The sequence below is a fragment of the Clostridium sp. HBUAS56010 genome (assembly GCF_007115105.1).
Taxonomy (GTDB): Bacteria; Bacillota; Clostridia; order Lachnospirales; family Lachnospiraceae; genus Lacrimispora.
The window spans coordinates 1-57,671 of the sequence record NZ_SULJ01000007.1 but is presented as its reverse complement, the minus strand read 5'-3'; the positions used below and the strand labels follow the sequence as shown (position 1 = coordinate 57,671).

Sequence of the window (57,671 nt, the reverse complement as noted above, 5' to 3'; positions counted from 1 at the left end):
AAGATTTAAGCAAAATTGCCGGATTTGAAGAGGCAGTTGCCGGATACTTAAAAGATATTGAAGAAAAAGGCGCTTATGAAGTAATGAAAGATTGCCAGAAATAATAGATCTATTATTTAATACTGCTGCAAAGTGGCTCATTCTGAACCAGTTTGCAGCAGTATTTTTAATTTAGAAAGTTTCAGATCGTTTTTCTATTCAGACAATATTAGAACTTGTAATCTTCAAGAAATTTTCTTGACCATTCTGCATTATCTGGTTTACTGTCCTCAATTGTCATCTGGATAAAAGGCTTGTCTTTTTTTACAAAATTCAGAATTGTATTGTACTTCATGGTACCGGTTCCCGGAGCACTGGAAACAACACGGTCGCCCTCTACAACAAAATCCTTCATATGAACCACATCAGTATATATTCCCAGATCTTCAATGGCTTCTATAATTACCTTCTCATACTCCACACTGTTTTCTGCAGAAAGAAGATTCACTGGATCTAAAATGATTCTTAAATTAGGAGAATCAATCTCCTTTAATACCTTTAATGCCTGTTTTGAATCATACACAATATGTTTCCACACTGGTTCAATTGCCATAATTACGCCGAACTTTTCCGCACACTCCACAACCGGACGCAGATTCCGAATGAAAGTCTGCAGGGACTCTTCTGTATGGCTCTCCGGTACATAGCGGTATTCCGCATTGGGGGCGCCAGTTTCTGTTCCAACTACACTGCATCCCAACATAGAAGCAAAACGAAGGTGTGCAAAGTAACGTTCCTGGATTTTCTTAATTTCTACCGGATCTGGATGAGCCAGATTCAGATAACATCCTAACACTGCAATGTCCATATCATATTTTTCAAATAATTTGCGCAGGTACGTGGCATAGCCTGGTGTCAGAGCAGTATCATCTACAGAGTGATCTTTCACTGTCTTGGATAGTGCCAGATGAACACAGGTAAATCCTTGCTCATGAGCAGTCTTTACCCTCTCTTCTATCGTTCCTGGTGCAACGTCATGTAACCGGATCCCAATTTGCATAATAAAACTCCTCCTCTATTTTATTTCATAATTATCCACATTTGATATATCAAATGCCTGTCCTTCCTGACCGGAAACTTTCACATCTTCACAGATCAGAGTTTCAACATTGTTGATTAAAAAGCCTTTTTTACAACAGTCTTCCATGCCGCTTAACATAGCAGGTTTTCCCTCCTTTGCATCATCTGCAAAAGAAACCTCTACATTCTTTAATTCAATGCGCTCAATCTTCTGTTCTGGTAGTCCGTAAAAGAAGGAGGCTGCCACATGGCAGTTTCTGGCTCTAATATTGGTAAAATACAGTTTTTTAATGGCAGGTGTCCGCTCATCAACAGGAAGCGCTTCCCGGGACTGCACATATTCTGATTTTCCATCCGGATCACAGAAATAAAAGCAATTAACTACAAAAGGAGTCATCACATTATCCATACTGATATGATCAAAGTATATCTCTGAAAGTACAGAATCCTTTCCACGACCTCTTCTGGTTTTAATCCTGAGGCCTCTGTCCGTATGGCGGAACAGACAGTATTCCACATGGATATTCTTTACGCCCGCCCCTACTTCACTTCCTACTGTGACAGCCCCATGGCCGTCTTCCATCAGACACTGGCGGATTGTAATATTCTCGGAAGGAACTTTATATCTTTTTCCCATATAAATCTTACCGGATTTAATGGCGATACAATCATCTCCAAGCGAAAAATGCAGACCTAAAATCTCTACATTTTTACAGGATTCAGGATCTAATCCATCTGTATTGTGAGAATTAGCAGGATTATTAATTGTCAGATCAATAAACTTTAAATTCTCACTGAAATATGGATGAAGAACCCATGCCGGACTGTCTTTTAAGAAAAATCCCTGAAGGCTTACATTTTTGCATCGTTCTAAAAATACCATACGAGGGCGGTATGCAATCTTCATCTGCCGTACATTGTGCCACCAGTTATCAAAGTCAGCCTGTCCATTGATCAGACCTCTTCCATAGATTACCACATCTTCCACATCAATACCAGTTATAATTCCAGCAAACATAGGAAGTGGATTTCCCTCCCATGTACCAAGATTATAATCTTCTTTTTCATCATAACTTTCAATCATACCAGGAAATCTGGGAAATTTATTGCGGTCGATATCTGCCCGAAGCTCTGCACCTTCCGCAATCTCAAGTTTTATATGGCTTTTTAAAAACAGACTTGTAATCAGGTAAACACCCTTTGGAATCAAGACTCTTCCATCTTTAGGGCAAGCCATGATTGCTGCCTGGATGAAAGAAGTATCATCCTGGCTTCCGTCTCCCTTTGCACCGACTTCACGAACATTAATGGTAACAAATTCATAATCTGTACGGAAGCTTATCTCCGCCTTTTTTCCATCTCTTTCCAGACAAATCGTATAGTCTGTATCTGGCTTTAAATCAAATAAAGAAAATACAACCTTTTCGGTCTCTGCATAACGCTCTCCATTGACATAAATAGTTCCAGGGGTATTAAATTCATAAATCTGTTCTGTCATTGTTTCAATCGTTACAGAACGTGCGGTCTTTAAAGCAACTCTAAGTTTCATTCTGACTTAACCTCGCATTTTCTTTTTCGTATATTCAAAAAGGGCGCAGCAATAAAAACTACGCCCATTTTTATAAAATTAGCCTTTTACGCCACCTGCAGCGATACCATCAATAAATGCATCCTGTGCACAGAAGAACACGATCAAAGATGGAATGATAGAAATTAAAGACATTGCCAACACTCTGTTCCACTGGAATCCGACATCACCATCCATGGACATGCGCAAGTATATGGAGTTTGTATATTTGGGCATATCGGAGATATAAATTAAGGGACCCATGAAATCGTTGCTGGTCCACATAAACTGGAACAGTGCAACAGAAACCAGGGAAGGTTTTAACATTGGAACAATGACATACCACAATGTTTTAATGGAGTTACAGCCATCAATTCTGGCAGCCTCTTCCAGTTCTCTCGGAACACCTCTTAAAAACTGCACTAACATAAATAAGAAATAAGTGTCTCCTGCAAATAATGCTGGAATAACAAGGGGAAGGTAAGAATTGAGCCAGCCCCACTGGTTGAACATAATGTACTGTGGTGCATTTAAAACTACCTGTGGTAAAAACAGAGTTGAGATCATTAAAGCAAAGAGAATCTTCTTTCCTTTAAACTCAAAGCGCCCAAAGCCATATGCTGTAATGGTTGCAGAGATAACCGTAAAAATAACTTTTGGAACTACAATTTTGTAGGTATTCAGCATGGACTTAATCAGATTGATCTTTCCGCCGTAATCAACGAATGCTGTTTCATATCCTTCCATAACCGGGTTCTTTGGAACGAACCATGCACTGGTAAATATCTCTGAGTTTGTCTTAAATGTAGCACCAACCATCCAGATTAGGGGATATATCATAATAATTCCCACTACGACAAGCATGGTATAGCGGATTACTGAACTGATTTTTCTTTTTGTTTCTTTCGTCATGTCTTTTACCTCCCGTCCTCATCTGAATAATAAACCCATTTTTTCTGGCTTATAAATGCTACAGCCGTAAAGGTCATGACAATAAGGAACAAAATCCATGCCTGCGCACTGGCCATACCCATTTTATGACGCAAGAACGCATTGTTATAAATCAAAATAGAAATCAGGGTTGTTGCTCCGTTTGGTCCTCCCTTTGTTACAAGGAAAGGTCCGTTAAACTCCTGGAATGCCTGACATAACTGAGTAATCAGATTATAGAAAATAACCGGTGTAATTAAAGGTACTGTGATATGAAAGAACTGTGTCCATTTACCAGCTCCGTCAATAGAAGCTGCTTCATACAGATCTTCTGATACACCTTTTAGGGCTGCCAGGAAAATAACCATGGCAGAACCAAACTGCCATACTCTAAGAAGTACAATAACCATCAGAGCTCCGTTTGGAGTTGCCATCCAGTTAATCTTTTCTCCGCCAAAGAAACTAATTACCGTATTAATCAGACCATCGGTATTAAATACCGCTCTCCATAAAATTGCAATGGCAATAGAACCACCCAGAATGGAAGGAATATAATATGCAGTTCTGAAAAAATTAACGCCTTTTAATTTAAAATTCAGAATATATGCAATGAACAATGCAAACATAAGTTTTAATGGAACATCAAAAACTGCAAATTTAAATGTTACATAAAACGCTCTTCTGATATCAGAATCTGTGAAAATCTTTTCATAGTTCATTAGACCTGCCTTTGTGACACCATTGAACAGATCATAGTTTGTAAAGCTGTAGTACAGTGAAGAAGCGAACGGATAAACCTTAAAAAGTATAAATCCAATCAGCCACGGTAATACGAAAAAGAATCCTGCATTTTCCGCCAGGAACTTATGAATACCTTTAGACTTCATACTGCTTATACCTCCTGTTTTTTAAGTATTGTATACTGAGCCCGAATCATATCTTCCAATCCATTGCCCATTTTATTATCGTTCCCCGCGATAGTCTGCCATGCACTTTCCCCGAAATTACTGTATTTCTCCTTTTGAAGAACATCAATGTTACATGCCTTCAAAACGGAATAACCAATCTCCAAAATTTCAGAAGAATCGGTGAGGTTTTTTATCTTCTCCTTGACTATAACCTTAAACAAATCTTTTAATTCCCTATAATATTCATAGATTTCCTCTGACATCTGATTGATTGTTTCAATCAAAGCAATAAGGTCCGTCCCTGTAAAGGACTCTTTATTACGAAACATAGCAGTAATCTGGTTATAATGTTCTTTTCTCTTATACTTTGTCTCATATGCGGTAACAAATGGCATAAGATCCACAGTCCATTCTTTTGAATTAACTGCTGACTCAATCTTCTGTCTGTATTCCTCATTGCCTGTTTGCTCTAAAGCGAAAAAATATGCCAGATAATCCTGCATCGGCAGACCGGCTGCCGTCCCTTCAATCCCGGTTAAATGGGTCATTACAAACTCCTTACAGGCTTCGATGCCACTCGCCTCATACATCTGTATTGCTCCCATTAGCTGGTATGGTTTTAATGTTTCGTTTCTACATTCCATGACTTGTCTGCCCTTTTCTCTACGGGAGCCGCCATATTTGCATGGCGGCTCGTATGAATAATTACTGCATCTTAACTATCTGTTAAAAAATCAGTTTTCTAATGTATCAGTAACACCTTTAATCAATTCACTTGCTGCCTGCTTGGAATCCAGCTCACCAGAACTTAATTTACCAAATACTTTGTAGTAAACGCCATCTGGATTGGCTTTCAAGTCATTGTGCTCAAACTTGCTATCCAGCGTAAACTTGCTGTAATCCATAACCTTTGTATTGGCTTCAATGGTCAGGGCATCGCCAAGTTTATTAGCTTCAAGAATTTTTAATCCAGCCTTAGAACAAGGAATTCCTCTCTCTGTAGAACTGATCTTAACGCCTTCCTCTTCATTTAAAAGGAAATTAATCAGCATAGCTGCTTCTTTTGGATGTTTTGAGTTGCCTGCAACTGCAAATGCCATGGATATCTTTGTAAATCCGCCGTTGTTATCCCCCATCTTAACAAAATCACCAACGACAAATTCCTGACCAGGCTTATTCACACTGCCTTCCAGTGCTGTTTTGAACTTAGAAGCGGAAGAATCCCACTCAAAAATTCCAGCATATTTACCATCAATCCATTTTGCATTCTTATCAAGAGAATCAGCCATATCACCGTCAATCGTTGCCTGTTTCGGAATGACATGTTTTTCTTCAAGCTCGTTGATAAAGTTCATACCGTCTGTTACTTCTTCTTCGGTATAATTGATCGCCCCATCTTCTACCCAGTTTTTACCATACTTGGATTCCAGATAATATACCATTAAGATCGTACGGTCATACTGACCAAGAGCCAATGGATACATATCAGGATCTTTTGCTTTAAATGCTGCTCCTGCTGCATACAAAGAATCAAGATCTGTAGGAATTGCAACTCCTACTTCGTCAAAGACAGTTTTATTCCAGTAGAACAGACGTCCTGTCAGAGAAATCGGAACAGCCATTAACTTCTTGTCCACCTTACATAAGTCAAGGCTCTCCGGAGAAAACTGTGTCAGATCAAGTACATCGGAATAATCCTCCAGATTGGCAAATGATTTTCCTCCCTGGCTGTATGACTCGATCCAGTTCCAGTTGATCTGCATTACATCTGCTGCATTGCCGCCTACGATATTCAAAGACTGTTTCTCTTCCCAGCCAGTCCAGGCACCGTATTCGGGTGTAACCTTAATGTTTGGATACTTCTCTTCAAAGGCTTTGATCGCCTCCTCTGTTGCTGCATGTCTGGAATCTCCACCCCACCATGAAAACCTGAGTTCAACTGGCTCTCCTGAAGCAGTACCTGAATCTGCTGCTGAAGTTGTCTCTGCTGTCTTGCTTGCATCTGCGGCACTGGTAGAATCTGTCGTACTGCTTTTGCTTGTTCCGCAGGCAGATAAAGACATAGCCATAACAGTCGCTAACCCCATCGCTGTCCACTGTTTGATTTTTCTCATCTTTTTCTCTCCTTTTTCTTTCCCCCAGACGATTTGACGTCTGAGTTCTTAAAAAGCCCAATGAAATTTTACACATTTCGACAATTATCTACCCTTCTGCGTAAGCGCTTACACTGTGCTTTTTTAATATTATAACATCAAACTTTTGATAATTCATTTCAAATACAGCACAAAACATTGCAAATATTGACATCCTATGTTATTATTTTAGTAATATTGCCAAGGAGATTATAATTTATGAAAGTACTTACCTCATATTCAGACGGAATTGACCACTGCATGGCTGCCAAATACTTCTCTATTGCACATCTCCACAAAGAATCCGGCGTATTAAGCATGCACAGCCACCGTTGTTATGAATTATATTTTTCAATCAGCGGAGGCCGGACTTTCTTTATTGATGATAGGAATTACCGCATAGAACCGGGTGATTTATTCATGATTAACCATCAGGAGAAGCATCAGATCATTCAGATGGACAGTTCTATTCCTCACGAACGATATGCCATTTTTATTGATCCAGCTTATTTAAAGACTATCTCTACCCAGAACACGGATTTAACCTACTGTTTTACTCAAAGGCCTGAGAAATTCTCTCACCGGATCGCCCTGACTCAGGGACAGCAGAGACGGTTTACCTACTATATTAACAAATTATCCATGAAGGAAGGGTTTGGACTGGATATCGAAGAACGTTCCGCCTTTGCAGAATTTATGGTTTTTATTACAAAGATAGCGATTAATGCTGCTTCAGGGGATCAGACAGAAAACCAGAGACAGTATTTCAACAGCAAAGTGGCTGATATTATTACATATATTCATCATAACATTGATTCCACATTAAGCATTGGAGAAATCGCAGCCCATTTTTATCTCAGTTCCTCTTATCTATGCAGGCTGTTTAAAAAAGGGACCGGCACCACCATCAATTCCTATATTACCAACCGCCGCATTCAACTTGCGCAGACACTCCTTGCAGGAGGCTACAGTGTCAATGAAGTCTACAGCATGTGCGGATTTAATGATTACAGCAATTTTTTTAAGGCATTTACAAAAAAGACTGGTATTTCTCCCAAAAAGTTTGCCCAGAACAGTCTCAGTTAAACGAAAAAAGAGGATTGGCACCTGAATATCTGCCGATCCTCTTTTTGTATTATTAAGAATTAAATTCCCAGCCGGTACGCTTCATCTCCGTATAGGCAAGGAGGAATGGGCCTACGCCCTTTGCATCATCTTTTACAATTGGTTCTGACATATAGTAATCAAATGTGCCGTTTCTCTTATCCTTTCCTCCAAGTCCTGCTACGAGACAGATTCCGCCAAGGCTCATATTGCCCTTTTCCATGTGAAGATATTTACTGCAGATACCCTCAAATGCTTTTTTTCCATATTGCCCATAAGATTTAGGAAGGTAGCCCAGACGTACTCCCTTTAAAATGGCATATGAGAAGATGGCACTGCCGCTGGTCTCCAGATAATTAGGTTCAATTCCTCCATAATTCACAATCTGATACCACATTCCGCTCTCATCCTGGTATTTTAACATGGAATCAATCAAACTTACAAATGCTTCTTTCAGCCCTTTCAGTTCTTCTGCATCAGAAGCGTCCGCTTTATCCAAAGTGTCCAGAAGAGCCATGGAATACCAGCCCAGTGCACGCAGCCAGAAATGCTGGGATAAACCGGTCACTTTATCACACCAGAACATCTCCCGTTCAGAATCATAAGCATGATAATAAAGACCTGTTTTCTTATCTTTCATGGCTTTTTCTACGTTTTCAAACTGCAGGTAAATGTCTTTACAGTTCTTCTTATTATTGAAGCGGGTCTCATATTCCATATAAAAAGGCTGGCACATATAAAGCCCATCAAGCCACACCTGGTTCGGATATATGTTCTTATGCCAGAAACTTCCCGCTTTTGTCCGGGGCATCATTCCGATCTGGCTATAAATCACATCAATGGCTTTTCTATATTTTTCTTTGCCGGTAAGATCATAGAGTTCAAACAGGGTTTTTCCTGCATTGATATGATCAATATTCTTCTCCTCAACGTTATAATCTGCAATACTTCCGTCTTCTCTTACGCGGTAATCAATGAAAGAGTCCGCAAAATCCAGATATTTTGAGTCTTTTGTAATGCTATACATCTCTAAAACTGCTTTAATCATACAGCCGTCTATGTAGTTCCAGCCAGATCCCCCCCCATGAAGGATTTTCTCAATGTTCCAGACCGGACGGTCGGGAGTGCTTTTCTCCAGTAGCTCATTGATGTACATTTCAATTGCATCCATGCTTGTCTTCCTCTCTTTTCTTTCTTGTCTGAACTTACGTTTTTTGGGTGTTTCTTAAAGTACCTGAATCATGCTCTGATTTCTTACGGTATCCCTGACCACCAGACGGTTCTCCAACCAGATGTCATCTGGACGAACTCCCTCTTCCATATAGGAAAGAAGCATCTTAGTCCCTTCCACTGCAAGCTTTGTGACACTGCGCTCTACGGTTGTCAGTCTTATATTAGCATAACTGGAAATATCAAGGTTGTCAAACCCTGTAACGGAAATATCATCGGGAACATGAAATCCCCTCTCTGAAATCGCATTGACTGCTCCCACCGCCATCTCATCATTAAAACACAGCAAGGCAGTGAGATCTTTATGGCAGTCAAGAAGCCTTCCTGCTGCCATTCTTCCGCTGTTATAACGGTAGTTTCCATATTCCACCGGAATCCGTTCCCATTCAAATCCCCTTCTTTTTACTGCCTGCTTCCAGCCTTCATGACGAAGTTTTGTGACCTCCAGACCCGGATCTCCCTCAATAACCCCAATTTTTTGATGACCATTTTGTAACAGATAATCCATGATCTTGTCCATTCCAGCCCTTTCATCCGTGACGACTGCCGGAATATCAAAGGAACTTTTACGGCAGACGGCTACCATCGGAATCCCCTTTTTCCATGCTTCCTCCATAAATTCGCCATCCCAGTCTCCCTGGGACATAATGAGAAGGCCGTCAAAATTGCTCCGGTTCAGCGTGCCCGGTTCATGAATATCCATTGCTTTCACAATGACATGGTACCGGCTTCCAATCACGCTGTATACACCAGTCAGCACATTGTGAAGTACAAAAGGCGATGTAGACGGGTTAATCGTAGAAAAGCAAAGACCAATATTACGAGATCTGGATTTCTTTAATGTGACTGCCGCCTGATTGGGAACATATCCAAGAGCATGAGCAATCTCCAGAATCTTTTTCTTCTTTGTTTCTTCTACAGAGCCGCTGTCATTTAAAGCTCTGGAAACCATAGAATACGAAACACCTGCATAAACGGCAATGTCCTTTATTGTTACTGCCATTGTTCCCCTCCCCTTTCGGGCTTATCATATCATCGTTTCTTTTATTTGTCATCTCTCAGTTTGTATTTCACTGCAAAGGTTTGCAAATCAAAGCTCTTTTTTTGTATATTATGTATGCTACAAACAAGTATTTTTGTTTTTCATTGTACTATATTAATTATTGAGCAAAAAACCTTTCCATTTTCAAGGGAAATATAGCTTTCATTTGGATAATATTCCTAATAATTTATTCTTTTTTTATTCACTTTTCACCTTTTATCTTTTTTAACTTATGGTAATATAGTTGGAGTGTGTAAGTGCTTACACTTACGCACAGCTGCAGCAAAACGCTGCGAACACCTACTAGAATATAGGGCAGAAAGAAAGTGAGGAACAAATTATGAAAAAAAAGCTGGCCAAAGTTACAGCAATCGCATTGGCATCTGTTATGGCTTTATCTTTAACAGCATGCGGTGGCTCTAAGGGCAAAGCAGACAACAGCAACTCTGACTCAGGGGATGAAGTAAATCTTCGTGTCGCCTGGTGGGGTGGTGATGACAGACATACCGCTACAGAAGAAGCTATTAAGAAATTTATGGAGAAAAACCCAAATATCAAAGTTTCCACCGAATATGGTGCATGGACAGGCTGGGAGGAGAAACAGTCTCTTAGTATTTTAAGCGGCGAATCTGCTGATATTCTTCAGATCGGTTCCAACTGGGTACATGATTACAGCAAAGGCGGAGAATCTTATTTAGATCTTTACCAGTATAAAGATGTTCTTGATTTAAGCCAGTTCCCTGAAGACAAATTAAAATCAAATGAAGTAAACGGAAAACTGATGGCAGTTCCTATCTCTTTAACCGGACGTTTATTCTACTGGAACAAGTCCACATTTGATGAAGTTGGTGTTCCACTTCCAACAGATGAAGCTTCTCTCTTAGCTGCAGGTGCTGCATTTAAGGCATTTGACAACGATTATTATCCACTCGCTATGGGTGAATATGACCGTTCTATCTTCCTTGTATACTACCTCCAGTCCAAATATGGAAAAGAATGGATTGAAGATGGAAAGTTAAACTACACGGAAGCTGAGATCAAAGAAGGTATGGATTTCATCAAGAACTTAGAAGATAATCATGTTCTTCCTACCATCGCAACAATTCAGGGCGATATGGCTGACTCTCTTGACAAGAATGCAAAATGGATTGACGGAAAGTATGCAGGAATTCTGGAATGGGATTCCGGTGTATCCAAAGTAAAAGCTGCCTTGGAAGGAAGTATCAATAAGCCAGGACAGGAATTTGTTATTGGTGATTTCATTAAATTAGGCGATTACAACGGTGGATCAACGAAGATTTCCATGGATTTTGCGATTAAAGCAAACACAAAGCATCCAAAAGAAGCTGCCATGTTATTAAACTATCTGTTGAATGATCCAGAAGCAATTGAAATCTTATCCACCACCCGTGGGGTTCCCTGTTCTGAAGCTGCTCTGAAAGTTCTGGAGGAGAAAAACATCGGCGATCCTATGACCAAAGAAGCCAATGCAAAATTACTTGGATTCAGCAAATTTATTCAGGATCCACAGTTTGATAACAGTGAATTAAAGGCAAACCCAGACGGATTATACTACAAAGTATTTGGTAAATTAAGCGCTGGAGACATTGATTCTGCAGAAGCTGCAAAGACTTTATACAAAGGCGTTGTAGACGTTCTGGAAGAAAACTAATCCATTAGAATTTCAAGAAGGGACCGGAAAGAGATTATGAAGCAGTTAACACAAAAGATTTTTATTTCAGAGGAACAGGCCGGGCAGAAAAAATCGTCTGCTCCTGCCGCCTTACATGCTTATCTCCTTGATTCCATGTCCGTTTCCAATGACCGCAGACGCCCGGCAGTAATTATCTGCCCGGGCGGCGGTTACGGACATCTGTCAGACCGGGAAGGGGAACCGGTAGCCATGCAGTTTCTATCCATGGGCTATCATGCTTTTGTATTAAGTTACAGCCTGGCACCAGACCGTTTTCCTTATCCGCAGATGGAACTGGCAGCCGCAGTGGCTCTGGTGCGCTCCCGTGCATCGGAATGGCTGATTGATCCGGATAAGATTATTGTGGCTGGTTTTTCTGCCGGCGGTCATTTAGCCTGCAGCCTTGGAGCATTCTGGAATCAGGAATTTCTCTATGGACCACTTCATTTAAGTGCCGAAGAGGTTCGTCCAAATGGTCTGATTCTTGGTTATCCCGTAGTTTCTTCCGGTCCATTCTGCCATCCTGGTTCTTTTATTAATTTATTAGGACAAAAGGCGGACGACGAGATGACAAGGCGCCTGGTTTCCCTGGAACATCAGGTTGGAGCACATACTCCAAAGACATTTATCTGGCACACTTCTACAGATCAGGCAGTTCCTGTTAAAAACAGCTATCTGCTGGCAGATGCGCTGACGGAACATGGAGTCAATGTGGAGATGCACATTTATCCCATCGGCTGCCATGGTTTGTCTCTTGCAACCAGAGAGGTATCAGGTGCAGACGGCAGATATGTGGAACCCCGGTGTCAAAGCTGGGTATCTCTGGTTCACACCTGGATGAAAAACTTATAATAAAGCAAAAAGACGTTTTGAACTGGATCTTCCCGCTCAAAACGTCTTTTTATTTGAAATACACTTCTTTTATCTCACCAGCATCTTACTGATCTGATACTGGTCTTCCGGAATATCCTTTGTCATGCCAAGGGCTTCCTGAATATCAAAATCCACATAATCACCATGCTTATATCCAATGACACGGTTGCTTTTGCCTTCGCAGAGAAGTTCTACAGCTCTGGCTCCCATGATGGAGGCATAGACACGGTCCTTGCAGGTAGGCGCACCGCCCCGCTGCATATGACCAAGTATGGTGGCTCTGGTCTCAATACCAGTTGCCGCCTCAATTCTTCTCGCCATAGAAGCAGAATGTCCAATTCCCTCTGCATTGATAATAATGTGATGCTTTTTACCACGTTTTCTGTTATCAATGATCCGGTTGATCAGAGACTGCTCATCGCCGTCATACCGCTCGGGAAGAAGAATGTCCTCAGCACCGTTGGCAAACCCGCACCAAAGAGCAATATATCCGGCATTACGTCCCATTACTTCAATGATGCTGCACCGCTCATGGGAGGTAGATGTATCACGGACTTTATCAATGGCTTCCATCGCTGTGTTCACAGCAGTGTCAAAGCCAATGGTATAATCCGTACATGCAATATCCAAATCAATGGTTCCCGGAAGTCCAATGGTGTTAATCCCAAGTGCGGAAAGCTTACCGGCTCCCCGGAAAGAACCGTCACCGCCGATTACAACCATACCGTCAATGTTGTGCTTCCGGCAGATCTCAGCACCCTGTTTCTGTCCTTCGGCAGTGGTGAATTCCTGGCATCTGGCAGTGTAGAGAATGGTGCCGCCGCGGTGAATGATATCGGACACACTGGTACTGTCCATATCCACGATCTCTTCTTGTAAAAGACCTGCATATCCTCTCATGATTCCTTTCACCTTCAGCCCTTTATGGATAGCAGTCCTGACAACAGCACGGATCGCAGCATTCATACCTGGTGCATCGCCGCCGCTGGTTAATACGCCGATGGTTTTCACTTGATTTGCCATAGTAACTTCCTCCTGATTTACGGATATCTATTTTTGTTTGTTTTTCATTCCATACATGTTGTATTCTAATTCATTTTGCCAATGTTTTCAAGTTTTTTTTCCACAACTTTGACATTTTTTTCACCAAGTAGGTCTGACAGATGATGAATCAGTTCTAAATCTGCACAGACATTCCGGTTGGAAGGCAGAACTTTTTTCGCCCGTTCTTTCTCCAGATATATGATAACAGAATCATTGCCCTCAGATTCTTTTAAGTCCTCCAGAATCTCCCGTTCCATTGCCGCATATTTCTCTTTATCCGGAAATTTCAGCCACAATTGTTTCGGCAGATTATCAAAAGGAATCACCCGTTCGCAGATCACTTTTCCCACAGGATCATCACCAATGGACACCCTGCCCTGAATAAATACTTTAGATTCTTCCACAAACAAAGCCCGCTTGCTTTCATAATCTTTTGGAAAAACAATGATTTCCACAGATCCTAACAGATCTTCCAGAGTAAGAAAAGCCATCATTTTATTATTTCTTGTAGTTTTCACGGTTTTTTCGGTAATCATTCCGCCAACTGTTACATAGGCGCCATCCGAAACTTTTGCACTCTCACTTTCCTCATCAACGATAAAATCAATGGATACTGCCGTAATATTGTTTCTCCAGGTAGACTCAAACGCTTCCAGGGGATGACCGCTTAAATAAATTCCCACTGTTTCCTTTTCAAATGTAAGCAGATCTTCTTTTAAAAATTCCCCTACATCCGGAAATGTAATCTGGAACCGTTTCTTTTCATCTTCTCCCGCAATATCAAATAAAGTCATCTGACCTTCCATGGTACTCTTTCGTTCTTTGCTTCTTTGATCAAGAAGCTCGGGAGCAATGAGAAGCTTTTGTTTTCTCGTTCCTGGAAGAGTGTCCAGGGCCCCTGACTTTATAAAGTTTTCCAAGGTTCTTTTGTTGACTTCCTTGTTACTCATCCGGTCAATAAAATCTTCAATATCGTGAAAAAGGCCATTCTGTTCCCGCTCAGAAACAATTAATTCCACCACCGATTTACCAACACTTTTAATGGCGGATAATCCATAACGGATGGAGTTTCCTGATACCGAAAAGCCGCTCTCTCCCTCGTTAATATCAGGTGGAAGAATAGAAATTCCCATCTGCTTGCAATTTAAAATGTATTCTGATACCTTTGATACGTTGTCCATTACAGACGTCAGCAGTGCTGCCATAAACTCCTGTGGATAGTAATATTTTAAATAGGCAGTCTGGTATGAAACCACGGCATAAGCTGCTGCATGGGATTTGTTAAACGCATATTTGGCAAAATCAATCATTTCATCATAGATTCTGTTTGCCACCTTTTCCTCAATTCCATTGGCAATGCATCCGGCAACGCCTTCTTCCGGATTGCCATAGACAAAGTTCTGACGCTCTTTTTCCATGACAGAGGTCTTCTTCTTTGACATGGCTCTCCGCACCAGATCGCTTCGTCCCATGGTATACCCTGCCAGATCTCTTACGATCTGCATCACCTGCTCCTGATAGACAATACAGCCATGGGTAGGACCTAAAATGGGAATTAGCTGAGGACAGTCATAAGTGATGGAATTGCGGTCATTTTTCCCCTTTAGATATTTGGGTATAAAATCCATAGGACCTGGGCGGTAAAGGGAAATTCCCGCAATAATATCTTCCAGACTCTCCGGTTTCAGCTCTTTCATAAAGCTCTTCATTCCAGAACTCTCAAGCTGAAATATGCCTTCGTCCTTGCCCGTTCCTATGGAGTCCAAAACCGCCTTATCATTATAATCAATCTTTTCCATATTAATGGATATATTCCGGTTTTTTTCCACACCTTTGACTGCATTCTGAATTACAGTCAGAGTGCGCAGCCCTAAAAAGTCCATCTTCAAAAGTCCCAGCTCTTCCAGGGTTGTCATGGTAAACTGGGTGGTAATGGTACCGTCGGAGGCTCTTGAAAGAGGAACGTATTCATCGACGGAAGTCCGGCTTATTACCACTCCCGCAGCGTGCATGGAAGTATGTCTGGGAAGTCCCTCTAATCTCATGGACATATCAATCAAATATTTCACTTCCGGATCTTCCTGATAGGCACTGCGAAGGTCAGGGCTTTGTTTTAGCGCCTTCTCCAGTGTCATGCCAAGATCTCCCGGGATCATCTTGGCAATGGCGTCACAACGGGCATAGGGCATGTCTAACACTCTTCCAACATCCCGGACCACGCCTTTTGCCGCAAGCGTACCAAAGGTAACGATCTGGACCACCTGATCCTTCCCATACTTGCGGACTACATAGTCAATCACTTCCTGACGCCGTTCATAGCAGAAGTCAATATCAATATCAGGCATGGATACACGTTCCGGATTAAGAAAACGTTCAAACAAAAGATTATAGGGCACTGGATCAATGTTGGTAATTCCAAGACAGTAAGATACAATGCTTCCTGCCGCAGATCCCCGCCCTGGTCCTACCATAATGTCCTGGGTTCTGGCATAATGAATAAAGTCCCACACAATGAGGAAATAATCTACATACCCCATGGAATGAATTACATCAAGTTCGTAATCCAGCCTCTCCTTTAATGTTCCGTCATCTTCTGGATAATGCTTTGCAAATCCTTCCAGACACAGCTTATTCAGATATGTCCAGGCATCATATCCCTCAGGCACATCGAACTTGGGAAGCTTGGTTACACCAAATTCAATCTCCACGTTACAGCGCATGGCAATCTTGTGGGTGTTCTCAAGAGCATGGACTGCATAGGAAAACAGCCCTCTCATCTCTTCTTCAGACTTGCAGTAATACTGGCCTCCCTCATAGCGCAACCGGTTTTCATCCGCTACCTTTTTCCCTGTCTGGATACATAACAGGATATCATGAGGAGCTTCATCTTCTGCATATGTATAATGAATGTCGTTGGTTGCAACCAGTTCAATCCCCGTCTCTTCACTCATGCGCAGAAGTCCCTGATTCACCGTCTTTTGAGCAGGAATCCCATGATCCTGAAGTTCCAGGAAAAAGTGATCCTTTCCAAATATCTCCTGGTAATGAAGTGCGGCTTCTTTTCCCTGTTCGTACATTCCCCGACTGATAAAACGCTGTACTTCTCCTGCCAGACAGGCACTTAAGGCAATGATTCCTTCGTGATACTCTTCTAAAACTTCATAATCCACTCTTGGTTTATAATAAAATCCATCGACAAATCCTTTGGATACAATCTTCATCAGGTTCTGATATCCCTGATTGTTCTCAGCCAGAAGAACCAGATGGTAGTATCTGTCTTCGCCTCTGTTGACTTCCCTGTCAAACCTGGAACCGGAAGTCACATAGACTTCACAGCCTATTATCGGCTTTACACCAGCTTCTCTGGCAGCTCTGTAAAAATCAATTACTCCATACATTACACCATGGTCTGTAATCGCCACGCTGTCCATGCCCAGTTCTTTCACTCTTGCCACAAGCTCTTTGATCTTGCTGGAGCCGTCAAGCAGACTGTATTCCGTATGGACGTGTAAATGCGTAAATGCCATCTGTCATTTCTCCTTCTTTCTTCATTTCTTTTATTATAACACAAAGAAAGGTTCCCTGGAACAGCTTCCCGCACATTCCCCTCTGCAACAACAAACGGAGCCTCCAAAATACCTATGGAAGACTCCGCTTTATTCATCTGATTCAATCGTATTTATTGTTATGATTCATTGCTGCTTAAATATTTTTCAATTTCAGTAACAGCCTGTTCTTCATCACTGCCTTCAGCAATAACCGTAATCTGTTCCCCCGCCGCAAGACCAAGAGTCATCATTCCCATAATACTCTTCGCATTGACTTTTTTGGATTCAATTTCAACATAGATGTTGCTTTCGTACTGACTCGCAACCTGAACCAACATAGCAACTGGTCTGGCTTCTAAGCCTGATGCAAGTTCCACGGTGACTGTTTTTCTTACCATAATTATCCTCCTCATTCCTATGAACGAATCTATTCCACTGTGCTGCCCATACTTTCTGTACGCAGCCGAGCTGCCAGATCACAAAGCTTCCTCAGCCGGTGGTTCACACCTGATTTCCCTACAGGCGGATCAAGGGATTCCCCCAGCTCTTTTAACGTAGCCTCCGGCCTTTCCAGTCTCTCCCTGGCAATCTCACTAAGATTTTCCGGAAGATGATCAAGCCCGATCGTATCTCTGATAAATATTATATCTTCTATCTGCTTAACCGCAGCCGATACCGTTTTATTAATATTGGCAGTCTCACAGTTGACCTGTCGGTTCACACTGTTACGCATGTCCTTTAAAATCCTAATATTCTCCAATTCCATCAAAGTAACAGGAGCTTCCATTACATTAAGTATATCCACAATCTGGCTGCCCTCTTTGATGTAAACCACAAAATACCGTTTTCTCTTCACAATCTTTGCTTCCAGATCAAATGTCGCAATAATGGACTTTAACTGTTCTGCCTTCTCTTCTGTGGCGCATACGATTTCAAAATGGTAGAACTTTTCAGGATCACTTAATGAACCTGATGATAAAAAGGCTCCGCGAATAAACGCTCTTCTGCAGCAGGACTGTTGAATGACCACATTCCGTACTACGTTTAAGTTTTCCCCAACTTCTCCGTTTTCATCAAGAAGCTTCGTCGCATGCAAAATTCGAAGAGCATCTTCATGCTCCCGAATTGTTACCGTATAAGAACGATTCTTATTCAAGTATGCGTTTCTTCTAATTGAAACATCAGTACTTATATTAAATGTTTTTTTCAATAAAGTAAAGTACTTTCTCGCAACTGCCACATTTTCCGTATGAATTTTAATCTTATAGCGGTCTTCTTCGGAAATCATGATCTTACCGCACAAACTGATAATGGCAGCCATTTCTGCAATCTGGCAATGTCTCGCCGGACTGATCTGCCGGGAAAGCTCCTCTTTTAACTTGGAAGAAAATGACATCACTAGACCATCCTTTTCCGTTTATTATCCTTGTCAATGTCTCTGTGTTCTATCTTAATCCCAAATTCTTCCCTTGGTTTTAATCTGTCATATACTGCCTTTGCAATGGTGACCGAACGGTGTTTGCCTCCCGTACAGCCTATGGCAACCACAAGCTGATTCTTTCCCTCCAGCACATAGTTTGGAATAAGAAAGTCCAGCATATCATTCAGCTTGTCCAGAAACTGATCTGCGGTACCATGCTGCATCACATAGTCCCGCACCACCTTCTCTTCCCCGGTCTTAGGACGTAATTCTTCCACATAATAGGGATTGGGAAGAAATCTTACATCAAACACCAGATCTGCATCAGAGGGAATTCCGTATTTAAAGCCAAAAGAAAGTATAGTAATGTATAAGTTCCGGTAAGATTCATGATTCACAAAAATCTTCTCCAGTTCCTGTCTCAGTTCCTTGGTGAGAAGCTTGCTGGTATCAATAATATAATCTGCCTCTTCTTTTAGAAATGCAAGTTTTCCACGTTCCTTTTTGATTCCGCTGTCAAGCCGTCCGCCTGCTGCAAGCGGGTGTGCCCTCCTGGTCTCCTTATAACGCTTGATCAGAATTTCATCTCCCGCATCAAGGAAAAGGATCTCAAAGGGCACCCGGCTTCTTGACCACTCGTCAAAAATTCTGTTTAACACAGACAAATCTTCTCCGCTTCGGATATCAATTCCCAAAGCTGCATTTGGAATCCCACCGGGATTGTTAAAAGTCAGCTCTGCAAACGTCTCGATCAGGGGAATGGGAAGATTATCCACACAATAAAACCCCATATCTTCTAACATCTTTAATGCCTGGGTCTTTCCTGCTCCTGACATCCCCGTTACGATTACAAGCCTCACATCGTTCTCCTTTGCACTGTTAGAAATTCCCCAGTGTCTTAACTTCCATCTCAAGTTCTACTCCGGATTTCTTACGTACCCGTTCTTTTACCTGCTCACATAAAGAAATAATATCCGCTGCCGTTGCATGTTCTTTATTGATTACAAAGCCGCAGTGCTTTTCTGAAATCTGCGCACCGCCCACAGAGAATCCTCTTAAACCAGCATCCTCAATCAGCTTACCGGCAAAATATCCTTCCGGACGTTTAAAAGTACTGCCTGCGCTTGGATATTCCAGAGGCTGCTTTTCTTTTCTTCTTGCTGCCAGTTCATCCATCCGGCTCTTTATGGATATGTTATCCCCGTCTTTTAAACGGATTCTGGCACTTGTTACAAGATACTGATTGGGAATAATACAACTGGTCCTGTATCCCAGAGAAAGATCTTTTGCAGAAACCTCCTTCCCCTCTCCTTCCGGTGTCAGAACACGGGCGGAAAGAAGGACTTCCTTCATCTCAGATCCATAAGCACCTGCATTCATCACCACAGCACCCCCAAGAGTACCGGGGATTCCTGCTGCAAATTCAAAACCAGTCAAAGAAGCTTTGTATGCTTCCTGTGCAATCCGGGCGAGAGACAATCCTGCTCCTGCATGAACAATTCCACGCTCCCGGTCCACATGGCACTCTTTAAAACCGTCCATGGAGATTACAACTCCGTCAAATCCCTTATCTCCTACTAAAAGGTTGCTTCCATTGCCAAGTACGAAATAAGGAATCTTTTCCCTCCTGCAAAGAAGAAGAACTTGTGAGAGTTCCTTTTCTTCTGTAGGAGTCACAAAGCATGCAGCAGGTCCGCCTACCTTAAATGAGGTATGCTTCCACATCTCTTCTCCTGCCTTTATATGGTCTTTATCGGCTGCATCAAGAAGTTTTTCATAAATTTCAGTCATTCAGACACCTCAATCATCCTGTTTTCTTGACAGGTTCGCCTGGACGCGGTTATACAATTCCTGAGCCGCGTTGTACCCCATCTTCTTTTGTCTGTAGTTGACAGCCGCGGATTCAACAATAATTGCCAGATTACGTCCTGGACGTACGGGAATGGAATGACATACCACCCGGTTTCCTAAAAATTCTGTATACTGGTCTTCAATCCCCAGTCTGTCATACTCTTTATCCTTATCCCAGTCCTCTAATTTAATTACCATATCAATTGCCTGGGTATCTTTAACACTCTCCACACCGAATAAGGTTTTCACGTCAATAATGCCGATTCCACGAAGTTCGATAAAATGCTTTGTGATCTCAGGAGCACTTCCAATTAAAGTTGCTTCACTGACTTTTCTGATCTCCACCACATCATCAGTGACCAGACGATGCCCTCTTTTAATGAGTTCCAGTGCCGCTTCGCTTTTACCGATTCCGCTCTCTCCCATAATCAGAACACCTTCACCAAATACATCCACCAGCACCCCGTGAATGCTGATGCATGGTGCCAGCTTTACTTTAAGCCAGCGGATGACTTCTGCCATAAGATCGGAAGTAGATTTATCTGATACAAGACAGGGAACATTATAATGGTTGCAAAGTGCCAGAATATCCTCATCAGGAACCTGGCTCCGACTGTATACCAGGCAGGGAATCTGACAGGAAAGAAGCTTTTCATACATCTCATGTTTTCTTTCTCTGGTCATCTGGTTAATATATTCCTGTTCCACATAACCGATAATCTGCACCCGCTCGTTATCAAAATGATCAAAGAATCCGGCTAACTGAAGTGCCGGACGATTCACATCCGGATGGCTTAAGACAATCTTCTCTGCATCTATCTCCGGAGTCATGTTCCGAAGGCTCATCTTTTTGATCAAATCTGTTATCGCTACTCCATGCATGGCGAAACGCTCCTTTTTTTCCATCTGTTTTTTTCATACTAACACAGATTTTGTATTTTGAAAAGCTTAAAGACTAATGAAAAAACTCGTAAACACTTTTTGCAGACCTTGCATTCATGCCTGGAATCTTCTCCAAATCCTCTATTTCAGCTTCTTTAATGGCTTCCAGTCCTTTAAATTCACGCATCAGCGCTTTCCTTCTGTTTGGTCCGATATCAGGAATATCATCGAGAATGGATTTGACCTGCCCCTTGCTTCTTAAGCTTCTATGGTATTCAATTGCAAACCGATGGGCTTCATCCTGAATTCTGGTAATCAGTTTAAATCCTTCGGAATGACGGTCAATCGGAATCTCCACATTATTGTAATAAAGTCCACGGGTCCGGTGGTTGTCATCTTTAACCATTCCGCAGACAGGAATGGAAAGTCCCAGCTCACGCATCACTTCTAAGGCAATATTCACCTGCCCCCGTCCGCCATCCATCATGATCAGATCAGGAAAACGGGTAAAACTGCCAAACTCCTTATCTACCCCTTTTTCCTTAAGTTCTTCCATCTCTTTTAAGCCATGGGAAAACCTTCTGGTCAGCACCTCATTCATGGATGCATAATCGTTGGCTCCCTTAACCCATTTAATCTTAAATTTCCGGTAGTCGTTTCGTTTTGGTTTGCCGTTTTCATAGACAATCATAGAACCAACTGACTCAAAACCGCTTATGTTGGAGATATCAAACGCTTCAATTCTTTTAACACCGGAAAGACCAATCCAGCCGCCCACTTCATTCATGGCACCAATGGTACGGAGTTCTTCCCGCTTGATCTTTTCTTTATCCTGGGATAATACGAGGGCTGCATTCTTCTCAGCCAGTTCCACAAGCCGTTCCTTCTGCCCCTTTAACGGAACCATGATCTTAACCTTCTGTCCCCGTTTGGCAGTGAGCCATTCTCCGATTACGGATTCTTCCTCCAACCCTGTCTGAACCCACAGTTCCTTTGGAATAAATGGAGTTCCGGCATAAAACTGCTTTACAAAGCTTGTTAAAATCTGCTGATTATCTTCTGCTGCTCCGATGGTCACATGAAAATGCTCCCTGCCGATAAGCCTGCCCTCTCTGACAAAGAATACCTGAACCACTGCATCCTTTTCGTCCTTTGCCATGGCGATGATATCCCTGTCCTCCATACCGCTGTCTGTAATCTTCTGCTTTTGTGCAATCTGCTTTACGCTGTTTAACAGATCCCGGTATTCAATCGCTTTTTCATAATCCATCTCATCCGAAGCCTTCTGCATCTTTTCTTCCAGCATTCCCATAACAGGGCTGTATTTCCCTCCAAGGAACTCAAGTGCCTGGTTAATGGATTTATAATACTCTTCTTTGCTTATATAACCCTGACACGGAGCAGAACACTGCTTGATGTGATAATACAGACAGGGACGCTCCTTGCCGATATCTTTTGGTAAATTCCGGTTGCAGGTCCTGATCTGATAGATCTTATGAATCAGTTCAATGGTATCTTTTACTGCACCGGCACTGGTGTAAGGGCCAAAGTATTTGCTCTTATCCTTCTTCATCTCCCTGGAAAATAAAATCCTTGGAAAATCCTCATATACAGTTACCTTGATATAAGGATAAGTCTTATCATCCTTTAACATGGTATTGTAACGGGGCCGGTGTTCTTTAATCAGATTGCACTCCAACACAAGAGCTTCTAATTCGGAGTCTGTTATAATGTATTCAAAACGGGCGATCCTCGACACCATTTGTTCTATTTTTGATGTCTTATTTCTACTGCTCTGAAAATACTGCCTTACCCTGTTTTTTAAGCTGATCGCCTTTCCCACATAGATAATTTCGTCCCGCTTGTCGTGCATGATGTACACTCCAGGCTGGGACGGCAGTTTTTTTAATTCTTCTTCTATATTAAATTCGATGTGGTCCATTTAAACGAATCACCTCAATCTTGTTCCATCGTATTTATTCTGCAGTACTAAGTAACGTTCCACCGCGTAATACTTCTCTTCTGGTTCGGAACCGGTTCTTCCGACTTCCAGAATCTCGCAGATGGCAGAGAGTTCTTCTGGTGTAAACCTGTCTTTTCTGTGACGTAGAACCTCTAACTTCTCATGATAAGTCCTTGCGTCAAGAAATGCAAGAAGATTTTTATTAACTCTTCCGTTTTCCTCCTCCGCAGATTCTTGTATTTCTTCTCTTTGTTCCGTCGTAGAGAAGGTTACTTTTTCAAACCGGTATTTCTGTTTTACATCTGGATATTTCTCATGATCCACCTCGCTTAAAAACATGGACAGCGGGCGGACGTATACGCCAAAGGTTCCATAAAGTGCCTGGTATACCACCATTTCTTCCCTGGTTTCAGAGTGAATGGCAACTGCCATCACCTGATACATATTCCCTTTAAAATGCCTGTAGAATTCTCCTGGTCTGGGCGTTATATCCATGTGTTTTCTCGCTTTCTATCTTCCTGGGCTTCCTGTGGTTATAATGACCACGTCCGGTTTCTTTCTTTTTTTCTTAGCCTTTTCTTTCACATCACTCGGGCTTGTCTCTTCTTTTTCTATCTGTCCTTCCAGGCTCGTGCCAGCTTCTGATCTGGTACTTTCCTCCAGGGGTTTCTGTTCCAGTGCCTCTTGGGATTCTCTCAGATGTTGGAGCTTCTTTTGCTCCTGTTTCCCCTCTTCTTCGCTTAAAATACCTTCCCATGTATAATCATTGGAAGCGCTCCAAAGGATCCATTCATCATATCCCGCATCGTAAACTGCCTGAATCTGCGCCCGCACCTCTTCCGGTCCATAAGGAATATGATTTTCCAGATAAGAAGCAGTAAAATCCTGAAGCCAGGGGCGGACAATTGCCTGCCGCTCTCCCTGCCCCTTTGTTTTTAAAAGATCCTGCTTTGACCGCTCAAGTGCTGCTAAAATAGTATTATAAGGCTCTGTATCCGGATGTTCAATACCAAAATTCCCTTCTCCATAATGGGACGGATAAATCATGGGACTGATATAATCAAGATGCTGTGCCATATCATGATAGATCTGTCCCACCGCTTCTGCATCAATTCTGCTGCCGATGATAGTGCCAAACACATCCGCCGACACAAATACATCATGGGGAGAAAGCCTGTCATAAGCGTATTTGATAAATTCTGTAATGATATCCGTCTTAGATCTCCCTCTGGTATCTGATTCTTCAAATACTACCTGTTTCATGGAACTGTCTGTAGCAAAACGGATATAATCAAATTGAACTTCATCAAATCCTGCCTTTGATGCTTCTGCCCCAACCTCCACCAGATAGTCCCACACCTCCTGGCGGTATGGGTTCACCCAGGCCAGTCCTTTTTTATCCCGATGAAGGCTTCCGTCCTTATTCTTAAGACTCCATTCTGGTTTCTTCTCTGCCAGATACGGATCACGGAATGCCACCACCCGGGCAATGGTGTACAGATTTCTGGACTTTAATTCTGCCATCAGGGCATCCATATCTTTTATATACCGCTCCTGTGCTCCAATCTCATTCACTGTAGGTGCATCATTCATGGCATAGGTAATACGGCCATCATCGTTTTTTACATCAATGACAACCGTATTAATCTCTGTTCCTTTAATCTTATCAAGAATATCAGAAAATCCTTCTGAACCTGCCATATAACCAGAGATGTAGATTCCCTTTACTTTTACCGGTTTCTTCCCTGGTGCAGCGGAAACCTCCACTGGGATCTGCTGTGATTCCCCGCTGGAAGAATCCGTTTCTTCTAAATCAGGAACACCTTGATATCTGCTGCACCCGGATGCCACCAGGGAACACATGATTACTGCCAAAAGCCATCTTTTCATAATACTTTGTTCACTTTCTTTATGGTTTTTTATGTCCATATCGTAATAAATATTTAACATTTTACCATAATTTGTAAACTTTTCCAATGAAAATTTAATATTTCGGCCGGAACTATATTCTAAAAACCTATTATTTCATATACATGGTACTCATAATCAAACTCATAACCCAGCTTTTCAGAAAGTGCCACAGATCCTGGATTCTGGGCATCCCAGCTTGGATATAAGCCTTTGTCCAGACATTCCAGAATCAGCTTCGCACCACATGCAAGTGCTGCGCCGCGGCGTCTGTAATCTGCTCTTGTATCAATCTCAATCTCGATTCCCTCACGATAAACCGAATAAGAAGAAGCACCGGAAACCACTCTGCCCTCTACTACAGCAGCAACACCAATTCCCCGGGTTTTATAATCCTCATATCCCTCAAATTGAGCACATAGATCCCTGGACCATGGCTCTGCCATAATCTGGTCATAAAGCTCCTGATCAATCATTCGCAAAGAAAAAGGGGTAGGAACCTGCCTTACGATTTTTTCCAGATGCTCCCGGTTAAATCCATGAGGATTTTTCTTAATGGCATAACGGCTCACCTTTTTTGCACTGGATTTCCATACTTCTTCGATAGCCAATGCCCATTTTTGATCTCTGGGTACCATAATAATGAAGCCGGATTTCCAGTCTGATGGTTTATTGCGGATCAAATCTTTGTCGGGTTTACCAGAAAAGAAGCAAAAATCTCCTAAAAGCAACTGGGCAGACTGAGGATTCCTCCCATTATCTGCATATGCTCTTCCCATCAATCCCTGAAGACAGGAATAGATCATCGTCTCTTCCCAACCTGAAAACAAAGGTTCTAAAACTGATTTCTCAATTATTTCTACAACGCTCAATATAACAGTTCTCCTTATGTTAGTTGCACTTACGACAGAAGCAGGAAAGTTCATGATCATTGACAACGCCTACTGCCTGAAGATAAGAGTATATCGTGACAGATCCCACAAATGCCATACCTCTCTTTTTTAAATCCTTTGACAAGCAATCTGACAGTTCCGTCTTAACTGCAAAATTATCGTCATGATTCAATATAACTTTACCGTCAGTAAATCCCCACAAATACCTGGAAAATGACCCGAATTCCTTCTGGATCTGCAAGAATACTTTTGCATTCTTTACAGCAGCCTCCATCTTCTTCCGGTTTCTGATCAGTCCTTTGTTCTGCATCAGTTCTTCTAACTTATCCTCCCCGTAAGAAGCCACTTTTTCTGCGCAGAAGCCATCAAAGGCAGTCCGGAATTCTTCCCTTTTCTTTAATATGGTAATCCAGGAAAGTCCCGCCTGGAATGCCTCTAAAAGAAGCATCTCATACAGTTTCTTATCATCATGAACTGGAACCCCCCACTCTTCATCATGGTATTTTACATAGACCGGTGATTTTTCATCTACCCAGAAACAGCGTTTTTTCTCCATTACCTTGCCAGTACCTCCGGACCATCTTCCGTAATCAGTATTGTATATTCCCACTGGGCGGACAAACTGCCATCCTGGGTAGAAATGGTCCAGCCATCTTCTTTATCCTGTACTACATCCGGCTCACCGGCATTGACCATAGGTTCAATTGTAAATATCATCCCTGGTACTAAAAGCATGTCGGTTCCCCTTGTTCCAATATGACTTACCCAAGGTTCCTCATGGAATTCGATGCCTACTCCATGACCGCCGATTTCTCTGACTACAGTAAATCCATTGGCATAAATGTATTCGGAAATAGCGGCACCAATATCTCCCAGATGACCCCATGCCACCGCTTCCTTTAACGCCAGGTCTACACTTTCTTTTGTAACTCTCACCAGCTTTTCTGCTTCTTCGGATACAGTTCCAATGCAGTACATTCTGGAGGCATCCGCATAATACCCATTTACAATGGTGGTTACATCTACATTAATAATATCACCATCTTTTAATATCCTGTCTTTATCTGGAATGCCGTGACATACAACTTCATTGATGGAGGTGCACACACTCTTTGGATAACCTTCAAAATTAAGTGGTGCCGGTATCCCGCCAAGACGGATGGTGTTTTCATGAACCAGGGTATTAATGTCTTCGGTACTCATTCCTGCCTTTATGTTTTCACCTACTATATCAAGAATCTGATTATTGATCACACCTGCATGTCGGATTCCTTCGATCTGAGCCGGTGTCTTTATCATATTGTGCTCCGGAACTTCGTGTCCCATCATCTCATATTTCTCAATTTTCTGATCGAATGCAAGATGACAGCTTTTGTATTTCTTTCCACTGCCGCACCAGCAAGCATCATTTCTACCTATTTTACGCATTTCTTACCTCCTTCTTACTACATCGTTTTAACATGTTTGGGTCTGAATGTAAAGTATTTTGCTTAAATAAAGAAACAGGAAAAATCCCCATGGCAATTCCATATTTAATATGATACAATCTATGGGTATCAGGGTCAAATAGTAGAAAAGGAAGAAACACGCACAAGCAATGGAGGGACAAATGAAATTTGGATTTGACAACAACAAGTATTTAAACATGCAGTCAGAGCATATCAAGGAGCGGATCGGCCAATTTGGAGACAAGCTTTATCTGGAATTCGGAGGCAAGTTATTTGACGATTATCACGCTTCCAGAGTGCTTCCGGGATTTGAGCCTGACAGCAAACTCCGCATGCTGATGCAGCTTTCTGACCAGGCGGAGATTGTAATCGCCATCAGTGCATCCGATATTGAAAAAAACAAGATCCGTCATGACCTTGGCATCACTTATGATGTAGATGTACTTCGCCTGATTCAGTCTTTTACAGACAAAGGGCTTTATGTAGGAAGTGTCGTTATTACACAGTATTCCGGTCAGAAATCTGCCGACGTCTTCAAATGCAAGCTGGAACATATGGGAATCAGCGTTTACCGTCATTACATTATTGACGGATATCCAGGCAACATTCCCTTTATTGTAAGTGACGAAGGTTACGGCAGAAATGAATATATAGAAACTACCAAACCACTGGTTATCATCACTGCCCCAGGACCTGGAAGCGGCAAGATGGCAACCTGCCTTTCCCAGCTTTATCATGAGAACAAGAAGGGAACCAAGGCGGGATATGCCAAATTCGAGACATTTCCAATCTGGAATATTTCCTTAAAGCATCCGGTAAATCTCGCCTATGAGGCGGCTACCGCAGATTTAAATGACGTCAACATGATTGACCCGTTTCATCTGGAAGCTTACGGGAACACTGCCGTTAATTATAACCGGGATGTAGAAGTCTTTCCCGTACTCAGTGCCATTTTTGAAGAGATTTACGGGGAATGCCCTTATAAATCCCCTACAGACATGGGTGTGAATATGGCTGGTTTTTGTATCGTTGATGATGAAGTCTGCAAAGAAGCCTCCAGAAAGGAGATTCTAAGGAGATATTATCAGGCACTTTTGCGTCTGGCAAATGACATGGGCTCCAAAGACGAAGTCTATAAGCTTGAGCTTTTGATGAAGCAGGCTAAGATCACCGTTGACAGCCGCAAAGTTATAAAGGCTGCTACTGATCTTGCAGAGGCAAAAGGTTCTCCCTGTGCTGCTTTAGAGCTGGAAGACGGCACTGTAATTACAGGAAAGACCACCAAACTCCTTGGAGCTTCCGCCGCACTTTTATTAAATACCGTAAAAGTACTTGGCCACATTCCCCATGACGTTCATCTGATCGCTCCTTCTGCTATTGAGCCAATTCAGAAGTTAAAAACCAAGTATCTTGGAAGCAAAAACCCAAGACTTCACACAGATGAAGTCCTGATTGCGTTATCTGCCTGTGCTGCCACAGACCCCAATGCGCAGATCGCCCTGGAACAGCTTCCAAAGCTAAAAGGATGCGATGCCCATACCTCTGTGATTCTTTCCGATGTGGATATGAAAACATTTAAAAAATTAGGGGTGAATTTAACCAGTGAACCACTGTATGAAGAAAAGAAGATATACCACTAGGATGTGCAGATTGGATCAATGAGTTTTCAAACACCCCCTAAATAAAACAGGTATACTGCAGAAGAAAAAAGACTGATTCCTTCTGCAGTATACCTGTTTAGCTTTCTAATACGACATTCACCTGTTTTTCAACAATATCTTTTACTCCAGTCCGTTCTAATACGAGAGCGGCGGCAAGTTCCCCATAGAGAAGTTCCTGAGCCATATTAAAATAGAAGTCATCTTTTGCCGTGCTTTTCTTACCTTCTGCCAGACGCTTCTGTTTCTTTAGATAAAGTGTTTTAATGATCTGCATCCAACCGGTGCACTCATTCTTCATCATGATCTCTTTGTATTTTCCCTCTCTCTGCCTGTCATCAAGAACCCAAATGGTCTCAATCTCTGGAATCTGATCAATAAGGTCTAAGGCTTCCTCTCTGGTAAAGGCGGCTCTCATCTGCGCCTTCTTATTGTCCACGGGTGTATAAACCGCGCTCTGCTGCTCTTCGTAAAGCGGCTTAAGCGTATAATATAGCCGATCCTCATCCGCTGCTGACATGTTAAGGCATCCAATCTCCTTCACTTTACAAATCCCATGGGTACCAAACATAACCAGATCATTTACCTGAAACATCATACATTCCTCCTGACTGAACAACACCACAATGAAACCAAAGTTACAACTACTACCTTTCATTATAACACTTTCAGGCACCTTTTGTCAGTGTTTTTTTGTTTTTGTTAATTTTCGTTAAAAATAGCCAGAGAAATGTCCTGTATTATTTGTGCAATTTAGCCTTATTGCCTATATGTTTTAACTAAATATCTATCAATTCATAAAATATCAGATTTTTCAACATTTATAACGTATTATTATTTATCTTTCAACAGCTTGACCGCACTGCTTGCACCCACTCTGCCGCAGCCAGCTTCTATGTAAGCTCTCAAATCCTCCAGAGTGCGTACTCCACCTGCTGCTTTTATCTTCACTCCTGGTCCAATATGATTTTTGAACAACCGGATATCTTCAAGGCTGGCTCCAGCACTGCCAAACCCAGTGGATGTTTTGATGTAATCAGCATTGCCATTGGTAACTGCCTGACACATGGCAATTTTTTCCTTTTCTGTCAGATAACACGTTTCAACAATGACTTTTAGAATTCCATTTCCAACAGACTGTTTGAGTAGAGCAATCTCTTCTTCTATCTTTTTATACTCTCCATTTTTCACATCAGTCAGATTGATTACCATATCCACTTCCGACGCTCCGTTTGCTACCGCCTCACGGGTTTCCGTTTCCTTTGTTCTGGCTGTGCTGTAACCAAGAGGGAACCCCACCACCGTACAGATAGTAAGAGTCGGGAATTCCTTGTGGACCCTGGCGACATAAGAGGGCGGAATACAAACAGAAGCGGTCTGATATTCTTCTGCTTCCTGGCATAGTATACGAATCTCCTCCCAGGAGGCAACCGCCTTTAACAACGTATGGTCCACATAATGCAACATATCCTGATCTGTCATTGAATTTCATTCCTTTCTGTTCATCACAAAAGCGTAACGCCCTGCTTTGTGACTCTGGCATAAATAAATGGTTCTTTTAAAGGCTGTTCCTTACCAATGAAAATCGCCTTATTCAATTCCTCGCTGGCCGTTGGTAAAAGTTCTTTCTTTGATGAATAGAGAACTCCTATGACTTGCCCTTTCTCCACCTTATCTCCAACTTTTTTCTTAAGAACGATTCCAGCACTTGGATCAATGATGCTCTCTTTTGTGATTCTTCCTGCTCCCAAGAGAGAGGAGGCGATTCCGCAGCGTTCTGTATCCATCCGGACGATGTATCCACCAGCCTGTGCAGTCAGTTCCAGGGAATAAGGTGCCTTTTGAAACAGAGAAGTGTCCCGGATTACTGTGGAATCTCCGCCCTGTGCTTCTACCATGGCAATCAAACGGTTAAACGCACTCTTATCTCTGATGGCCTCTTCTGCCATTGCCCTGCATGTGTCATGAGTTCCTTTTCCTGCCAGTTCCAGCATTCCTGCGGCAAGTTCCAGGCAGACTTCAGTCAGATCAGCCGGTCCATTTCCATTAAGAGTCTCCACCACTTCCACCACCTCCAGGCTATTACCGATCCGATTTCCCAGCGGAATGTCCATATTGGTGATGAGTGCCATGGTCTTCTTTCCGGCGTGCTCCCCGATGGCAACCATCTTTTGAGCAAGAGCAATGGAGTTGTCAAGGGTTTTCATAAATGCTCCGCTTCCAGTTTTCACATCAAGAAGAATACAGTCACTTCCTGCCGCCAGTTTTTTACTCATAATTGAAGCTGCAATCAAAGGAATGCTGTCCACTGTTCCGGTCACATCCCGTAGAGCATAAAGCTTTTTATCTGCAGGGGCAAGATTCCCGGATTGACCGATGACCGATAGCCCTGCTGTATGGACCGCCTCAAAGAATTCTTCTTGTGTCAGAGTGGTCTTCATACCAGGTATGGACTCCATTTTATCAACGGTTCCTCCGGTATGACCAAGTCCCCGCCCTGACATTTTTGCGACTTTTACCCCACAGGCTGCCACAATGGGAGCAACGATCAGTGTGGTCTTATCTCCCACCCCTCCGGTAGAATGTTTATCCACTTTCACACCTTCGATAGGTGATAAATCCACCATATCTCCAGAATGGGCTACTTCATTGGTGAGAATGGCTGTCTCTCTGTCATCCATTCCTTTAAAATAAATCGCCATTAACATCGCTGCCATCTGATAATCTTTAATTTCATCCCTTACATAACCCTGAATCATGAAATGAAGTTCTTCTTCACTGAGAGCTTCTCCATTTCTCTTTTTTACGATCAGATCATACATTCTCATGATTTTCATGTCCCCCGTTTCCTTCTTCTGATTTTAGGTTATCTCCTGTAAATCCCAGAGGAAGCAGATCTTTTAACAGATAGGTCCGGCTTTTTTCTCCTGCTCCCAATAGGATCAGGAATTCTTCCGGATCACAGAATTCTGCCATCACCTGCCTGCACACTCCGCAGGGAGCACAAAAATCTCCCTGCTCTCCTTTTTTATTGCCTGTAATGGCAATCGCACAAAACTCCGTAACGCCTTCTGAAACCGCGCGGAAAAACGCAGTTCTTTCTGCACAGTTTGTAGGGGAATAAGAGGCATTTTCGATGTTGCAGCCCCGGTATATGATCCCGTTTTTTCCAAGAAGAGCTGCTCCCACTGTAAAACCCGAATAGGGAGCATAGGCATTCTTCTGGGCTTCATATGCTTCTTCTATCAAAAGACTTTTTATTGAATCATCTATTTTCAAAAAGATTCCTCCTGTTATTGTTTTACTTCTTCTAAGAAACTGGTTCCTGAGATGCTTCCTTTTACCTGGAATAAGTCAAGGACTGTAGCTGCAATATCCGCAAAGGTCTCTCTTGTTCCTATGGATACGCCTGCTTTGATTCCTTCCCCATAAATCAGCATGGGGGTATATTCTCTGGAATGATCTGTACTTGGAGTTCCCGGATCACAGCCGTGATCTGCTGTAATAATCAGAACATCGTCCATTCTCATTGCCTTTATAAACTCTCCTAACTGCACATCAAAATCGGTGGCAGCCTGGGCATATCCTTTTACATCATTGCGGTGGCCATAAAGCATGTCAAAATCCACCAGATTCACAAAACATAACCCATGGAAATCGTCCTTCTGTGTCTTTAATGTCTGAATCATCCCATCCGTATTATTGACGATGGAAGTCGTCTTATCAATTCCCTTTCCTGCAAAGATATCGTAAATCTTACCAATGCCAATGGTATCAAGTCCAGCCTCTTTCAGGCAGTCGAGCATGGTCGTCTTTGGAGGCAAGAGGGAATAATCATGGCGGTTTGGCGTCCGTTTAAAATCTGGATGAGTCCCCACAAAGGGTCTGGCAATGACACGCCCCACTCCATGCTCTCCTTTTAACAGTTCTCTCGCAATCTTGCAATACTCATAAAGAGTTCCTAATGGAACCACTTCCTCATGAGCTGCAATCTGAAATACACTGTCTGCGGAAGTGTATACAATCAAATCACCTGTTTTGCAATGAGCCTCCCCATAGTCCCTAATCACATCGGTTCCGGAATAGGGACGGTTGCAGAGGATTCCCCGTCCCGTTCTTTTTTTGAATTCATCAAGAATTTCATCGGGAAAACCTTCCGGATATGTGGGTAGAGGTTCATTGGAAATAATCCCTGCAATCTCCCAGTGTCCGATGGTGGTATCTTTTCCCTGAGAACGTTCTGTCATTCTTCCATAGGAACCAATAGGTGCCTCTTCTTTTTCACCTGCTGTGACCCCATCTATATTAAACATTCCCAACTTTTTTAAATTAGGTGTGTAAAATTCTTTTGTTTTTGCAATGCTTCCCAGTGTATTGCTTCCTTCGTCATGGAACTTCGCAGCATCAGGTGCTTCTCCAATACCAAAACTGTCCAGAACAATTAAAAATACTCGTTTTGTTTCTAACATATTCATTCCTCCTGTTACGAAAAGGGATTGCTGTGCAATCCCTCTCCCAGTTCATCAAATTTTTTCAAATCTTTCAACATCTGTTACAAATATAGTAGCTCCGCCCAGTTCTACGGTCATTGGCATCATCATAAATGATGATGATACAGATGCCAGATTGGGGGCAGGAACATTTGTGGTTATGGTCTGGCGTTTTCCGCAAGTATCTTTAATCAGATCAATGACCTCTTCTACCTGCTCATCTTCCGTACCAATCATGAGAGTTGTGTTGCCTTTCTTTAAAAAGCCGCCTGTTGTGGCAAGTTTTGTCACACTGTAATGGTGTTCATTCAGGGCATCGGTCACCCGGTTTCCATCATCGGAACTGACGATTGCATAAATAATCTTCATATCTACCACCTCACTGTTCTATTGGGCAAAACTGCATTTATTAGCTGCTTCTATTATAAAACATAATCAGGAAAAATAAAACAACCAATTCTACTTTTATTTAAAGTTTTCTGTTAATAAGCAATATTCTGTACTTTCTGAATTAGTTTTTGGTAAATACGTTCTTTCATCCACGGTTCTCTCACAATTTGCAAACATTCCTCCAGCCCAAACCAGCCCACTCCACTGTTCTCATCTTCTTTTTTATGAATTTCCTGCCTGTCATCGGCTTCCAGCAGATAGGTTATATTAAGGTGAAGATGGGACGGAACATACACGCCCTTTTTTTCATGTCCGTTTACCGTGAGGATTTCCAGGGAAAAGATATCTTCCAAAACCGGAGTCACAACTTTAATTCCAGTCTCCTCCTGTGCCTCTTTCATGGCTACATATAAGAGATCCGTTTCTCCATCTGCATGACCTCCGGTCCACGCCCATGAGTCATAGATATTATGATACGCCATTAAAACTTTATTCCTAGCTTCATTCACCACCCAGCCGGAGGATGAAAAGTGAGCCTCTTCATTTTCCCGGTAAAAGCAGGAATCTCCCTGATGGAGATAGACAAGAATCCGCTCCTTATCCTTTTTCTCCTGTTCATTCATTGGCTGGAAATGTTCCACTGATTCCATTAACTGTTTTATCTTGTCCATCTTTATGTTGTCTCCTTTTTCTTTCGTTTTCAGTCATACTAAGACATCTTATGGATATATTTTAGAGAATAAGTAAAACGAGGTGTCTTATGGACTTATCATCTTTGGTGTATGCGGACAATTCCCCCTGGCCTCCTGTGGAAATCGAGGCTCAGAACAGGCAGTATGCGGCTGCCATGCTTTCTAATATAGGAGCCTGTAATTCAGAAATGTCCGCGATCAGCCTTTATGTTTACAACAGCATCCTTACAAAAAGCTATTTCCCCGACATTGCGGAATGTTTCCATAAAATCAGCATAGTGGAGATGCACCATCTAAATATATTTGGGGAACTCTCCATAATGCTGGGAACAGATCCCAGATTATGGAGCTATCAAAATGGACGGATGCAGTACTGGTCCCCCGGCTGCAATCGCTACCCCACCAGAATCGGTGCTCTGGTTTCTAACGCATTAAACGGAGAGTTGGAGGCCATTAAAAAATATCAAAATCAGGCTCAGTGGATTGACGATTGCAACATTAAAGCCCTCTTAAACCGGATCATTGCCGATGAACTGTGCCATGTAGAAATATTCCGGTTTATTCTGGCTGAATTAAATCAGGATTCCTTTATCCAGTCTGCGGAATATCACAGTTCCGAAGAGGACTGTGAGGCAGAGGAAACCGAAGACGAAGTCAAAGACTGTGAACCTACATAATCATTTGCTTTTGGGGAGGGCTTACTTCTCATCCTGTCTGATCTCCAAGCCCTCCTGATAGCCTTTTTCCATCTTATGCCTTGCTTTTCTGTTCGCAACCGTATCAAATATTATGGAAAAATCATAATTCTCCGGATACAGTTGTGCAGAACGGACTAAAAGCTTAACACGTTTCTGGTTGAGCCAGATTTTTTTATCAGGCATCTGAATCTGTATCATTCCTTTTTCATTGACTGTCTTACAGACAATTCCCTTCTTTTTATCCGGATAGACAAGGACACTGTCACCGATGGAGAATAATTGTTCCATCTCATTTTTATTCGTAATTGGCTTTTTGTCTTTTTCTATGGACGGACCTTTTGATGGGTAATGACCGGTTTGCTGCAGGCTGAATTTTTCCTGACTCTTCCCTTCTTTCCAGTTCCCATAAGCATACGCTCTTGCCTTTTCTACCATTTCTTCCGGCATTCCAAGCCTTTTTGCAATAGCAAGTGCACAGCTTTCCCCTGCTTCTCCTATTTCCATCAGGTAAAGAGGTTCTAACGTATTTTTGTCAAAAGCCATGCGTGCATTGGTCACGCCTTTGGTCTCTCTGGCGTAGGTCTTAACCTCAGGGTAGTGAGTTGTGGTCAAAAACAGACAGCCTCTTAACCGCAGTTCTTCCAGAATTGCGATTGCAATTCCCATCCCTTCCGCAGGATCTGTACCGGAACCCAGTTCATCCATAATTACCAGACTTTCTTTATTCACAGCGTCCAGAATCCTCATTACATTGGAAATATGAGCCGAAAATGTGGATAAATTCTCTGTAATATTCTGTCCATCTCCAATATCGCAAAGCACCTGACTGTTCATACAAAGATCTGCCTGCTCACAGGGAACATGAAGCCCGCACTGCGCCATAAGGCAGAATAGACCAACGGTCTTAATGGATACAGTTTTTCCTCCTGTGTTTGGTCCTGTAATAATGATTCCCTGTTCTGTCTTTCCTATCTCAAAGGTAAGAGGCACTGCAGTACTGGCATCCATTAACGGATGACGCCCTTGGATAATCTGAATATACCGTTCCGTATTAATAGAGGGCTGGATTCCATTCATTTCTAAACTCAACTGCCCTTTTGCAAATAAAAAATCCAGTTTTTCTAAATAATGCTTGTTTTTCTCCAGGACCGGAAGATTTTCTTCCACAACTCCGGTCAGTGTATAGAGAATTCTCCTGACCTCATTCTCCTCTTCAATTCTTAACTGCTCCAATTCTCCGTTGAGCATGGAAACAGCGGCTGGTTCTATGAATAAAGTAGCTCCTGTGGCGGACTGGTCGATGACACTGCCTGGAACCATGGATTTATAATCCTTCTTTACGGGGAGGCAGGTTCTGCCGTTTTTTATGGTTATAAACGAGTCTGAAAAATACTTTTTATTTTTCCTCAAAATGCTTTCTGTCTTTGCCCGCAGCCGTTCTTCCACCTTTCCAATCTCCTGACGAAGATTTTTTAAGGTTCTGCTGGCATAGTCTTCCACTCTTCCGTTTCGAATGCTTTCATAGATCAATTGGGATAGCTCTGAAAGAGGGTCTAAATCCAATTCGTAATATGCCAGGCTCACTTCTAAATTCTTACACCGGTTCAAAAACTCTTTTAAACGCTTCACACCTGTAAGCATTGCTCCCATTTGTTCCAGTTCTCCAGCCTGCAGGCAGCCTCCTTGTTTTGCAGTCACGATTATATCGGTAAGATCTTTCATTGCCACAGCCGGTGGAATACCCATGCGGTCCAGTATAATCCTTGCTTCTGTGGTGTCCCTGAGATCTTTTCGTACCTGGCTTTCTTTTCTGGATGGAGTTAAATTCCTGATCTGCTCTTTTGCTGCTTCTGTATGTGAAAAACCTTCTAATACTTCTAATATTTTATAAAATTCTAATGTCTGAAATGTGTGATCCATGTCTTTCTCCCTGTTTTTATTCATCATCAAGATTCCTAAAATTCATGGAGCATAACCGCAGTCTGCCATTTTAAACAACAAAAAAACCTGTGAGATCACAAATCGACATCTCTCAGGCTTCTAACCTATCTGGTCTGCTTTGTATCTTCATGGGCAAAACAGGTACACAAATAAAAAGAGAAATCTTCATTCTCCTTTCATGATGCCTGTTCTCAATATAAAACTACTTTACGCTCCATGTTTTGATACAATTAACATTCACACACTTCCTATTCTTAGTCTTTTTCAAATATACCATGAAAAAATGACGGGGTCAATCCATTTTTTTATGTTCCATCGGAATTCCATTAAGATATGCGGCGGATAACTTCTCTCCCGCATATTGAAGTTTTAAAGAAAAGAAAGGAATTTCTTCTCTCAGAAGTTGGAAAAAGATTCTATCCCCTTCCCAAAGCGGAAGCTTAGAAATATGGTCTTTGTTTACCCATTCCAGTTGTCCTTCTTCACACTCTGCCAAATCTCCCTGGTACTGGTCGGAAGTATACAGAAACATATATTCATCAGGATACTGATCGGAGACAAAGGTTATTATTCCTCTTTGCCGATAGGATAAGAGAGTCAGCCCTGTCTCTTCTTTCACTTCCCTCAAAAGACAATCCTCCGGGCTTTCGCCAGCTTCAAAATGTCCGCCTACGCCAATCCATTTATCCTGATTTACATCATGCTTCTTTTTGATCCGATGCAGCATCAGATACTGGTTCTCCTGCTCAACGTAACAAAGGGTGGTAAGATTTTTATACGCCATTGCCTGTTCCCTTCTTAATTTATGCCTGTAATCGCCGTATTTCCGTTAATGGTTTCTGTTTCTTTTTCTTCTTTTCCTGCCAGATCTCCTACTTGAACCTGAACAACACAATTCGTCTCATGTCCCTCGTAAAGTACTGGTACGCGGTAAGATCCTGCTGTATTCCAGTCACACCTGGATACATCAAACGAAAATTTCTTGTAATCGTATATTTCTGGGGAAAAATAATTTTCCGGCTTCAATTCCAAAACCGTTCCAACGCTGGTTTTTGCATAAAAAGTTGTTGTAACCTTTTCATCAAAAATAGGTTTTGTTCTGGTTCGAAATACCTGAAATAATACAAGAATTGCTGCAACTAAAAGAAATACTCCAAATATAGCAAAACGAACGCCCTGTTTTCTTTTACTGTACTCCATTTACTCCTCCATACTCATTTTAATTACTTATTTCAAACAATTTTACACCTGATACCCCCACTGACTAATAACTTTACACCTGCCAATCACACAAATCTCCAATAAAATTAAAATATTAGAATTTAATCCCGGAAAAAGCCTGACTGCAGGTTATCAACAAGATGACTGCAGTCAGGCTGAGTACATAAAATCACCCTGGCTGAAACGTTTCTTTTCTCTTCTGTCGGAATTCATCATTCTGCTATTTCTGAATCCCTTTTTATTTATTTTAACATAGATTTTCCAGGATATTATTTTTAGTTTTCTTAATATTCTCTGAATTTTAACTCATCAAGATGCGTCTGATATAACAGGCAATGAAAATCCATGTCTGTAAGAAGCTTTCATACGTTTAAATCATATATCTTGTTTCTTTTCTGAATGATTGGAACAGAATGCTGCCTGTAATTTTACGAAAACAAATGCAGGCTGCAAGTTCACTTTAAGGCGCAAACACAGAGAACTGAATTTGCATATGAAAACAATTGACGTTAAATACTAAAATTCTCACACATTTCTATGAATTGAAAGAACCCATCTATGAATAGATCGGAACTTTCTTGATAATATTAAGGGTTTTTGAGAAAATCCTTAAGAAATACAGAAAAAAACTGGTTCTTTTAATATTTATAAAAGAAGATCTTCCAAAGTAAACGATTTGTTATTAATTTTTATCACATTTTACTGCATCAATCGCCAATACCACCATGAGAGCCAAAAGACCGTCCGTTTCGTGAAACACTTCAATCATATAGGTATCTGTAAAGTTAAACAGTTGTTTTTCGATGGAAGCAACCATGTTCCCATTAGAAGAAAGAAGGCGGTAATCCCATTCCATAAAGCTTCCTTCCACCTTCCATCCATTACAATCCACAGTAAAAGAAGGCTTAAAAAAAGTGAATTCTTTTGTAATTGTTCCTATGGTTTCTCCATTTATCTGAATATGAAAACGGGGCAGAAATGTAAGGACTTGTTCTGTTAATGTACCCAGGTGCACATTTTGTCTGTCATAAATCTCCAGTTTATGGCCCCATGCCAGTTTTCCTTTTACCGTAAATACAGTATTTCCCTGTTCATCATAGATGTCATAACTATCAAACCATGAGAAAAACCGTTGTTTAAACATTAATTTCATAATCAGAAAATTCCTTTCTTAAATGGTGTGAAATGTGAACGAAACTCCCCCTTTGATTCATGACATCTTCTTCTGCTTTATTATATGTCAATTGGCAGACAAGACATACTAAAACGGGGGGTGATTCTATTATCTTTTTCTCTTGTTATGGATCATAACCGTTATGATTGAAAAAAGAATCATTACGGAATTGGCTGCAACCGTTCCTCTCCATGTCATAGTCATAGTGCCAAATATCGGTGAGACTGCATTGAACATGGTATGAAAAAGCAGGAACACAAACACATAACTTTTTCCCGCTATTCTATAAACAGCTCCTCTAAAAAAACTAAATGACATGAGCTGTATTTGAAACATCCAAAAATGAATGGTTCCTGCACAATGATTGGTTCCTGGAATAAAGAAAAGCGGAATATGCCAGAAAGCCCAGATTATTCCTACGAAAACACAAGCTGGAACAAAACCGTATTTCTTGTCAAACTCAGGCTGTAACACATACATCCAGCCCGCTTCCTCCAAACCGCCAATAATTATTCCTCCGGGAATGGAAAGGAAGAATGTATAAAATGGAAGTGCCAATTTCACGCCCCCCAGTACTGCAATATGCACTCCAAAATACAGTACAAGCCCAGCAGTGACAAACAAATAAAGAAATACACTATTTTTTAAATAGAAAACTGTTTTCAGCCATTCTTTTAAGCCAGTTACTTTCTTGTTCTTTTTCAAAACAACATAGGAAGCAATTGCCGGAGATAAAATATAGATGGAAAAGGGAATATTCATTAGGAACTGTTGAAATGTATGAACCCAATTATAAACCGTATATCCGGATTGTCCAAGAACAATTAACATCCCGGAAACAAGGTAGGCGATGGAAAAGGTCAATACTATATATTGTATACTGCATTTTTTATTCATTATGGTTGACTCTCCTCTTTCCAGCAATTGATTACAGAATATCCTGCTTATTGCCAGACAGGCCTCATTCTACATATGGCTTGGTTCACATTCTACCATAACCTTATGATCCTGTCTATCTGGGATCCTTATTAATCCGATGAAAAGAGTGGAGTTGTGGTGAGCCGGGACTATCAGGGATTGATTATAAATCATATGAAATTACGCCCCTAGACATTTAACAAGTGATGATACTTGCTCCATATAACGATTTAAAGCCACAGGGGTCCTACGACCCCAGACTGCTTACCTGCATCTTTTGAATCCTTTTTAAGAGATTGAAACCCGCAGGGGTACTGCGACCCCAGACAAGATAAGACAACAACAAAAATAGAAAAAGCTATCCTCCCGGCATCTAAACTGCCGGGAGGATAGCTTTTCCTCACATCATTCCATTTTCCTCTCACACCAATCTGCTAACACACACGCATCACATTTTGCCCTTCTTGCTGTACAAACTGCCCTTCCGTGATAGATCAACTGAAAATTAATCCGGTTCCAGTGTTCTTCCGGCAGTACTTTTTGTAATTCCAATTCCACTTGTACCGGATTCTTCCCAGTTGCCCACCCAAGCCGCTTTGAGATGCGGAATACATGGGTATCAACGGTAACTCCGGGTATTCCGTAATAATCTGCCAAAAATAAAGTGGCAGTCTTTCTTCCTACTCCTGCCAGTTTAAGCAGCCCTTCGATGTCTTTTGGTACTTCACCGGAAAATTCTTCTGCGATCTGCTGACAGCATTTCTTTAAATTTCTGGCTTTATTTTTATAAAGCCCAATGGAACGAATGGCATCTTCTATTTCCTCCAAAGAGGCATCTGCCATATCTTTTGCCTGTTCAAATCTTATAAATAACTGAGGTAACACCTCTTCTACCTGCTTATCCGTACTTTGGGCACTAAGCATAATGGCTGCTAACAACTGCCACAGCTGCTTATGATAAAATCCCTGTTTCCTCACACCATAAATCTCATCCAGTTTTTCCAATACCCTGGTCACATATTCTTTTTTCATTCGTAGAAACTCCTTATAAAACCATTCATTCAAAGGGTTACCGTTTGATCTCCCCCGGCTCAAATAACTGTATCACTCCATACTCCCCGTCATATCCGGGGCTGCATGTTACTTTTTTACTTCGCAGTCTTGTAATTCCTTCCGCAATCCATTCTCCCGAAACCTTACGAATGTCTTCAATCGGAAGATTTCGTAAAATATCAAATTCCGTTCCCAGAGTTTGAACCATGGTTTCATATTGAGTCTGAACCTTCTTGCTTGCTGTGGTATAGCCCATGGAAGCGGCAATTACTTCCAGTAAAGGTACCATGCTTTCAAAGAATTCCTCTTTCAATTGCCTATATCCTTCCTTTCTGTCTGCAAGCTGTTCAATCCGGTGTGATACTCCTGTGGTCAGTTTTCCTCCGCAGACCGGACATTTCCCCTTATACTGGAGTGCCTGGGAAGGTGATAAACACAGATTGCATTTTCGATGTCCATCATAGTGGTATTTTCCCTCTTCCGGGAAAAATTCTATGGTTCCCTTTAATCCCTCACCTGTCCTGATCGCATCAGAAAGCCCCTGATAAGAAAAATCGGTATTAAAAAGATTTGCTTCCCGCCCCAGTTTCGATGGAGAATGAGCATCGGAATTGGACAAAAGCTGAAAGCGGTCCAGGGCAGAAAGTCTGCGGATCATAGGCGGATCAGAAGAAAGCCCTGTTTCCAGAGCATGGATGTGGGGAGTCAGATCCTCAAAACATTCTTCAATGGAATCGAATCCGGAAAAAACTCCAAATAGGGAAAAATGAGGAGTCCAGATATGGGCTGGAATAAAAATAGCTCTGGGACATGTTTCTAAAACAATTTCCAGGAGATTCCGGCAATCCAGACCAAGAATGGGCCGCCCGTCGGAATGAAGATTGCCAATGGCTTCTAATTTCTCTGATACCAGTTGTGCCTCTTCTATTCCAGGAAGTAAGATTACGCTGTGAATCTTCCTTACTCTCCCATTTTTCTTATATATGGTACTGATTTCACCGGATACCACAAATCTGGGAGATTCTGCACCAGATAGTATCCCCTGTTTCATACAATACTCTTTTTTTAACACATAAAACCCTTCTTCTGCCGGAGTCAGCTTCTGCCTTAATTCCTCCCGCCATACCGGATGGGTAAAATCTCCGGTTCCCAAAAGTTGAATTCCCTTTCTTCTTGCCCAAAAGTCCAGATATTCGGGAGTACAATCCTTACTGGTGGCTCTTGAGTAATGGGAATGAATATGTAAATCTGCTATATACATGATATCACCTGTTATTCTTTCTATTAACTGTAATGATATTCTACACCTCAATAATGCTGTTTGAATGAGTGAATTTTTTCCTGTTTTGCAGAAAAGGAGAACAGGGGCATTATCTGCCCCTGTGTTTCTCCTTCTTTTTTTGCTGCTTCTGTTCAAACTGAAACTGTTTCTTAGCCTCTTTTGCTTCTCTGGCAAATACTTTCCGTTCCTGTTTTCCCTCTTCCTGCTGTAATTTCAACGCCTGCTGGGATCTGGTGCCAATCCCCGAACCGGATATCTGACGGTGTATCTCTCTTTGCAGACGTTTGGGGTTCTTCACCTCTTTTTTTACAACAGCATCCACAGCAGGGCTAAGACGCAGCCTTCCGTAATTTTTCAGAAGATACTCCTGCACCTCATAGTCCTTTGGCTCCGGACCAAATGTTACTTTGGATACAGAAAGCATTCCATTGGATACCCGTTCCAATACTCCGACCCAGAATGGGTCCTCGAAAAACACGAAGAATCTCACTGCAGTTTTGTCCATTATAATTCCTCCTTTATTTACATAAACAAAGAACGGACAACCAAGGAGGAGGGTTACTTAGAAATAGCCATACACTGCCATTTCCGCCCGGACTACCAACCGGATCTTATGGAATATTCCACATGTGTGTTTTCATCTTTGCATTTTTATTATAGCACAGGTATCTTTTACAGAAAAGCCCTGACTGGTTATCGGAACGTTATATGACAGGAAAAATCTATCATCTGAATAGGAAATGCCACGGAAAAAGCATTGTTGTATTTTCCATAATATGGTACAATGAATCAATCAAAATTGCAGATTTTCTTATCAGGTTCTGAAACAGTTCCTGACAATTGCAACGGGAGGTAATGCAGCATGAAAAATTCCATAAAACTATCTGTCATAACCATTTTTCTGTCTCTGTCCGTGGCTTTAACCGCTTTTGGCGGAACATGGGAACAGGATTCTGATGGCTGGCGCTGGCTGGACAAAGGACAGCCTTCTTTGGTGTCTGTATGGAAATGGATTGATTCGAATCTGGATGGAATGGCAGAGTGCTATTACTTTGATGAAACAGGACATGTTCTGACCGATACCATAACCCCGGACGGTTACCAGGTTAACGAAAACGGTGCCTGGATATCTAATGACACAATACAGCAAAAAGCAATGAATCCCTCTGCCGCTTCCCAGGCAAAGCAGCAAGGCAAAGAGCTTTATCTGAATGCCATAAAGAAAAGTTCTGACCTGGCGGATCTGGATGTCAGCGGAGATATACAAATGATGTTCTTCTATCCGGAATTTGAAATCCCCGCTTTCATAAAACTGAATCAGAAATACCACAATATCAACACACCTGATATGGAGTTTCTATTACAGGCAAACCGTTCCATGATGGGGCTTAAAAATTCCCGTACCGCTTTCTATACTGACGGTACTTACTACACCGATCAGGGTCCTGGTAACCGGTATAAGATGAAAATCGGACATCAGGATATGATACAAAATCTGGCTTTAGGTCATCTAACCGGACAATTCTACAGATTTCTTGACCATGTCCAGATTTCAGAAAAAGAAGATGGAAGCAAAATAATTGTGTATACCAATCAGTCCGAAGGATTAGAACCTTATCTGGAGAACATAAATAATCAGATTTGGCCAGTTCTTAATGACGCTGATTTAAGAATCCAGTCCATTCAGGGAAAAGCAGTTCTAACTCCAGAAGGTTATTTTTCCAGTGAAGACATTACGATTGATTTAATTTCAGAAGAAGATGAGGATACTGTAACTTTATCCATGAATATTCATCTCGTCTACCACAATCCCGGCGAAAACGTGCGGATTGATTTTCCCTCCAGCGAAGGATATGAAGTTGTTGTTTATTAATACAAAAAAGGAACTCCTCTGGGAATTCCTTTTTTGTGTTATAAAATTCTTTCTTCTAAACATTATTTACCACACAATTCCCGTCAACAGGCAAAAGAGGAAAAACAGCAGAAAATATAAAAGCACCAGAAAAAAACAGATTTCTCCTGCCAGACGGAACTTCATGACAGAAATCCCCCTGCTCCATTTATAAAAATAATAAGAAATCAAAATGATTCCAAAAGTTCCAACCACAATTGGCATCCACGCCATTAACAGAAAGATAAGATTCATCACAGTACTCCCTAAACCGTCCTCTTTCTATCTTCTCCCTTTTTCCGGCACTTATAAGCAAAGCCTGGTCAGAACTCCTTTTTTTCCATGATTCTGGCTGAAACGGTATAGGATATGGTAAGAGCAACTGCCCATAAAATTATAAGAGCTGCAAAATAGTACCAGTTTCCTGCAAATTTCATATAACGGATGGAATCTATAAGATCCAAATTAAGAAAAGTTTCTATCTTGGAAAAAAGAAATACGGCTGCAAATACAGCGAGCACCACTCCCATCAGAACAATCCTTCCTTTTTCGCCTCCATATTTTAGCTGAAAGGGCATGTTCAGCGAAAAAAACAATTGTATCATGGTAAAATATGTGAGAGAAGAAACCAGCACTTCATGAAAACTCCAACCACTGCCTTTAATTGACAGAACTATTGCTGCAAGAAATGCAAAAAGCCAGATGACCATACTCAGGATCAGTCCAAATAAATATTTTTCCTTTACATATCCCCTTCGGCTGATTGGCAATGTAAATAAGAATGGGTAACCGTTGTCAAATTCATCATAGGTAATCGTACTAAACGTAAACATAGAAAACACCAAGGTCAGATATCCAATGATAAATGCAGGATTAAAATGAAAATGTAATAAAAATATACAAAACACGGTAAAAAAACCAAAAAAACGAATCTGTCTTCTCAATAAAAGAAAATCTTTGATCAGCAATCCTTTCATATGCTCCCTCCCCGAATCATTAATGTGATCAATTCATCAATATTGCCTTTTTCAATTACTATCTCCGGATATTTCTCCGTATAAAATGCTTTGCAATCGGTCAGGCAGCGAAAACCATAGTCTTCCTTGATTCGTTTTATAATATGGGTTTTATCCACCTCTTCGTACTGCTCACCAGAAATTTTTAATAATCCATACTGATCCAGCAAAATATCAGTTTCTTCATGAAGTACAATATGTCCTCTGTCGATGAGATAAATATCATCACAAAGCCGCTCCAGATCCCCGGATATGTGGGAACTAATCAGCACTGACCGTTCTTCTTCCTGCATATAACTTCTTATATAATCCAGAAGTTCCTCTCTTGCAATCACATCAAGCCCAGCGGTGGGCTCATCAAGGATCAGCAAACTCGCCTGATGCGACAACGCTGCAAGAACTTTTAACCTTGCTTTCATTCCTGCAGAAAAATCCCTTATTTTTTTGTGCAGTGGAAGTCCTCCCTGTCTGCATCGTTCTATAAACTCCTTTTTATCAAAAGTTGTATACATGTTTTTCATAATCGTAACCAGATCCATAATGGTCAGGTATCCGCTGAAACCTGATTCCGCCAAAGACACTCCAATTAATTCTTTGTCTTTTTCAGTTAATTCCTGATGATTCTTTCCAAGAATCTCGATTCTGCCTTCATCAATGGAAGTCAAACCTAAAATTGATTTAAATATAGTTGTTTTTCCTGCACCGTTTGGTCCGATCAGACCAGTGATATAACCTGGACGTAATTCCATGGAGCAGTCCAATGTAAATCCATCATATTGTTTTTTTATTGTTTCCAATTTTAATACCATAATTAATCCTCCAAAATAATATGAAACATCTCCATTATTTCTTCTCTTGTCATACCGCAGCTATGAGCCTTGCGTATTGCTGCCTCAAATTCTCTTTCTATTTCTTTTTTCTTTTCCTCCAAGATAAGATTCTGATTGGTATTGGTTACGAAACTGCCTTTGCCATGTACCGTAACTACAAAACCTTCCTGTTCCAGTGCATCGTAAGATTTCTTTACTGTTAATGCGCTGACCCTCAGCTCCTTTGCCAAAGAGCGGACAGAAGGGAGCATGGCACTTTCTTTTAACTGCCCGGTCATAATCAGCTCCTTCATCTGTTGCACAATCTGCTCATAGATGGGCTGCATGGATGAATTATTTATAATTAGCTTCACTTGACCCCTCCTTTTCAAAAACAGCATATAACAGTTTAGGTAAAATGTCAACTGTTATATGCTGTTTATTGTTAATTATTCAATTTTATTAAAAATCTACTGTTTTAGCTGAAACTGATAAAGCAGATTTCTTAAAGTCTCCGCCTGACCGGCAAGTTCTTCGCTGGACGCTGAATTCTCTTCGGCAGTAGCCGCATTAATCTCAACAACCTGGGAAATCTGGTTGATTCCATGGTCAATCTCTATGGTAGAAGAAGCCTGACTCTTGGAGGCCGATGCAATATTTTCTACCTTTTGTAAAACATTTTCTGTTCTGTCAACAATCCCATTTAAATCTGACGCTGCTGCATCCGCAATAATAACCCCCTTTTCAACTGCCTGGAGAGAATCTTCAATTAATCTGGTTGAATTTTGCGCCGCCTCTGTACTCTGGCTTGCCAAAAGACTTACCTGACTGGCAACCACTGCAAATCCTTTTCCCGCTTCCCCTGCTCTGGCTGCTTCAATGGAAGCATTCAATGCCAGAAGGTTTGTCTGGGTGGCAATATCATGGATGGTGCCAATCATCTTACTGATCTGCTGAGAAGTATTTTTAATGTTTTCCATGGCAGAAACCATGTCCTGCATATTTTTATTTCCAAGAATCAGATCTTTTGTAACGTGACTTACTTCTTCCTTCATTTCCATTGCACTTCTGGCATTTTCAGAAATTTGTGCCGTCATTTCTGCAATGGTGTCGGAAAGGTCTTTTACAATTCCTGCCTGATTAACCGCACCTTCTGCCAATGTCTGTGCAGATTCCGATATTTGCACAGATCCACCGGATACCTGGTCTGATACCCTGCTGATATCTCCAAGACTTTGAGATATTTTATGGGTAAATACCTTCCATGAGTGTTCAATATTTTTAAAATCTCCCACAAACTCTTGTTTAAAAGATATATTAAAATTTCCCTCAGACATTCGTTCCATGGCAGCATCAATTTCCTCAATATAGGAAGCAATTTTCTGAATGGAGGTTCTGAGACTGCCTGCAACCTGACCAATTTCATCTGAGGACTCATAGGTAATGACTGTATGTAAGTTCCCTTCTGCAATATCACGGGAAGCGGACTCCAGCTCCCTTAATGGAACTACAATTGCTGCTGTTATCCGTTTTGCCATAATAAATGCAATTGCAAGGGAAACTGCTGAGAGTATAATCAACACAACAGACGCAACATTCTCAACAAGTTTACTTGTCTCATATTTTGACTGTGCCGCTTTGTCAGACCTGCTCCCCGTATCATCAAGTGCATCTGCAAGTGCCTCAGAAGACTGAGTAAAGCTGGAATTATAATAGCGGAGTGCTTCGTTACCATTTCCAGCTTCTATTAATTCCATAAGATGATAAGTATCTTCCTGGAATAATTTCAAATCATCGGTTAATGAATTTCCATCTGAACCGTTCTTCAAATTCTTATGAATAACATCTAAATATTCCTGAATCTTTGCAAAACGTTCATTAAAATCTTTTTTCTGCTCTTCTGTTATTGCCGAATCATTGTTGATCATTGCCCACAAAATCCGCTTATTAATTGTCTGTACATCCTTGCGAATCTCCATCTGATTCCTGGTTGTCTCATATTGTACCTGGTAAAATGTAGTGAAATTATTGCCAATAATCCGGAAACTAATAAAAGAAAAAACGGATGAAAGAAAAATTATGATAACCAATACTGCAAACACAAAACTTAAACGCTGAGCTATACGAAATCTGCTGCTTTTTCTCATAGGTATCTCCCCCTTTTATCTCTCGCTTTTTTGAAAGCGTGTATGATTATATTATATCAATTTTCTATTATTTGGCAATATTTTCTAACAACATTACATTTTATTAAGAATATGCAATTTTTATCACCGACTATGCTGTTAATTTTCCCTTTTACCTTAATATTCATTAAGATTTAAAACGGAATTTCATATTCATAGCTAATCCAGTTACTGTACAAATCAAATATTATTTCATTGCCTTGATACAGCAAAAATCTTCCAGAATACATATGCCCTTCTTTTATCAAACGAGTCATTTTTCCTTTCCTGGGCGCAGCCAGCTTATAAGAAAACGTTCCACTTCCATGGCTGTTTTTGTTTGTCAAAAATAGTTTCAGACTATATTGTCCTTGTTTTAAAATAATGCAGGTTTTGCGCAGACAAGCAACACGTGCTCCTAAATAGGTAGCAAACCGATATTCTCTATTCTTATACCATATAACACAAATACAGCCTTGAAAGGAGCAGCCCATAAATGGAATATGGGCAACAGCCGCCATAATAGAAGCTGGTTCTGAGAAATGGTTACAGTGGACCCATACATAGTCTTTTGGAAATGACCTGCCCCGGTCTCCTTCCATATACCCCTTCCCATCGGTAAAATCAAACATGGCTCCATTGATTCTTACGGTTCCTTTTAGCTCATGATTCATACTGATTATTTCATGTTTGCACTCCATAAATGGAACCAGTTCCAAGGGTCCCATAATTGAATACCGGATGGGTTGTAATTGCCTGTAACGAATAACTCCCTGTAGGGAAAAATCCTCAATCTTTATATTCAAACGCACTCCCCTCAGAGAAAAAATATTACTTCCAAGAATGATTCTCTTCTGCCTTTTGTCTACCACATACTCTTCTTCCGGAAAATCCAGACAATAAGAATTCTCATTCCAGATTATTTGAAGAAATGGATGCTTTGTCCCGTCTTTATCAATGCTTGCTCCCGCAATGAGTGCAAGAACTGTATTGTGATTTTCATGTTTATAAAACCAACCTTCAAATTGGTCAAACCGGAACATCGGATTAAAACAGGTTACACACAAATCTCTTAAGCTGTCTCTTACCAAAACCAATCTGTTTTTGGCTTTTTTTATTCGTTTATTCTTATGACCTGCACATGAATATCTGCTTTTTTGCATTTTTTCTCCCCACTTTTTCTGTATTTTATGGTGTGTTATATTTTGTTTCATTTTTTCTTCGTATTATATACGAATAGCTTTTCCAAATATCAGTTTTCATAATCAGCCAATTCTCATAATCTGAAAAGATTTTGTATCACAAAAAAACCGGTCTGTCGACCGGTTTTTTTTCTATCTCATTTGTTATTTATTTTGTCATTTTATTAATTCAGAATTTTTCCATTAATTTCTCCAGGTTCTTTGCAGAAACATTTAATTTATGAATGGAGTCTAAAATATTCTTAAACTCTTGTGTCTCCTCTATGAATATCTGATTGGATTCTGTGATTCGGTTATTAATCGTAGAAATGGACGCATTGATATCTTTTAAAACCGTGTCAATCTGGCTGATAGAATCACTGGTCGATGCAGACATCTTTCTTATCTCTCCCGCAACTACAGTAAAACCTCTCCCTGCTTCTCCTGCTCTTGCTGCTTCGATTGCAGCATTTAATCCAAGCAGGTTTGTCTGGGTGGATATATCCTTAACAAAATTTACAATTCCATCTGTATTCCTGGCACTGGCGCTGGCCTCTGTCACATTCTCAGATATTTCCCCATTCATGTTCTTTAGCTGTTCCATCCCAGATGATACCCGGTCCGTAGATTCGGTAATCTGGCTGATTCCATTGGTAAGATTGTCAATCAACTCGATTAATTGATTTCTATTCTCCAGACTTTTTCCAAGAGTCAGCACTCCAATGACCTGTCTGTTTCCACCTAAAATAGGGACTGCATATGATTTAAACGGTACCCCATAAACGTCTGCCGAAACATCTTTCACTATCACTCTGCCGGATATCAGTGCCTCTCTGACAGCACCTCCTACCGGAATCTGATCCCCAACTTCAATATTAAACTTTAAACTGTTTCCGTTCACCACCATAATAAATCTCTGTGTATCGGTTAATCCTACTGCCACATCTTCTTCGTATAAATTTGATAAGTATGGGATTACGTTATAGAAAGATTGAAGTAACTCCTGTTCCGTATTCTGATCATTCATGGCACTGCCCCCTTTGTCTGGTGTATTAATTCATCTGAAACTTACAATAAAATAGGAAATATCTTACTTATATTTCCTATTTTATTATATTCATCATAGGTTGTCAATGTTGGGAGTGTTAAGAAGAATTGAACCTTGTCCTTCCCAGGAACTTTCTGTTAAGGTATTACAGCAGTTCTTGACTCCATGTGCAATTTGAGTGCATTGATCTATGTCATTTTTAAATTTTTAAAAATCTCTTCCAATACAGGAATGCTTATTTGATAGAATTGCTGTCCATATATCTCCCCGCTTTTTTTATTTTTATTTATAGACAGTCAGGTTTTTTTATTTATTTTCCTTTTTTAAGCGGATATCTGCCAGTTTTTCTATCAAAGCAAATGCAATTCCCACCAATAAAATTATAAAAGGAATTCCTAATAAAGAAATCAGCATTCTCAGAATACTCTGGCTCTCATCTAATATAAGTAATAAATAATAATATAATAAAGAGCATGCCCAGCCTATAATAAGTCCCGTAAATACCATGACGATGCTTCTTTTCTGGCATTGCATCAAAATGGCTAAAAACAGACCAAATACCGCTCCAACCATGGCAATAGGAAACGTCATTCCCAACATGGTAGCTGAATACCCAAAAAACTTACTGATGATTCCGAAAAAATAGAGACCACAAAAACTAAGAATACCGAAAACAAACGGAGAAATGCCCAAAACAATCAAATTATTTATAACTGTTTTTTTCATATTTAACTCTTTTTTTCTGGTAATCAAAGAAAGAATCTTAAAGGCAATCATCATACCTGCAAGGATAAACATCGACCTGAAAAAAAGTGTCAAGGACCCCTGCAGCACCACTTTCCAATTGTATAACGGATCTAAAAAATTACGAGGATTGCTCCCCAAAATCAGACGGGTCAATTGAGTTAATATAACCGGGAATTTTACAGAAAACAAAACGCTTGCAATGGAACCTGCCATAGCTCCAATAATTATAGTTAATATGGTGTAATTTCTTTTTTCTTTCATATTAAAATCTTCCTTTTCATTTTTTCTTTTGTAATAAGACTTTCAGACAACCTGTCCTGAGCCGCCGCATAATCATTTCGCTCAAATCGACCTCCCATATACAAACCAAAACATAAAAATGATAGTATTAAAAACAAAAATCTTAGTACATTAAGAATTCTTATTATCATCTTTATACACCCTTCTTGCATTTTTATAAGTTTCTTAAAACCTATAAACAAAGAAGGTTCAGAGAAACATTCCTTTGGGATTGCTATTCTCCGAAACCCATGTTATGAACCATATTTTATTCCATAATACCCCAATTACTTTATGAATATTTTATCATGTAAAAAAATCATCATCAACCAATATTGGATACATCAAAACGGCAATTAAGTACATGACTTGTAACCATATACTTATTGATATAAAAAACAGAGACCAGAAGCAAAAGATAAAATCTGCTTCCAGTCTCTGTTTTAAATTAATGCCCATTTCTTTTGACATTTTTTCCATGGTAAAATTATCACTGATATGAAATTCCATATATCGTACAGCTTTTTCAAACAAACGATACCGGTTCGTAAACGTATTTCTCTACGCCTGCTCTTTTTTATCTTTCTTTATACAGTGGCTGCTGAGCCATATAAGCTCCAATGCTTTTAAGAGCAGATATTCGTTCTCATAATAAAACGGATTTTCAGCAATTTCCAGAAAAACAGAAGATAAATGTTCATTGCCAAAGGTAAGAAATATCTGTTGCTCTTTTGCAATCTCTTCCTGCAGCATCTTGAACGTCATGGATTTATTCCTGAAATACCGGCTAATACCCCCATCCGCACCTTCTCCATCCAACAACAGGCTGATCCCCTTTACCCTGCAATGAAGGCAATAAAAGTTCTCTAAAATATTCCCTTTTTCAAAATCTGCCATCACCTGGTCTTTTCTTACATAATCAAAAAAAGCATCTCTATTCCGGCAGCCAGTTTGCAGCGGATAATCGTTCCGGTGGCATTTTCTTCTTCCAGAAAGTACTTTGCAACTTCTCCATTATGTCTTATATTGGTGGCATAACGGTTCATATATTTTTGAAGGATCCCCATGGCTTTCTCCGAATATCGTTTGAACTTGGTTTCTATATGAAATCGTTTTCTGTGGCTTAGTTTATGATACGGAAATTAGGGACAAATATCAAGGTGGGATGGCTGGCACTTTTTCAATATCATGACACTCTTGATATTGGAAAATGGGATTACACTTAAACGGTGTGCAAGATCGATTCAGTAAAAAAGAAATTATATTATAAATAAATGCGCCTTGATTGGCTCTGGAAATATGGTTATCACAAAGAACCCCACCATTTGCAGCTTACCTGTAAAATCCGGCGATAAGCCAAAAGCAAAAGGAAGTAACGGGACGGCAAAAGAACTGTCTTATTATGTGAATGACAACGTATTAAAGACAACCGGGAAAATCTATTTCTTTTTGGAGTTGATAAATTCTATCTATATTTAGAAACGGGAATCAGGTCACGATTTCGCTGGCGGTCACGTATCTCGATAGTCAAACAAAGGCAACTCAAATATCGCAATTTGATTTGGTACTGGAAAAAAACGGGAACTGGAAAATTGTGAAATAACAAATGATTTAAGGCGGAACAATTTCATAGTATTGTTCCGTCCTTTTCTATCATCTGATGAGACTTTCCCCAATCACATAAAGATTCTAAAATTGGAACAAACGACATTCCTTTTTTGCTTAAAGAGTATTCAACTTTAGGTGGGATTTGATAAAATTCTTTGCGGACAATCATTCCATCTTTTTCAAGTTCTTTCAATTGAGTAGTAAGCATTTTATGAGTGATTATTGAAATATTTCTTTTCAGTTCACCATATCTTAATGTATTTGTACAGGCTAATTCATATATGATTTTTAACTTCCATTTTCCATCTACGATAGATAAGGCATATTCAAAAGGAGCTTGTGTACTCCGGCATAATGTATCCATACTATTGCTATCCTTTCTGTAAGTATCATACGAAATTGTGCATACTGGTTTATTGTAGTATTTTACAATATAATTTAAGCAAATTCAATATTTAACAAATTCGGAGGATAATTATGATAACTAAAAAAAACATCTATGTGATACACGGATATAATTCTTCTGCAAGTAGGCACTGGTTTCCTTGGCTTAAACAAAAACTAACTTCTGATAATAAAATATCAGTTAAAGTGCTTGATATGCCATCTCCTACAGAACCAAAATTGGAGGAATGGATCGGTAAGTTATCAGAAAGTATAGAAAGACTAGACCAGAACACCTTTTTTATTGCACATAGTCTAGGGTGTATTGCTTTATTAGACTATTTTGAAACCTTAAAAGAACTTCCTAAGATTGGTGGAATTATTTTTGTATCAGGGTTCAATCAAAAATTAGTAAATATACCGGAGATTAATGATTTCATTCGTACTGGATTTGATTATAAAAAAATAATTAATGCTACGACTTCACGAGTGGTTGTTACTGCTATAAATGATGAAATTGTTCCCACTGAATTTAGTAAAGAATTAGCAGATAGCTTAGAAGCAAAAATTTTTCAACTTTCTGCCGGAGGACATTTCTTAGATACCGATGGATTTTCAAAATTTCCAAAAATCTATGAAATAGTAACCAACATGATAGCAGATAAGCAGGAGCAGGTAGGGAATGGAAATGATTAATACGAAACAAAAATTTGAAATTACCAGTGTGATTTTTAAAAATCGAATTGTTATGGCTCCCATGGTGCCCTTTCATCTTAAAGCAAATGATGATGGCAGTATGAGTGCAAAGCAGATAGCACACTATTCCGATTTTGCTTCCCGTGGAATGGGCTTGATAATCAGTCAATCTCTTGCGGTAAGTAACAAGCATTCCATAGATGGAGGGTCATGTGTATATGATAGAGATTTGCATGAATATTATCTGAGAGAAATTGTTCAGAAATGCCATGAAAACAAGGTTCAGTTTTTTGCCCAATTAGCATATCCAAGTATAAGCTATTTTAAAGGCGGAAGTATAAATGACTTGTCTACAAGTGAAATAGTTACGATTCGAGAGGAATTTATAAAAGCTGCTCTCATATGTGAAGAAGCGGGTTGTGATGGAATTGAACTCCATGGAGCAAATGGATTTTTCCTCAATATGATTACTTCTGATATTGCAAATAGCAGAAGCGATCAGTATGGAGGAAGTGTATTAAGCAGAGCGCGACTAATCAAAGAAATAATAGAAGGAATTAAGAAGAGCTTAAAAGATGATTTTTTGATTTCTTTTCGTTTTGGATGCAGTTGGGACTTGATTTTAGATTTAGAGATTATAAATGAGCTTGTCGAGAGCGGTTTGGATTTCATTCACATATGTTCCGGTATTCCTCACCTAAAAAGCTTGGAGTTATCAAGTGATTATGAGTTCAATCAAACCGTGTACACAGCTTCTTTTTTGAAGAAGAACATAAACATTCCTATCATAGCAGTAAGCGATATACGAACTATGAATCGAGGTGATTTCTTATTGGAAAACAAAGTATGTGACCTTGTTGCATATGGAAGACCATTTTTAGCAGATAAAAATTTTATTATGGAAAGCATGAAGAATCCAGATTACAAGCCATGTTTTAATTGTAAGTATTGCTTTTGGTATTCGGATAACAACAAATGCCCCGCGCAGCGAAAGTTACAAAATATTCAATAGATATATCAATCTACAAGGTGGCATTTTATGAGTATATTGTCAATAAAGCTTTCTACCGCTCTTAAATGTTCAATTTGAGAATTGATTTTATTTTTTTCTGCTAAGAGAAATATTCTTCGTTCCTCTTTTCCTTCATTGGCATTATCAAAGAAGTGGAAATATAACTCTATATCTTCCAATGAAGTACCGATGATTTTAAAATTTTTGATGATTTTTAGTCGAAATAAATCATTTTCTGAATAGATTCTTCGATTACGAAAATCTCTTTGGGGAGAAATTAAGTTCTTCTTTTCATAGAAACGTAGTGTGTGGATACCAAAGCCAGTTTCTTTGGATATGTCCCCGATTAAATATTCCATAAAGTATCTCCTTTTCTATTGACATGGACCTAAGTCTAGCATCTATCATTTATTATATCATCAATGATGGAGAATAGAAAGGAGCTAACTTATTGTGAGCAGAACAAAAACAACATTTTTATCCATAGTATGCCTTATCATTACTACCAGCTTATATGCGGCTCAACCCATATTGCCAGAACTTGCTGCTGAGTATCATTCAAGCCTTTCTCAAATGGGGATTTTTATGACTTTGACTTTTCTTGGCAATGGAATCGCACAGGTTATGGTTATTCCACTGGCTGACAAGTATGAAAGAAGAAGCTTGGCACAGATATTTTTATTGATTGGTATCTTCGCCAACCTTATAATGGCATTTTCGGCGTCCATACAAATAGCTTTCTTGGCTGGGGTGTTAATCGGTTTTTATAGTTGTGCTAATATGTTGATTCTGTCATTTGCAAGTGGCATTACGGAAAGTGGTAAAAAAGGAAAAGTTACCGCTTCTATCATGGGAGGGGTATTATCAGGTATTTTACTTTCCAGAATGATTAGCGGAAGTATAACAGAACTTTATTCATGGCGTGTGGTTTATTTGGTAATTGCGTTATGCTTAATCATTTCTACTGTTGGGCTTTTCCTGTTCCCCAAATCCCAAAATGAATCAAATGAGGGAATTCAGTATTCTAAATTACTGCTATCCGTTATCCGTTTAATTCGTAATGAAAGGGATTTAAGGAAACGTATGCTTTCCGGAATGAGCAGTTTCTTAGTTTTTAATTTTCTTTGGACGGGACTGACATTTTTATTATCAGGTACACCATTTTATTTTGATAGCTTCACTATTGGTTTATTTGGCTTGGCAGGAGTAACTGGAATTCTATCTTCTAAAAAGGCTGGTTCCTTGTTTGACAGAGGATTAGGGGAAAAGGTTCTTCTGTATGCGTGGTGGGTATTAGGAATTTCTTGGTTTGTTTTAATGGGTGCATCATTTTTTTCTTCTCACAGCATAATCGGAGCAGTAATTCTTTTAGTGATTGGCATTGTAATCCTAGACGCAGCTATGCAAGCACAGCACATAACAAATCAGACATTTATTTTATCATCACATGATAAAGAAGAAAGTCGGGCATTAACAGCCTACATGGCTTGTAATTTATTGATGGGGTCTGTTTCTAATTTGATAACATCTTTATCCTATGCGTATATACAGTGGATTGGAATTTGTGTTATCAGTATTGGAGTTTGTATCATAAATGTTTTTATTCAAAGAAAATCGAAGAATGCTATCAACTAATATAAAAGTTATTTCAAAGAACTTACGGTGGCTAAAGGAGGTAGCCGCTATGAAGTACATTATTTTTAAAAATGGGAGTATCCTAAAGATTGTGTAAACCTCCAAACTGATGTAAGATGATTACAACAGTTTGGAGGTTTTATAATGTCAAAGAGAATGCGTGACGAATCACCACAAAAACAGGCTAT

57 protein-coding genes and 2 pseudogenes (1 of these 59 running past the window's edge) are annotated in these 57,671 nt (G+C 40.5%); 11 read left to right on the top strand and 48 right to left on the bottom strand.

What is annotated here, in order from left to right; all coding sequences use genetic code 11:
• Positions 1–104, top strand: partial view of a tagaturonate reductase gene (locus tag FAY33_RS12150; RefSeq protein WP_143321497.1) — the 3' portion only. Its footprint begins 1,387 nt before the window's first position; the window shows 104 of its 1,491 coding nt (coding positions 1,388–1,491); the start codon falls outside the window, past its left edge; its stop codon occupies positions 102–104.
• Between the two features lie 104 nt (positions 105–208).
• Here FAY33_RS12150 and FAY33_RS12145 read toward each other — a convergent pair whose 3' ends face one another.
• From FAY33_RS12145 to FAY33_RS12120, 6 genes are all read right to left on the bottom strand, one after another.
• Positions 209–1,039, bottom strand: coding sequence for a sugar phosphate isomerase/epimerase family protein (locus FAY33_RS12145; RefSeq protein ID WP_143321496.1), 831 nt, complete (start codon positions 1,037–1,039; stop codon positions 209–211).
• Between the two features lie 15 nt (positions 1,040–1,054).
• Positions 1,055–2,608, bottom strand: a complete 1,554-nt coding sequence (locus FAY33_RS12140) for a glycoside hydrolase family 28 protein (protein ID WP_143321495.1) — start codon at positions 2,606–2,608, stop codon at positions 1,055–1,057.
• A 78-nt stretch (positions 2,609–2,686) separates the two neighbouring features.
• A complete protein-coding gene (locus FAY33_RS12135; protein WP_143321494.1) occupies positions 2,687–3,538 on the bottom strand; it encodes a carbohydrate ABC transporter permease in 852 nt (283 codons plus the stop codon).
• 5 nt (positions 3,539–3,543) lie between these two features.
• On the bottom strand, positions 3,544–4,443 hold the full coding sequence (locus FAY33_RS12130) for a sugar ABC transporter permease (RefSeq protein WP_143321493.1): 900 nt from the start codon (positions 4,441–4,443) through the stop codon (positions 3,544–3,546).
• 5 nt (positions 4,444–4,448) lie between these two features.
• Positions 4,449–5,108: a hypothetical protein gene (locus FAY33_RS12125; RefSeq protein WP_143321492.1), complete on the bottom strand. Its 660-nt coding sequence runs from the start codon at positions 5,106–5,108 to the stop codon at positions 4,449–4,451.
• A gap of 90 nt (positions 5,109–5,198) precedes the next feature.
• Complete coding sequence (locus FAY33_RS12120) at positions 5,199–6,578, bottom strand: ABC transporter substrate-binding protein (protein ID WP_143321491.1); 1,380 nt, start codon at positions 6,576–6,578, stop codon at positions 5,199–5,201.
• Between the two features lie 237 nt (positions 6,579–6,815).
• Here FAY33_RS12120 and FAY33_RS12115 point away from each other — a divergent pair, with 237 nt between their 5' ends.
• Positions 6,816–7,682, top strand: a complete 867-nt coding sequence (locus FAY33_RS12115) for an AraC family transcriptional regulator (protein WP_143321490.1) — start codon at positions 6,816–6,818, stop codon at positions 7,680–7,682.
• Positions 7,683–7,734: 52 nt separating this feature from the next.
• Here the strand turns inward: FAY33_RS12115 and FAY33_RS12110 are convergent, their stop codons facing one another.
• Together FAY33_RS12110 and FAY33_RS12105 are read right to left on the bottom strand one after the other, a co-directional pair.
• Positions 7,735–8,871 (bottom strand): glycoside hydrolase family 88 protein, encoded by a 1,137-nt coding sequence (locus FAY33_RS12110; protein ID WP_143321489.1) that lies wholly within the window; start codon positions 8,869–8,871, stop codon positions 7,735–7,737.
• Between the two features lie 54 nt (positions 8,872–8,925).
• The gene (locus FAY33_RS12105; RefSeq protein ID WP_143321488.1) at positions 8,926–9,933 is read right to left on the bottom strand and encodes a LacI family DNA-binding transcriptional regulator; all 1,008 of its coding nucleotides are present in this window, start codon (positions 9,931–9,933) and stop codon (positions 8,926–8,928) included.
• 379 nt (positions 9,934–10,312) lie between these two features.
• Here FAY33_RS12105 and FAY33_RS12100 point away from each other — a divergent pair, with 379 nt between their 5' ends.
• Together FAY33_RS12100 and FAY33_RS12095 are read left to right on the top strand one after the other, a co-directional pair.
• A complete protein-coding gene (locus tag FAY33_RS12100; protein WP_347562692.1) occupies positions 10,313–11,644 on the top strand; it encodes an ABC transporter substrate-binding protein in 1,332 nt (443 codons plus the stop codon).
• A 36-nt stretch (positions 11,645–11,680) separates the two neighbouring features.
• Positions 11,681–12,517 carry an alpha/beta hydrolase gene (locus FAY33_RS12095; protein ID WP_143321486.1) on the top strand — a complete coding sequence of 279 codons (837 nt, stop codon included), beginning with the start codon at positions 11,681–11,683 and terminating at the stop codon, positions 12,515–12,517.
• Positions 12,518–12,586: 69 nt separating this feature from the next.
• Here the strand turns inward: FAY33_RS12095 and pfkA are convergent, their stop codons facing one another.
• The 13 genes from pfkA to FAY33_RS12030 form a co-directional block, all read right to left on the bottom strand.
• Positions 12,587–13,561 (bottom strand): 6-phosphofructokinase, encoded by a 975-nt coding sequence (gene pfkA, locus FAY33_RS12090; RefSeq protein ID WP_143321485.1) that lies wholly within the window; start codon positions 13,559–13,561, stop codon positions 12,587–12,589.
• A gap of 65 nt (positions 13,562–13,626) precedes the next feature.
• Positions 13,627–17,109, bottom strand: a complete 3,483-nt coding sequence (locus FAY33_RS12085) for a DNA polymerase III subunit alpha (RefSeq protein ID WP_143321484.1) — start codon at positions 17,107–17,109, stop codon at positions 13,627–13,629.
• Positions 17,110–17,267: 158 nt separating this feature from the next.
• Complete coding sequence (locus tag FAY33_RS12080; RefSeq protein WP_143321483.1) at positions 17,268–17,528, bottom strand: HPr family phosphocarrier protein; 261 nt, start codon at positions 17,526–17,528, stop codon at positions 17,268–17,270.
• A 29-nt stretch (positions 17,529–17,557) separates the two neighbouring features.
• Positions 17,558–18,526 (bottom strand): DNA-binding protein WhiA, encoded by a 969-nt coding sequence (gene whiA / locus FAY33_RS12075; RefSeq protein ID WP_143321631.1) that lies wholly within the window; start codon positions 18,524–18,526, stop codon positions 17,558–17,560.
• A 2-nt stretch (positions 18,527–18,528) separates the two neighbouring features.
• Complete coding sequence (gene rapZ, locus FAY33_RS12070; protein WP_143321630.1) at positions 18,529–19,410, bottom strand: RNase adapter RapZ; 882 nt, start codon at positions 19,408–19,410, stop codon at positions 18,529–18,531.
• Between the two features lie 19 nt (positions 19,411–19,429).
• Positions 19,430–20,341, bottom strand: coding sequence for a UDP-N-acetylmuramate dehydrogenase (gene murB, locus FAY33_RS12065; protein WP_143321482.1), 912 nt, complete (start codon positions 20,339–20,341; stop codon positions 19,430–19,432).
• A gap of 9 nt (positions 20,342–20,350) precedes the next feature.
• Positions 20,351–21,283, bottom strand: a complete 933-nt coding sequence (gene hprK / locus FAY33_RS12060) for an HPr(Ser) kinase/phosphatase (RefSeq protein WP_143321629.1) — start codon at positions 21,281–21,283, stop codon at positions 20,351–20,353.
• Between the two features lie 73 nt (positions 21,284–21,356).
• The gene (gene uvrC / locus FAY33_RS12055) at positions 21,357–23,225 is read right to left on the bottom strand and encodes an excinuclease ABC subunit UvrC (RefSeq protein ID WP_143321481.1); all 1,869 of its coding nucleotides are present in this window, start codon (positions 23,223–23,225) and stop codon (positions 21,357–21,359) included.
• A gap of 9 nt (positions 23,226–23,234) precedes the next feature.
• Entirely contained in the window at positions 23,235–23,741 is a 507-nt protein-coding gene (locus FAY33_RS12050; RefSeq protein WP_143321480.1) for a DUF1653 domain-containing protein, read from the bottom strand.
• A 15-nt stretch (positions 23,742–23,756) separates the two neighbouring features.
• Complete coding sequence (locus tag FAY33_RS12045) at positions 23,757–25,136, bottom strand: putative glycoside hydrolase (protein ID WP_143321479.1); 1,380 nt, start codon at positions 25,134–25,136, stop codon at positions 23,757–23,759.
• 119 nt (positions 25,137–25,255) lie between these two features.
• A complete protein-coding gene (locus tag FAY33_RS12040; protein ID WP_143321478.1) occupies positions 25,256–26,026 on the bottom strand; it encodes a GNAT family N-acetyltransferase in 771 nt (256 codons plus the stop codon).
• 19 nt (positions 26,027–26,045) lie between these two features.
• Positions 26,046–26,603 (bottom strand): DNA-3-methyladenine glycosylase I, encoded by a 558-nt coding sequence (locus FAY33_RS12035; protein ID WP_143321477.1) that lies wholly within the window; start codon positions 26,601–26,603, stop codon positions 26,046–26,048.
• On the bottom strand, positions 26,603–27,475 hold the full coding sequence (locus tag FAY33_RS12030) for a methionyl aminopeptidase (RefSeq protein WP_143321476.1): 873 nt from the start codon (positions 27,473–27,475) through the stop codon (positions 26,603–26,605). Before FAY33_RS12030 ends, FAY33_RS12035 begins: the two co-directional genes overlap by 1 nt.
• A gap of 181 nt (positions 27,476–27,656) precedes the next feature.
• Between FAY33_RS12030 and FAY33_RS12025 the strand changes: the two genes are divergently transcribed.
• Positions 27,657–29,135: a DUF1846 domain-containing protein gene (locus FAY33_RS12025; protein WP_143321475.1), complete on the top strand. Its 1,479-nt coding sequence runs from the start codon at positions 27,657–27,659 to the stop codon at positions 29,133–29,135.
• Positions 29,136–29,232: 97 nt separating this feature from the next.
• Here the strand turns inward: FAY33_RS12025 and FAY33_RS12020 are convergent, their stop codons facing one another.
• From FAY33_RS12020 to FAY33_RS11990, 7 genes are all read right to left on the bottom strand, one after another.
• A complete protein-coding gene (locus tag FAY33_RS12020) occupies positions 29,233–29,751 on the bottom strand; it encodes a CarD family transcriptional regulator (protein ID WP_243126721.1) in 519 nt (172 codons plus the stop codon).
• 236 nt (positions 29,752–29,987) lie between these two features.
• Positions 29,988–30,635, bottom strand: coding sequence for a deoxyribose-phosphate aldolase (gene deoC, locus FAY33_RS12015; RefSeq protein WP_143321474.1), 648 nt, complete (start codon positions 30,633–30,635; stop codon positions 29,988–29,990).
• A 23-nt stretch (positions 30,636–30,658) separates the two neighbouring features.
• Positions 30,659–31,981: a thymidine phosphorylase gene (locus FAY33_RS12010; RefSeq protein WP_143321627.1), complete on the bottom strand. Its 1,323-nt coding sequence runs from the start codon at positions 31,979–31,981 to the stop codon at positions 30,659–30,661.
• Positions 31,968–32,426, bottom strand: a complete 459-nt coding sequence (locus tag FAY33_RS12005) for a cytidine deaminase (protein WP_347562694.1) — start codon at positions 32,424–32,426, stop codon at positions 31,968–31,970. The genes FAY33_RS12010 and FAY33_RS12005 overlap by 14 nt, the downstream gene beginning before the upstream one ends.
• A 20-nt stretch (positions 32,427–32,446) precedes the next feature.
• On the bottom strand, positions 32,447–33,622 hold the full coding sequence (locus FAY33_RS12000) for a phosphopentomutase (RefSeq protein WP_347562691.1): 1,176 nt from the start codon (positions 33,620–33,622) through the stop codon (positions 32,447–32,449).
• Positions 33,623–33,676: 54 nt separating this feature from the next.
• Entirely contained in the window at positions 33,677–34,012 is a 336-nt protein-coding gene (locus tag FAY33_RS11995) for a cyclic-di-AMP receptor (protein WP_143321471.1), read from the bottom strand.
• Between the two features lie 113 nt (positions 34,013–34,125).
• Entirely contained in the window at positions 34,126–34,704 is a 579-nt protein-coding gene (locus tag FAY33_RS11990; RefSeq protein WP_143321470.1) for an NUDIX hydrolase, read from the bottom strand.
• A gap of 89 nt (positions 34,705–34,793) precedes the next feature.
• Here FAY33_RS11990 and FAY33_RS11985 point away from each other — a divergent pair, with 89 nt between their 5' ends.
• On the top strand, positions 34,794–35,402 hold the full coding sequence (locus FAY33_RS11985) for a manganese catalase family protein (protein ID WP_143321469.1): 609 nt from the start codon (positions 34,794–34,796) through the stop codon (positions 35,400–35,402).
• Between the two features lie 21 nt (positions 35,403–35,423).
• On the opposite strand, the gene FAY33_RS11980 is transcribed toward FAY33_RS11985, so the two are convergent.
• From FAY33_RS11980 to FAY33_RS11945, 8 genes and pseudogenes are all read right to left on the bottom strand, one after another.
• Positions 35,424–37,343 (bottom strand): DNA mismatch repair protein MutS, encoded by a 1,920-nt coding sequence (locus FAY33_RS11980; RefSeq protein WP_143321468.1) that lies wholly within the window; start codon positions 37,341–37,343, stop codon positions 35,424–35,426.
• 313 nt (positions 37,344–37,656) lie between these two features.
• The gene (locus tag FAY33_RS11975; protein WP_143321467.1) at positions 37,657–38,148 is read right to left on the bottom strand and encodes an 8-oxo-dGTP diphosphatase; all 492 of its coding nucleotides are present in this window, start codon (positions 38,146–38,148) and stop codon (positions 37,657–37,659) included.
• Positions 38,149–38,162: 14 nt separating this feature from the next.
• Positions 38,163–38,564, bottom strand: a complete 402-nt coding sequence (locus tag FAY33_RS11970) for a ty transcription activator TEC1 (RefSeq protein WP_143321466.1) — start codon at positions 38,562–38,564, stop codon at positions 38,163–38,165.
• Positions 38,565–39,267: 703 nt separating this feature from the next.
• Entirely contained in the window at positions 39,268–39,738 is a 471-nt protein-coding gene (locus FAY33_RS11965) for an LURP-one-related family protein (protein WP_143321465.1), read from the bottom strand.
• A gap of 129 nt (positions 39,739–39,867) precedes the next feature.
• Positions 39,868–40,659, bottom strand: coding sequence for a CPBP family glutamic-type intramembrane protease (locus tag FAY33_RS11960; RefSeq protein ID WP_143321626.1), 792 nt, complete (start codon positions 40,657–40,659; stop codon positions 39,868–39,870).
• 423 nt (positions 40,660–41,082) lie between these two features.
• On the bottom strand, positions 41,083–41,709 hold the full coding sequence (gene nth, locus FAY33_RS11955) for an endonuclease III (RefSeq protein ID WP_143321464.1): 627 nt from the start codon (positions 41,707–41,709) through the stop codon (positions 41,083–41,085).
• A 46-nt stretch (positions 41,710–41,755) separates the two neighbouring features.
• Positions 41,756–42,991, bottom strand: a pseudogene (locus tag FAY33_RS11950) (endonuclease Q family protein); the annotation flags it as partial.
• 109 nt (positions 42,992–43,100) lie between these two features.
• A complete protein-coding gene (locus FAY33_RS11945) occupies positions 43,101–43,517 on the bottom strand; it encodes a YjdF family protein (RefSeq protein WP_143321462.1) in 417 nt (138 codons plus the stop codon).
• Between the two features lie 357 nt (positions 43,518–43,874).
• On the opposite strand from FAY33_RS11945, the gene FAY33_RS11940 reads away from it, so the two are divergent.
• Positions 43,875–44,885: a hypothetical protein gene (locus FAY33_RS11940; protein ID WP_143321461.1), complete on the top strand. Its 1,011-nt coding sequence runs from the start codon at positions 43,875–43,877 to the stop codon at positions 44,883–44,885.
• 66 nt (positions 44,886–44,951) lie between these two features.
• Here FAY33_RS11940 and FAY33_RS11935 read toward each other — a convergent pair whose 3' ends face one another.
• The 10 genes from FAY33_RS11935 to FAY33_RS19485 all read right to left on the bottom strand — a co-directional run bounded on the left by FAY33_RS11935 (position 44,952) and on the right by FAY33_RS19485 (position 53,215).
• Positions 44,952–45,158, bottom strand: coding sequence for a hypothetical protein (locus FAY33_RS11935; RefSeq protein ID WP_143321460.1), 207 nt, complete (start codon positions 45,156–45,158; stop codon positions 44,952–44,954).
• Positions 45,159–45,226: 68 nt separating this feature from the next.
• Positions 45,227–45,880: an ABC-2 transporter permease gene (locus FAY33_RS11930; protein ID WP_143321459.1), complete on the bottom strand. Its 654-nt coding sequence runs from the start codon at positions 45,878–45,880 to the stop codon at positions 45,227–45,229.
• Positions 45,877–46,728, bottom strand: coding sequence for an ABC transporter ATP-binding protein (locus FAY33_RS11925; RefSeq protein ID WP_143321458.1), 852 nt, complete (start codon positions 46,726–46,728; stop codon positions 45,877–45,879). Before FAY33_RS11925 ends, FAY33_RS11930 begins: the two co-directional genes overlap by 4 nt.
• Positions 46,729–46,730: 2 nt before the next feature.
• The gene (locus FAY33_RS11920; RefSeq protein ID WP_143321457.1) at positions 46,731–47,102 is read right to left on the bottom strand and encodes a GntR family transcriptional regulator; all 372 of its coding nucleotides are present in this window, start codon (positions 47,100–47,102) and stop codon (positions 46,731–46,733) included.
• 96 nt (positions 47,103–47,198) lie between these two features.
• On the bottom strand, positions 47,199–48,875 hold the full coding sequence (locus FAY33_RS11915) for a methyl-accepting chemotaxis protein (RefSeq protein WP_143321456.1): 1,677 nt from the start codon (positions 48,873–48,875) through the stop codon (positions 47,199–47,201).
• Positions 48,876–49,048: 173 nt separating this feature from the next.
• Entirely contained in the window at positions 49,049–50,056 is a 1,008-nt protein-coding gene (locus FAY33_RS11910; RefSeq protein WP_185967605.1) for a tocopherol cyclase family protein, read from the bottom strand.
• Between the two features lie 208 nt (positions 50,057–50,264).
• Entirely contained in the window at positions 50,265–51,101 is an 837-nt protein-coding gene (locus tag FAY33_RS11905; RefSeq protein WP_143321454.1) for a methyl-accepting chemotaxis protein, read from the bottom strand.
• 327 nt (positions 51,102–51,428) lie between these two features.
• Complete coding sequence (locus tag FAY33_RS11900) at positions 51,429–52,130, bottom strand: hypothetical protein (RefSeq protein WP_143321453.1); 702 nt, start codon at positions 52,128–52,130, stop codon at positions 51,429–51,431.
• 579 nt (positions 52,131–52,709) lie between these two features.
• Positions 52,710–53,045, bottom strand: a complete 336-nt coding sequence (locus FAY33_RS11895) for a hypothetical protein (protein ID WP_143321452.1) — start codon at positions 53,043–53,045, stop codon at positions 52,710–52,712.
• Positions 53,046–53,059: 14 nt separating this feature from the next.
• Positions 53,060–53,215 (bottom strand): hypothetical protein, encoded by a 156-nt coding sequence (locus tag FAY33_RS19485; protein ID WP_185967604.1) that lies wholly within the window; start codon positions 53,213–53,215, stop codon positions 53,060–53,062.
• A 193-nt stretch (positions 53,216–53,408) separates the two neighbouring features.
• Here FAY33_RS19485 and FAY33_RS11890 point away from each other — a divergent pair.
• A pseudogene (locus tag FAY33_RS11890) lies at positions 53,409–53,751 on the top strand (conjugal transfer protein); the annotation flags it as partial.
• A gap of 24 nt (positions 53,752–53,775) precedes the next feature.
• Here FAY33_RS11890 and FAY33_RS11885 read toward each other — a convergent pair.
• Complete coding sequence (locus tag FAY33_RS11885; RefSeq protein WP_143321451.1) at positions 53,776–54,120, bottom strand: helix-turn-helix domain-containing protein; 345 nt, start codon at positions 54,118–54,120, stop codon at positions 53,776–53,778.
• 113 nt (positions 54,121–54,233) lie between these two features.
• Between FAY33_RS11885 and FAY33_RS11880 the strand changes: the two genes are divergently transcribed.
• Together FAY33_RS11880 and FAY33_RS11875 are read left to right on the top strand one after the other, a co-directional pair.
• Positions 54,234–54,836 (top strand): alpha/beta hydrolase, encoded by a 603-nt coding sequence (locus FAY33_RS11880; RefSeq protein ID WP_143321450.1) that lies wholly within the window; start codon positions 54,234–54,236, stop codon positions 54,834–54,836.
• On the top strand, positions 54,823–55,848 hold the full coding sequence (locus tag FAY33_RS11875; RefSeq protein ID WP_143321449.1) for an NADH:flavin oxidoreductase: 1,026 nt from the start codon (positions 54,823–54,825) through the stop codon (positions 55,846–55,848). Before FAY33_RS11880 ends, FAY33_RS11875 begins: the two co-directional genes overlap by 14 nt.
• Before the next feature lie 5 nt (positions 55,849–55,853).
• Here FAY33_RS11875 and FAY33_RS11870 read toward each other — a convergent pair whose 3' ends face one another.
• Positions 55,854–56,207 carry a MerR family transcriptional regulator gene (locus FAY33_RS11870; protein ID WP_143321448.1) on the bottom strand — a complete coding sequence of 118 codons (354 nt, stop codon included), beginning with the start codon at positions 56,205–56,207 and terminating at the stop codon, positions 55,854–55,856.
• Between the two features lie 94 nt (positions 56,208–56,301).
• Here FAY33_RS11870 and FAY33_RS11865 point away from each other — a divergent pair, with 94 nt between their 5' ends.
• Complete coding sequence (locus FAY33_RS11865) at positions 56,302–57,483, top strand: MFS transporter (protein ID WP_185967603.1); 1,182 nt, start codon at positions 56,302–56,304, stop codon at positions 57,481–57,483.
• The last annotated feature ends 188 nt before the right edge of the window (positions 57,484–57,671 follow it).

What these genes read in the sequence shown, in the direction of transcription:
- FAY33_RS12145 (WP_143321496.1), bottom strand. Translation starts at nt 1,039, where the DNA reads ATGCAAATTGGGATCCGGTTACATGACGTTGCACCAGGAACGATAGAA.
- FAY33_RS12140 (WP_143321495.1), bottom strand. Translation starts at nt 2,608, where the DNA reads ATGAAACTTAGAGTTGCTTTAAAGACCGCACGTTCTGTAACGATTGAA.
- FAY33_RS12135 (WP_143321494.1), bottom strand. Translation starts at nt 3,538, where the DNA reads ATGACGAAAGAAACAAAAAGAAAAATCAGTTCAGTAATCCGCTATACC.
- FAY33_RS12130 (WP_143321493.1), bottom strand. Translation starts at nt 4,443, where the DNA reads ATGAAGTCTAAAGGTATTCATAAGTTCCTGGCGGAAAATGCAGGATTC.
- FAY33_RS12125 (WP_143321492.1), bottom strand. Translation starts at nt 5,108, where the DNA reads ATGGAATGTAGAAACGAAACATTAAAACCATACCAGCTAATGGGAGCA.
- FAY33_RS12120 (WP_143321491.1), bottom strand. Translation starts at nt 6,578, where the DNA reads ATGAGAAAAATCAAACAGTGGACAGCGATGGGGTTAGCGACTGTTATG.
- FAY33_RS12115 (WP_143321490.1), top strand. Translation starts at nt 6,816, where the DNA reads ATGAAAGTACTTACCTCATATTCAGACGGAATTGACCACTGCATGGCT.
- FAY33_RS12110 (WP_143321489.1), bottom strand. Translation starts at nt 8,871, where the DNA reads ATGGATGCAATTGAAATGTACATCAATGAGCTACTGGAGAAAAGCACT.
- FAY33_RS12105 (WP_143321488.1), bottom strand. Translation starts at nt 9,933, where the DNA reads ATGGCAGTAACAATAAAGGACATTGCCGTTTATGCAGGTGTTTCGTAT.
- FAY33_RS12100 (WP_347562692.1), top strand. Translation starts at nt 10,313, where the DNA reads ATGAAAAAAAAGCTGGCCAAAGTTACAGCAATCGCATTGGCATCTGTT.
- FAY33_RS12095 (WP_143321486.1), top strand. Translation starts at nt 11,681, where the DNA reads ATGAAGCAGTTAACACAAAAGATTTTTATTTCAGAGGAACAGGCCGGG.
- pfkA (WP_143321485.1), bottom strand. Translation starts at nt 13,561, where the DNA reads ATGGCAAATCAAGTGAAAACCATCGGCGTATTAACCAGCGGCGGCGAT.
- FAY33_RS12085 (WP_143321484.1), bottom strand. Translation starts at nt 17,109, where the DNA reads ATGGCATTTACGCATTTACACGTCCATACGGAATACAGTCTGCTTGAC.
- FAY33_RS12080 (WP_143321483.1), bottom strand. Translation starts at nt 17,528, where the DNA reads ATGGTAAGAAAAACAGTCACCGTGGAACTTGCATCAGGCTTAGAAGCC.
- whiA (WP_143321631.1), bottom strand. Translation starts at nt 18,526, where the DNA reads ATGTCATTTTCTTCCAAGTTAAAAGAGGAGCTTTCCCGGCAGATCAGT.
- murB (WP_143321482.1), bottom strand. Translation starts at nt 20,341, where the DNA reads ATGACTGAAATTTATGAAAAACTTCTTGATGCAGCCGATAAAGACCAT.
- hprK (WP_143321629.1), bottom strand. Translation starts at nt 21,283, where the DNA reads ATGCATGGAGTAGCGATAACAGATTTGATCAAAAAGATGAGCCTTCGG.
- uvrC (WP_143321481.1), bottom strand. Translation starts at nt 23,225, where the DNA reads ATGGACCACATCGAATTTAATATAGAAGAAGAATTAAAAAAACTGCCG.
- FAY33_RS12050 (WP_143321480.1), bottom strand. Translation starts at nt 23,741, where the DNA reads ATGGATATAACGCCCAGACCAGGAGAATTCTACAGGCATTTTAAAGGG.
- FAY33_RS12045 (WP_143321479.1), bottom strand. Translation starts at nt 25,136, where the DNA reads ATGAAAAGATGGCTTTTGGCAGTAATCATGTGTTCCCTGGTGGCATCC.
- FAY33_RS12035 (WP_143321477.1), bottom strand. Translation starts at nt 26,603, where the DNA reads ATGGAGAAAAAACGCTGTTTCTGGGTAGATGAAAAATCACCGGTCTAT.
- FAY33_RS12030 (WP_143321476.1), bottom strand. Translation starts at nt 27,475, where the DNA reads ATGCGTAAAATAGGTAGAAATGATGCTTGCTGGTGCGGCAGTGGAAAG.
- FAY33_RS12025 (WP_143321475.1), top strand. Translation starts at nt 27,657, where the DNA reads ATGAAATTTGGATTTGACAACAACAAGTATTTAAACATGCAGTCAGAG.
- FAY33_RS12020 (WP_243126721.1), bottom strand. Translation starts at nt 29,751, where the DNA reads ATGATGTTTCAGGTAAATGATCTGGTTATGTTTGGTACCCATGGGATT.
- deoC (WP_143321474.1), bottom strand. Translation starts at nt 30,635, where the DNA reads ATGACAGATCAGGATATGTTGCATTATGTGGACCATACGTTGTTAAAG.
- FAY33_RS12010 (WP_143321627.1), bottom strand. Translation starts at nt 31,981, where the DNA reads ATGAGAATGTATGATCTGATCGTAAAAAAGAGAAATGGAGAAGCTCTC.
- FAY33_RS12000 (WP_347562691.1), bottom strand. Translation starts at nt 33,622, where the DNA reads ATGTTAGAAACAAAACGAGTATTTTTAATTGTTCTGGACAGTTTTGGT.
- FAY33_RS11995 (WP_143321471.1), bottom strand. Translation starts at nt 34,012, where the DNA reads ATGAAGATTATTTATGCAATCGTCAGTTCCGATGATGGAAACCGGGTG.
- FAY33_RS11990 (WP_143321470.1), bottom strand. Translation starts at nt 34,704, where the DNA reads ATGGACAAGATAAAACAGTTAATGGAATCAGTGGAACATTTCCAGCCA.
- FAY33_RS11985 (WP_143321469.1), top strand. Translation starts at nt 34,794, where the DNA reads ATGGACTTATCATCTTTGGTGTATGCGGACAATTCCCCCTGGCCTCCT.
- FAY33_RS11980 (WP_143321468.1), bottom strand. Translation starts at nt 37,343, where the DNA reads ATGGATCACACATTTCAGACATTAGAATTTTATAAAATATTAGAAGTA.
- FAY33_RS11975 (WP_143321467.1), bottom strand. Translation starts at nt 38,148, where the DNA reads ATGGCGTATAAAAATCTTACCACCCTTTGTTACGTTGAGCAGGAGAAC.
- FAY33_RS11970 (WP_143321466.1), bottom strand. Translation starts at nt 38,564, where the DNA reads ATGGAGTACAGTAAAAGAAAACAGGGCGTTCGTTTTGCTATATTTGGA.
- FAY33_RS11965 (WP_143321465.1), bottom strand. Translation starts at nt 39,738, where the DNA reads ATGAAATTAATGTTTAAACAACGGTTTTTCTCATGGTTTGATAGTTAT.
- nth (WP_143321464.1), bottom strand. Translation starts at nt 41,709, where the DNA reads ATGAAAAAAGAATATGTGACCAGGGTATTGGAAAAACTGGATGAGATT.
- FAY33_RS11945 (WP_143321462.1), bottom strand. Translation starts at nt 43,517, where the DNA reads ATGGACAAAACTGCAGTGAGATTCTTCGTGTTTTTCGAGGACCCATTC.
- FAY33_RS11940 (WP_143321461.1), top strand. Translation starts at nt 43,875, where the DNA reads ATGAAAAATTCCATAAAACTATCTGTCATAACCATTTTTCTGTCTCTG.
- FAY33_RS11935 (WP_143321460.1), bottom strand. Translation starts at nt 45,158, where the DNA reads ATGAATCTTATCTTTCTGTTAATGGCGTGGATGCCAATTGTGGTTGGA.
- FAY33_RS11930 (WP_143321459.1), bottom strand. Translation starts at nt 45,880, where the DNA reads ATGAAAGGATTGCTGATCAAAGATTTTCTTTTATTGAGAAGACAGATT.
- FAY33_RS11925 (WP_143321458.1), bottom strand. Translation starts at nt 46,728, where the DNA reads ATGGTATTAAAATTGGAAACAATAAAAAAACAATATGATGGATTTACA.
- FAY33_RS11915 (WP_143321456.1), bottom strand. Translation starts at nt 48,875, where the DNA reads ATGAGAAAAAGCAGCAGATTTCGTATAGCTCAGCGTTTAAGTTTTGTG.
- FAY33_RS11910 (WP_185967605.1), bottom strand. Translation starts at nt 50,056, where the DNA reads ATGCAAAAAAGCAGATATTCATGTGCAGGTCATAAGAATAAACGAATA.
- FAY33_RS11905 (WP_143321454.1), bottom strand. Translation starts at nt 51,101, where the DNA reads ATGAATGATCAGAATACGGAACAGGAGTTACTTCAATCTTTCTATAAC.
- FAY33_RS11900 (WP_143321453.1), bottom strand. Translation starts at nt 52,130, where the DNA reads ATGAAAGAAAAAAGAAATTACACCATATTAACTATAATTATTGGAGCT.
- FAY33_RS11895 (WP_143321452.1), bottom strand. Translation starts at nt 53,045, where the DNA reads ATGGCAGATTTTGAAAAAGGGAATATTTTAGAGAACTTTTATTGCCTT.
- FAY33_RS19485 (WP_185967604.1), bottom strand. Translation starts at nt 53,215, where the DNA reads ATGGGGATCCTTCAAAAATATATGAACCGTTATGCCACCAATATAAGA.
- FAY33_RS11885 (WP_143321451.1), bottom strand. Translation starts at nt 54,120, where the DNA reads ATGGATACATTATGCCGGAGTACACAAGCTCCTTTTGAATATGCCTTA.
- FAY33_RS11880 (WP_143321450.1), top strand. Translation starts at nt 54,234, where the DNA reads ATGATAACTAAAAAAAACATCTATGTGATACACGGATATAATTCTTCT.
- FAY33_RS11875 (WP_143321449.1), top strand. Translation starts at nt 54,823, where the DNA reads ATGGAAATGATTAATACGAAACAAAAATTTGAAATTACCAGTGTGATT.
- FAY33_RS11870 (WP_143321448.1), bottom strand. Translation starts at nt 56,207, where the DNA reads ATGGAATATTTAATCGGGGACATATCCAAAGAAACTGGCTTTGGTATC.